Annotated in this window: 46 protein-coding genes (2 of these 46 running past the window's edge); 20 read left to right on the top strand and 26 right to left on the bottom strand. The window is 73.3% G+C overall.

What is annotated here, in order from left to right; genetic code table 11:
* Positions 1–803: the 5' portion of a helix-turn-helix domain-containing protein gene (locus ACW62_RS12490; protein WP_053204441.1), read on the bottom strand. It extends 172 nt beyond the left edge of the window; 803 of the gene's 975 nt are visible here — the first part of the coding sequence; its start codon is at positions 801–803; its stop codon lies off the left edge, out of view.
* Positions 804–939: 136 nt separating this feature from the next.
* Here ACW62_RS12490 and ACW62_RS12485 point away from each other — a divergent pair, with 136 nt between their 5' ends.
* Positions 940–5,004, top strand: a complete 4,065-nt coding sequence (locus ACW62_RS12485) for a S8 family serine peptidase (protein WP_053204440.1) — start codon at positions 940–942, stop codon at positions 5,002–5,004.
* On the opposite strand, the gene ACW62_RS12480 is transcribed toward ACW62_RS12485, so the two are convergent.
* Positions 4,991–5,632 carry a pyridoxamine 5'-phosphate oxidase family protein gene (locus ACW62_RS12480; protein WP_053204439.1) on the bottom strand — a complete coding sequence of 214 codons (642 nt, stop codon included), beginning with the start codon at positions 5,630–5,632 and terminating at the stop codon, positions 4,991–4,993. The two genes, ACW62_RS12485 and ACW62_RS12480, sit on opposite strands and share 14 nt — an antisense overlap.
* Before the next feature lie 254 nt (positions 5,633–5,886).
* On the bottom strand, positions 5,887–6,489 hold the full coding sequence (gene idi, locus ACW62_RS12475; RefSeq protein WP_053204438.1) for an isopentenyl-diphosphate Delta-isomerase: 603 nt from the start codon (positions 6,487–6,489) through the stop codon (positions 5,887–5,889).
* A gap of 170 nt (positions 6,490–6,659) precedes the next feature.
* On the opposite strand from idi, the gene ACW62_RS12470 reads away from it, so the two are divergent.
* Positions 6,660–8,480: an AfsR/SARP family transcriptional regulator gene (locus ACW62_RS12470; RefSeq protein WP_053204437.1), complete on the top strand. Its 1,821-nt coding sequence runs from the start codon at positions 6,660–6,662 to the stop codon at positions 8,478–8,480.
* Positions 8,477–9,076, top strand: a complete 600-nt coding sequence (locus ACW62_RS12465; RefSeq protein ID WP_053204436.1) for a carboxymuconolactone decarboxylase family protein — start codon at positions 8,477–8,479, stop codon at positions 9,074–9,076. Before ACW62_RS12470 ends, ACW62_RS12465 begins: the two co-directional genes overlap by 4 nt.
* On the opposite strand, the gene ACW62_RS12460 is transcribed toward ACW62_RS12465, so the two are convergent.
* Positions 9,063–10,298, bottom strand: coding sequence for a Dyp-type peroxidase (locus tag ACW62_RS12460; RefSeq protein WP_083459692.1), 1,236 nt, complete (start codon positions 10,296–10,298; stop codon positions 9,063–9,065). The genes ACW62_RS12465 and ACW62_RS12460 overlap by 14 nt on opposite strands.
* Positions 10,298–11,113, bottom strand: a complete 816-nt coding sequence (locus tag ACW62_RS12455; RefSeq protein ID WP_053204435.1) for a hypothetical protein — start codon at positions 11,111–11,113, stop codon at positions 10,298–10,300. The genes ACW62_RS12460 and ACW62_RS12455 overlap by 1 nt, the downstream gene beginning before the upstream one ends.
* Positions 11,114–11,391: 278 nt before the next feature.
* On the opposite strand from ACW62_RS12455, the gene ACW62_RS12450 reads away from it, so the two are divergent.
* Positions 11,392–16,779: an SdrD B-like domain-containing protein gene (locus tag ACW62_RS12450; protein WP_157574706.1), complete on the top strand. Its 5,388-nt coding sequence runs from the start codon at positions 11,392–11,394 to the stop codon at positions 16,777–16,779.
* Between the two features lie 423 nt (positions 16,780–17,202).
* Here ACW62_RS12450 and ACW62_RS12445 read toward each other — a convergent pair whose 3' ends face one another.
* The gene (locus ACW62_RS12445) at positions 17,203–17,820 is read right to left on the bottom strand and encodes an RNA polymerase sigma factor (RefSeq protein ID WP_053204433.1); all 618 of its coding nucleotides are present in this window, start codon (positions 17,818–17,820) and stop codon (positions 17,203–17,205) included.
* A gap of 101 nt (positions 17,821–17,921) precedes the next feature.
* Positions 17,922–20,420: a LuxR C-terminal-related transcriptional regulator gene (locus ACW62_RS12440; protein WP_053204432.1), complete on the bottom strand. Its 2,499-nt coding sequence runs from the start codon at positions 20,418–20,420 to the stop codon at positions 17,922–17,924.
* Positions 20,421–20,614: 194 nt separating this feature from the next.
* Here ACW62_RS12440 and ACW62_RS12435 point away from each other — a divergent pair, with 194 nt between their 5' ends.
* Positions 20,615–23,380, top strand: a complete 2,766-nt coding sequence (locus ACW62_RS12435; RefSeq protein WP_053204431.1) for a helix-turn-helix transcriptional regulator — start codon at positions 20,615–20,617, stop codon at positions 23,378–23,380.
* 165 nt (positions 23,381–23,545) lie between these two features.
* Here the strand turns inward: ACW62_RS12435 and ACW62_RS12430 are convergent, their stop codons facing one another.
* The 3 genes from ACW62_RS12430 to ACW62_RS12420 form a co-directional block, all read right to left on the bottom strand.
* Complete coding sequence (locus ACW62_RS12430; protein WP_169792046.1) at positions 23,546–24,295, bottom strand: ANTAR domain-containing protein; 750 nt, start codon at positions 24,293–24,295, stop codon at positions 23,546–23,548.
* Positions 24,296–24,486: 191 nt separating this feature from the next.
* Positions 24,487–25,068, bottom strand: a complete 582-nt coding sequence (locus tag ACW62_RS12425; RefSeq protein WP_053204429.1) for a TetR/AcrR family transcriptional regulator — start codon at positions 25,066–25,068, stop codon at positions 24,487–24,489.
* Between the two features lie 26 nt (positions 25,069–25,094).
* Positions 25,095–26,177: a baeRF2 domain-containing protein gene (locus tag ACW62_RS12420; RefSeq protein WP_053204428.1), complete on the bottom strand. Its 1,083-nt coding sequence runs from the start codon at positions 26,175–26,177 to the stop codon at positions 25,095–25,097.
* A 90-nt stretch (positions 26,178–26,267) separates the two neighbouring features.
* On the opposite strand from ACW62_RS12420, the gene ACW62_RS12415 reads away from it, so the two are divergent.
* Positions 26,268–26,591, top strand: a complete 324-nt coding sequence (locus ACW62_RS12415) for a hypothetical protein (RefSeq protein WP_053204608.1) — start codon at positions 26,268–26,270, stop codon at positions 26,589–26,591.
* A 182-nt stretch (positions 26,592–26,773) separates the two neighbouring features.
* Positions 26,774–27,340, top strand: coding sequence for a G5 domain-containing protein (locus tag ACW62_RS12410; RefSeq protein ID WP_240477301.1), 567 nt, complete (start codon positions 26,774–26,776; stop codon positions 27,338–27,340).
* Between the two features lie 20 nt (positions 27,341–27,360).
* Here the strand turns inward: ACW62_RS12410 and ACW62_RS12405 are convergent, their stop codons facing one another.
* Entirely contained in the window at positions 27,361–28,869 is a 1,509-nt protein-coding gene (locus tag ACW62_RS12405) for an MFS transporter (RefSeq protein ID WP_083459689.1), read from the bottom strand.
* Positions 28,870–29,022: 153 nt separating this feature from the next.
* Here ACW62_RS12405 and ACW62_RS12400 point away from each other — a divergent pair, with 153 nt between their 5' ends.
* Positions 29,023–29,901, top strand: a complete 879-nt coding sequence (locus ACW62_RS12400; protein ID WP_053204427.1) for a LysR substrate-binding domain-containing protein — start codon at positions 29,023–29,025, stop codon at positions 29,899–29,901.
* A gap of 80 nt (positions 29,902–29,981) precedes the next feature.
* On the opposite strand, the gene ACW62_RS12395 is transcribed toward ACW62_RS12400, so the two are convergent.
* From ACW62_RS12395 to ACW62_RS12380, 4 genes are read right to left on the bottom strand one after another with little or no spacing between them, the layout of a single operon-like run.
* Positions 29,982–30,782: a zinc-binding dehydrogenase gene (locus ACW62_RS12395; RefSeq protein WP_157574705.1), complete on the bottom strand. Its 801-nt coding sequence runs from the start codon at positions 30,780–30,782 to the stop codon at positions 29,982–29,984.
* Positions 30,779–31,141 carry a sensory rhodopsin transducer gene (locus tag ACW62_RS12390; protein ID WP_083459719.1) on the bottom strand — a complete coding sequence of 121 codons (363 nt, stop codon included), beginning with the start codon at positions 31,139–31,141 and terminating at the stop codon, positions 30,779–30,781. The genes ACW62_RS12395 and ACW62_RS12390 overlap by 4 nt, the downstream gene beginning before the upstream one ends.
* Positions 31,142–31,154: 13 nt before the next feature.
* Entirely contained in the window at positions 31,155–31,928 is a 774-nt protein-coding gene (locus ACW62_RS12385) for an SDR family NAD(P)-dependent oxidoreductase (protein ID WP_053204424.1), read from the bottom strand.
* Positions 31,918–32,589, bottom strand: a complete 672-nt coding sequence (locus tag ACW62_RS12380; protein ID WP_053204423.1) for a GntR family transcriptional regulator — start codon at positions 32,587–32,589, stop codon at positions 31,918–31,920. Before ACW62_RS12380 ends, ACW62_RS12385 begins: the two co-directional genes overlap by 11 nt.
* A gap of 138 nt (positions 32,590–32,727) precedes the next feature.
* On the opposite strand from ACW62_RS12380, the gene ACW62_RS12375 reads away from it, so the two are divergent.
* Genes ACW62_RS12375 through ACW62_RS12350 form a run of 6 tightly spaced genes read left to right on the top strand, consistent with a single transcriptional unit; the run spans position 32,728 to position 41,211 of the window.
* Positions 32,728–34,077: an ABC transporter substrate-binding protein gene (locus ACW62_RS12375; RefSeq protein WP_053204422.1), complete on the top strand. Its 1,350-nt coding sequence runs from the start codon at positions 32,728–32,730 to the stop codon at positions 34,075–34,077.
* The gene (locus ACW62_RS12370) at positions 34,074–35,045 is read left to right on the top strand and encodes a carbohydrate ABC transporter permease (protein ID WP_053204421.1); all 972 of its coding nucleotides are present in this window, start codon (positions 34,074–34,076) and stop codon (positions 35,043–35,045) included. The genes ACW62_RS12375 and ACW62_RS12370 overlap by 4 nt, the downstream gene beginning before the upstream one ends.
* 26 nt (positions 35,046–35,071) lie before the next feature.
* The gene (locus ACW62_RS12365; RefSeq protein WP_205629303.1) at positions 35,072–35,884 is read left to right on the top strand and encodes a carbohydrate ABC transporter permease; all 813 of its coding nucleotides are present in this window, start codon (positions 35,072–35,074) and stop codon (positions 35,882–35,884) included.
* An 8-nt stretch (positions 35,885–35,892) separates the two neighbouring features.
* A complete protein-coding gene (locus ACW62_RS12360; protein WP_053204419.1) occupies positions 35,893–38,775 on the top strand; it encodes a neutral/alkaline non-lysosomal ceramidase N-terminal domain-containing protein in 2,883 nt (960 codons plus the stop codon).
* Complete coding sequence (locus ACW62_RS12355; RefSeq protein ID WP_053204418.1) at positions 38,762–39,910, top strand: mandelate racemase/muconate lactonizing enzyme family protein; 1,149 nt, start codon at positions 38,762–38,764, stop codon at positions 39,908–39,910. Before ACW62_RS12360 ends, ACW62_RS12355 begins: the two co-directional genes overlap by 14 nt.
* Positions 39,907–41,211, top strand: coding sequence for a DegT/DnrJ/EryC1/StrS family aminotransferase (locus tag ACW62_RS12350; RefSeq protein ID WP_053204417.1), 1,305 nt, complete (start codon positions 39,907–39,909; stop codon positions 41,209–41,211). The genes ACW62_RS12355 and ACW62_RS12350 overlap by 4 nt, the downstream gene beginning before the upstream one ends.
* A 3-nt stretch (positions 41,212–41,214) precedes the next feature.
* Here ACW62_RS12350 and ACW62_RS12345 read toward each other — a convergent pair whose 3' ends face one another.
* Positions 41,215–41,553, bottom strand: a complete 339-nt coding sequence (locus ACW62_RS12345) for a TfoX/Sxy family protein (protein ID WP_053204416.1) — start codon at positions 41,551–41,553, stop codon at positions 41,215–41,217.
* Positions 41,554–41,716: 163 nt separating this feature from the next.
* Here ACW62_RS12345 and ACW62_RS12340 point away from each other — a divergent pair, with 163 nt between their 5' ends.
* Together ACW62_RS12340 and ACW62_RS12335 are read left to right on the top strand one after the other, a co-directional pair.
* Positions 41,717–43,642, top strand: a complete 1,926-nt coding sequence (locus ACW62_RS12340; RefSeq protein WP_157574704.1) for a hypothetical protein — start codon at positions 41,717–41,719, stop codon at positions 43,640–43,642.
* Positions 43,643–43,685: 43 nt separating this feature from the next.
* A complete protein-coding gene (locus tag ACW62_RS12335; RefSeq protein ID WP_053204414.1) occupies positions 43,686–44,225 on the top strand; it encodes a dihydrofolate reductase family protein in 540 nt (179 codons plus the stop codon).
* On the opposite strand, the gene ACW62_RS12330 is transcribed toward ACW62_RS12335, so the two are convergent.
* From ACW62_RS12330 to ACW62_RS12300, 7 genes are all read right to left on the bottom strand, one after another.
* The gene (locus tag ACW62_RS12330) at positions 44,215–45,114 is read right to left on the bottom strand and encodes an alpha/beta fold hydrolase (RefSeq protein WP_053204413.1); all 900 of its coding nucleotides are present in this window, start codon (positions 45,112–45,114) and stop codon (positions 44,215–44,217) included. The genes ACW62_RS12335 and ACW62_RS12330 overlap by 11 nt on opposite strands.
* 72 nt (positions 45,115–45,186) lie before the next feature.
* Positions 45,187–45,978, bottom strand: coding sequence for an ABC transporter permease (locus tag ACW62_RS12325; RefSeq protein ID WP_157574703.1), 792 nt, complete (start codon positions 45,976–45,978; stop codon positions 45,187–45,189).
* Positions 45,965–46,831, bottom strand: coding sequence for an ABC transporter permease (locus ACW62_RS12320; protein WP_083459687.1), 867 nt, complete (start codon positions 46,829–46,831; stop codon positions 45,965–45,967). The genes ACW62_RS12325 and ACW62_RS12320 overlap by 14 nt, the downstream gene beginning before the upstream one ends.
* Positions 46,828–47,841: an ABC transporter substrate-binding protein gene (locus ACW62_RS12315; RefSeq protein WP_053204410.1), complete on the bottom strand. Its 1,014-nt coding sequence runs from the start codon at positions 47,839–47,841 to the stop codon at positions 46,828–46,830. The genes ACW62_RS12320 and ACW62_RS12315 overlap by 4 nt, the downstream gene beginning before the upstream one ends.
* 37 nt (positions 47,842–47,878) lie before the next feature.
* A complete protein-coding gene (locus ACW62_RS12310; protein WP_053204409.1) occupies positions 47,879–48,664 on the bottom strand; it encodes an ABC transporter ATP-binding protein in 786 nt (261 codons plus the stop codon).
* Between the two features lie 45 nt (positions 48,665–48,709).
* Entirely contained in the window at positions 48,710–49,486 is a 777-nt protein-coding gene (locus tag ACW62_RS12305) for a GntR family transcriptional regulator (protein ID WP_083459686.1), read from the bottom strand.
* A 146-nt stretch (positions 49,487–49,632) separates the two neighbouring features.
* The gene (locus ACW62_RS12300; protein ID WP_053204407.1) at positions 49,633–50,643 is read right to left on the bottom strand and encodes an AraC family transcriptional regulator; all 1,011 of its coding nucleotides are present in this window, start codon (positions 50,641–50,643) and stop codon (positions 49,633–49,635) included.
* Positions 50,644–50,788: 145 nt separating this feature from the next.
* Between ACW62_RS12300 and ACW62_RS12295 the strand changes: the two genes are divergently transcribed.
* On the top strand, positions 50,789–51,610 hold the full coding sequence (locus tag ACW62_RS12295) for an NAD(P)H-binding protein (protein ID WP_053204406.1): 822 nt from the start codon (positions 50,789–50,791) through the stop codon (positions 51,608–51,610).
* Between the two features lie 29 nt (positions 51,611–51,639).
* Complete coding sequence (locus ACW62_RS12290; protein ID WP_053204405.1) at positions 51,640–52,125, top strand: anthrone oxygenase family protein; 486 nt, start codon at positions 51,640–51,642, stop codon at positions 52,123–52,125.
* On the opposite strand, the gene ACW62_RS12285 is transcribed toward ACW62_RS12290, so the two are convergent.
* Complete coding sequence (locus tag ACW62_RS12285; RefSeq protein WP_053204404.1) at positions 52,112–53,080, bottom strand: NAD-dependent epimerase/dehydratase family protein; 969 nt, start codon at positions 53,078–53,080, stop codon at positions 52,112–52,114. The genes ACW62_RS12290 and ACW62_RS12285 overlap by 14 nt on opposite strands.
* A 381-nt stretch (positions 53,081–53,461) precedes the next feature.
* Between ACW62_RS12285 and ACW62_RS12280 the strand changes: the two genes are divergently transcribed.
* Complete coding sequence (locus ACW62_RS12280) at positions 53,462–54,436, top strand: dihydrodipicolinate synthase family protein (protein ID WP_053204403.1); 975 nt, start codon at positions 53,462–53,464, stop codon at positions 54,434–54,436.
* 22 nt (positions 54,437–54,458) lie between these two features.
* Positions 54,459–55,475 (top strand): helix-turn-helix transcriptional regulator, encoded by a 1,017-nt coding sequence (locus ACW62_RS12275; RefSeq protein ID WP_053204402.1) that lies wholly within the window; start codon positions 54,459–54,461, stop codon positions 55,473–55,475.
* A gap of 5 nt (positions 55,476–55,480) precedes the next feature.
* Here the strand turns inward: ACW62_RS12275 and ACW62_RS12270 are convergent, their stop codons facing one another.
* Positions 55,481–56,257: an ABC transporter permease gene (locus ACW62_RS12270; protein ID WP_053204401.1), complete on the bottom strand. Its 777-nt coding sequence runs from the start codon at positions 56,255–56,257 to the stop codon at positions 55,481–55,483.
* Positions 56,254–57,505, bottom strand: partial view of a DUF1349 domain-containing protein gene (locus tag ACW62_RS12265; protein ID WP_053204400.1) — the 3' portion only. The gene runs 284 nt beyond the window's last position; the window shows 1,252 of its 1,536 coding nt (coding positions 285–1,536); the start codon falls outside the window, past its right edge; its stop codon occupies positions 56,254–56,256. Before ACW62_RS12265 ends, ACW62_RS12270 begins: the two co-directional genes overlap by 4 nt.

The raw sequence follows: 57,505 nt of genomic DNA, 5'->3' as shown, positions 1-57,505 counted from the left end.
TCGTCGGCGGAGAGGTCCGGGCCGGCCGGCGACGCCGGGGCGGTGACGGTCAGCGGCAGCGCCCGCTCCCAGAAGAACTCGAACAGCATCACCATGGCGTCCAGCAGCGTGGACCGGCGGATGACGGCGCTCTGCGGGATGTCGGAGTCCAGCGTCAGCGGGATCAGCGCCACCCGGCGGTCGAAGACGGCGAGCTTGAGCGGCAGGCCGGGCAGCACCCGGGCGTCCTCGCCGGCGTCGCCGAGCGCGCGCACGTACGCCGCCGCGTCGTCCCGCAGCAGCGACTCCGGCGCGTACACGGTGCGCGAGGTGACGTTGCGGGCGAGCACCGACTGCTGCTGCGGGTTGTCCGGCGGGGCGGCGTACGGCGGGCGGTCGAACAGCAGCAGTTCACTGGTGCACGAGCTCTGCAGCTCCTCGAACCGCTGCGCCACCGCGGTCGCGCCGGTGAGGATCTCGACCAGCGCGCCGGGGTCGTCGTCGCGGCCGATGCGGTACTCCGCGCTGAGCTCGGTGGTCATCGCCAGCGCACCCAGGAGCTCCTGCTGGCGCTGGTGCACCAGGCTCTCGATCGCGGTCTCCGGCGTCACCGGCGCGTAGCGGCGCGGCCGGGCGCCGACCGGCCGGACGAAGCCGAGGTCCTGCAGCCGGCGCAGCGACGCGGTCAGGTCGGCGCGCCGGGGCGTCAGCACCGCGAGCTCCGCCAGCGAGCCGCCGGGCCGCACCAGCAGCGCGCGATAGACGCGTTCGTCCAGCTCGGAGATGCCGAGCGAACCGAGTGGCCGGGGCTGGGGTCGAGTCACGCCTTTCCCATCGAATGACCTAAACCGGACGTTGTCCGCTGCGGGCCAGCGCCGAGTATAGACGGCTGCCCACCGCGGCTGGCAGCGTGAACGCGCCCCCGGCGCCCCCTGAGCCGGGGCGTTGGGAGAGGCTGACGTGCGCACTCACGAGCGGGTTCGATGGTTCACGACGGCGTCCGCCGCGGCCGCGCTGCTGCTCGCCCTGGTCCCCGCCGCCGACGGCGCCCCGGAGGCCGCGCCCTCGGCAGCCGCGGCGAAGATCGAGCCGGAGTTGCGCGACACCCTGGCCGAGGGCGCGAGTGACCTGGTCATCGAGTTCGCCCAGCCCGACGACCTGGCCGCGGAGCTCGCCGCGGCCGCCGCCGTCCCCGACTGGACGGCGCGCGGCGAGGCCGTGGCCGCCGCCCTGCGAGACGCGGCGCGGACCAGCCAGGCCGACGTCGTCGCCGATCTCGAGGCGCGCGGGCTGCAGTACGAGTCGTTCTGGATCACCAACACGATCATCGTCGAGGGCGCGTCGGAGCAGCTGGCCACGCTCGCGGCGGCGGACGGCGCCGTCACCGCCGTGCGCGAGCCGGACACCGTCGCGCTGGAGCAGCCGGTCGAGAGCGCCCCGGCCGCGACGGCGGCCGCCACCGGCGTCGAGTGGGGCGTGGCGAACATCCGCGCCGACCAGGTCTGGGAGCAGGACGGCGTCAGGGGCGAGGGCATCGTGGTCGCGAGCATCGACTCCGGCGCCCAGTTCGATCATCCGGCGCTGGCCGGGTCGTATCGCGGCAACCGCCATGACGGCACGTTCGACCACGCGTACAACTGGTGGGACCCGTCGGCGGTCTGCGGCGACCCGTCCACCGTGCCGTGCGACAACGTCGGCCACGGCAGCCACACCATCGGCACCATGGTGGGCGACGACGGCGCCGGCAACCGCATCGGCGTCGCGCCGGGCGCCACCTGGATCTCGGCGAAGGGCTGCGAGTTCGACGGCTGCAGCGAGTTCGGCCTGACCTCGGCGGCGCAGTGGGTGCTGCAGCCGACCGACCTCGACGGCCGGAACCCGGACTCCGCGCGCCGCCCCGACATCGTCAACAACTCGTGGAGCGGCCCGGCCGGCGACGACTGGTTCCGCGACATCGTCCGGGCCTGGCGGGCGGCCGGGATCTTCCCGGTATTCTCCAACGGCAACACCGGCCCGGCCTGCGGCACCGCCGGCTCGCCGGGCGAGTACGCCGAGGTCTACGCCGTCGGCAACCACAACGTCAACGACCGCATCTCGTTCGACTCCAGCCGCGGTCCCGGCACCGGCGGCGACACCAAGCCGGACATCTCCGCGCCGGGCACCGCGGTGCGCTCCAGCGTCCCCGGCGGCGGTTACGCGATCTACAGCGGGACGTCGATGGCGGCGCCGCACGCCGCCGGCACGGTGGCGCTGCTGTGGTCGGCGGCGCCGTCGCTCGTCGGCGACGTCGACGCGACCCGGCGGCTGCTCGACGACGGCGCGCGGGACACCGACGACACCAGCTGCGGCGGGACCGCCGACGACAACAACGTGTACGGCGAGGGCCGGCTGGACGCGCTCGCCGCCATCGCGTCGGCGCCCACCGGCGATGTCGGGACGCTGAGCGGCACCGTCACCGACGCCGCCACCGGCGCGCCGATCGAGGGCGCGGAGCTGTCCGTCACCGGGCCGGCGTCGCGCGGCACGGCCACCGACGCGAGCGGCGCGTTCCGGCTCAGCCTGTCGGCCGGCAGCTACGACGTGACGGTCTCGGTGTTCGGCTACGCGCCGGTGCGGCTGGACGGCGTCGCCGTCACGGCCGATGCCACGACGGTTCAGGACCTCGCGCTGACACCGTTGGAGCGGGTCACCGTCAGTGGCGTCGTGACGGACGGGTCCGGCGCCGGCTGGCCGCTCGACGCGCGGGTCGACGTCGACGGGACACCCCTGACGACCGTCACCGACCCGGTCACCGGCGCGTACGAGCTGCAGGTGCCGGTCGGCGCGGCGACGCTGACCGTGACGCCGCGCTACCCGGGCTACGTGCCGTCGACCACGACGCTCGACCTGACCGCGGCGACGACGGCGGACGTCGCGGTCGCCGTGGACCCGGACACCTGCACGGCGCCCGGCTACCGCCGCGGCTCCGGCGGGCTGCACGAGTCGTTCGACGACCCGGAGACGCCGGCTGGCTGGAGCCTGGTCGACCACGCCGGCACCGGCCAGGGCTGGACCTTCGACGACCCCGGCGGCCACGGCAACCGCACCGGCGGCAGCGACGGGTTCGCCGTCCTCGACAGCGACGCCTACGGCGAGGACGGCAAGCAGGACGCCTCGCTCGTCACGCCCGCCGTCGACCTCACCGGGGTGGACCGGCCGGTACTGGAGTTCCGCACGGACCTGCAGCACTACTGGTTCGAGCGGGCCGACGTCGACGTGTCGATCGACGGCGGGACGAGCTGGCAGAACGTCTACCGGCAGCGGGCCGACCTGCGAGGGCCAGCCGTCGTGCGGGTGCCGGTGCCGGCCGCGGCGGGGCGCGCCGGCGTGCTGGTCCGGTTCCACTACGTGGGTGGCGACCACACCTGGTGGTGGCAGGTCGACGACGTCTACCTCGGCGACAGCGGCTGCGAGGCGGCGCCCGGCGGGCTGGTCGTCGGCGGCGTGACGAGTACGCACACCGACGAGCCGGTCGCAGGCGCCGAGGTCAACGCCGGTGCGGCGGCCGCCACGACGGCCGAGGACGGGCGCTACTGGCTCTTCGCCGCCGCGGGACGGCGCTCCATCACCACGACGGCGGGTGAGTTGACGCCGTCGACGGTGGGAGTGCGGGTCGCGGCGGGTGCGGTCACCCGGCACGACGTCGCGCTCGGCGCCGGTCGCCTGGAGGCCACGCCCGCCGTCGTCGAGGCGACCGCCGGCCGGGCGGGCGTCGTGACCGCGACCTTCACCGTCACCAACACCGGCGACCGCCCCGCGAGCTTCCGGCTGGAGGAGCGCGACGGCACCGGCTTCGCGTCCGCGTCAGCACCGTCGGCTGACACCGTCGCCGCTGTTGACTCCGTCCGGCGGGTGCCCGCCGAGGTGAGCCCGCTGCCCGGTGGCGAGCGGCCCGCCCTGGACGCCGCGCGTGCGCCGGTGCTGGACGCGGCGCCCTGGGCGGACCTCGCCCCGTACCCGACCCGGGTCAAGGACAGCGTCGCCGGGGTGCTGGACGGACGGCTGTACTCGTTCGGCGGCTCGCTGGGCGACGGCCCGCCGCTGCGCACCGCGTACGCGTACGACGAGACGGCCGGGAGCTGGACGGCGCTCGCCCCGCTTCCGATCGGGCGGCAGAAGCCGGCCGGCGCCTTCCTCGGCGGCCGGTTCGTCCTCAGCGGCGGCTGGGGTGACGACCTGCAGCCGGTCGCCGCCACGTCGATCTACGACCCGGCCACCGACACGTGGTCCGAGGGCGCGCCGAACCCGTCGCCCTGGGCGGCCTCGGGCACGGCGGTGCTGGACGGGCAGCTGTACGTCGTCGGCGGCTGCGCGGCCGAGGGCTGCGGCAACACCGACGTGCTCCGCTACGACCCGGTCGCCGACGAGTGGACCCGGCTGGCCGACTACCCGCAGAACACCGCCTGGACCTCCTGCGGCGGCATCGACGGGAAGGTGTACTGCGCGGGCGGCATCGGGCCGGGCAGCGACGGCCTGTCGTCCTACGTCTATACGCCGTCAACGGACAGCTGGTCGCCGGTGGCGGACCTGCCGCTGGACCAGTGGGCCGCGGCGTACGCCGTCGTCGACGGGCGGCTGATCGTGTCCGGCGGGTCGGCCGAGCGTTCCTCCGTCATCACCAACGAGACGCACGCCTACGACCCCGGCACCGACACCTGGAGCCGGCTGCCCGCCTCCGGGTACGCGCTGTACCGGACCGCCGGCGCCTGCGGATTCGTCAAGGTCGGCGGGTCTGACGGCCTCTACTACGGCGACCTCGCGGTCGAGCGGCTGCCCGGGTACACCGACTGCGCGCCGTCGGCGGACCTGCCGTGGCTGCGGGTCGTCAGCCCGGTGGGCGAGTTGAAGCCCGGGCAGAGCCGGACGGTGCGGGTGCTGCTGGACGGGCGCCGGCTCGCGGCCGGCGAGTACCTGGCCAGCCTGCGCGTCGACGAGTCGACGCCCTACTCGACGCCGCCGGTCGTCGTCAGGCTCACCGTCGGGTGATGGCCCGCACCGACGCCGGCACGGCGACGCCGTCGCGCAGGTCGGGCGCCGGGACGGGGTCGTCGTAGCCGCGCCGCAGCGGCACGACCCCCGCCCAGGCCGGCCCGTCGACGTCCTCGGGGAGGTCCTCGGGCCAGCGCTCGGACACCTTCAGCGACCAGTCGGCGATCGGCAGCGCGAGGATCAGCGTGGCCGCCAGTTCCCGCTTCGTCGGGCGGCGCAGCTCGGCGGAGCGGCCCGGCAGGATGCGGTCGACCAGCACGTCCAGAGCCCGCTCCTCGTCGTCACCGTCGAGGGTGGTGAAGCGGCCGAACAACACCGCGCTGCGGTAGTGGAAGGACGACTCGAACCCCGACCGCGCCACCACGACGGCGTCCATGGCGGTGACGCTGACCGACGCGGCCGCGCCGGTGCTGAGCGCCCGCAGCCACGACGAGCCGGTGGACCCGTGCACCAGCAGCCGGTCGCCGTCGCGGGCCACGGCCGTCGGGAACGCCACCGGGTAGCCGTCGACCACCACCGACACGTGCCCCAGCAGCACGTCGGCGAGCAGGTCGTGCAGCGCGGCGAGGTCGTGGATCGCCTTGTCGGACATGCGCGTCAGGCGGGTCGGCGGGTTCGGCACCATCGGGGCATTCTGCCCTGGGTGCGCGCAAAGGGCCCAGAAACGCCGAAAGCCTCCCGGTTCGGTGGTGCCGAGCCGGAAGGCGTGCCGTACGTGATCATTCTAGCGCTTCGGCGCGCGCGGCGGTAGACCCGCCGCCGAGGGGAGCGACGGTTGAGGAGTGTTGACGCCAGTGCCAACTTGTGGCGTCCTCGTCAACACTCCGTGCGGCACCAGCCTCCCGCACCGCTGCCGGGCAGCGGACTCAATCAGCGACGCTAGGCTGCCGGGCCCAGCGCGGCCGGCGGCAACTCGCTCCAGTCGCCGGCGGGCCAGGCGAGCGGATCGTCCGGCAGGGCGGCCAGTTCGGCGACCTGCCAGGCGCACCAGGGCGACACCTCGCGGCGGCCGGCCAGGACGTCGTCGCGGAACATCGACCAGGGCACCCATTCCAGGGCGCTGACCTCGGAATCGTGCGGTTCGGGCGGGTCGGCCGTCGTCGCGGCGTAGACCGGGCAGACCTCGTTCTCGACGACGCCGTTCGGCATGACCGCGCGGTAGCGGAACCGGGGCAGGACGGGTCGCAGGTCGCCCAGCCGGATGGTCAGCTCGTCCACCGCCCGCCGGGCCAGCGCCGTCGCCATGTCCTCGTCCGGGGCGGGATGGCCGCAGAACGAGTTCGTCCACACGTCCGGCCAGGTCGCCTTGCTGGCGGCCCGCTTCGTCACCAGCAGCGATCCCCCGGCGTCGAACACATAGCAGGAGAAGGCCAGGTGCAGCGGCGTCGCCGCGTGGTGGACCTCGCTCTTGAGCGCCGTGCCCACGGCGGCGCCGGCCGGGTCCAGCAACACGACCCGCTCGCCGACCAGAGTCTCTGCCATCTCGCCGTCCCCCTTTCGCGCAACGCCGTCGAAAGTGCGTCCGTGCAGGATGCCCCACTCGGCCACTCCCGGGCAATTGCCCGTCACACGCGACTTCACCCGAAAATCGGCCGCCAACTGTTCCATGGCCCGCCTTTCGTGGTCACAATCGACCCAGCGGGGGGAATCGCATGGGGACGATCCGGCTCCTGGGGCCACCGGCCATCGAGCGCGACGGCCGGCCGGTGCGCGCGCCCCGGGGCCGGAAGGCATGGGTGCTGCTCGCTTACGTGCTGCTCGCGGACCGGCCGCCGAGCCGGCAGCGGCTGGCCGAACTGTTCTTCGCCGACGCCGAGGATCCGCTCGGCGCGCTGCGCTGGACGCTCGCGGAACTGCGCCGGGCGCTCGGCCGGTCCGACGTGCTCACCGGCGACCCCATCGCGCTCGGCGGCCTGCCCGACGACGCCGTCGACGTCCGGCTACTGTCCGACGAGCTGGGCGATCCGGCGCCGCTGCTGGGCGCCGGCCACGAGCTGCTCGAAGGCGTCCACGTCGCGTCCTGCCCGGAGGCGGAGTCGTGGCTGGCGGTCGAGCGGCACCGGGTGTCGGCGCTGGTCGAGTCGCGGCTGCGGCAGACGGCAGTCGCGCTGCTGGCCGGTGGCCGGGCCGCGGACGCCGTCCCGTACGCGGCACGGGCGGTCGAGCTGAACCCGCTCGAGGAGGGCAACCACGAGCTGCTGGTCCGCAGCCTCGCCATGGCCGGGGACCGGACGGCGGCGCAGTTGCAGGTCGCGGCCGGGCGGGACGTGCTCATGCGCGAGCTGGGCGTCGAGGCGTCGGTGGCGCTGACGGAGGCCGCGTCGGCCGCGTCGGACTCGCCCCGGACACCGGCGCTGAGCGGCCGCGCGGCAGCGCTGAGTCAGCTCGACGCGGGCCGCGCGGCGATCGTCGCGGGCGCCGTCGACCCGGGCATCCAGAGCCTGCGCCGCGCCGTCGCCGAGGCGGCCCGCTGCCGGGACCCGCGGCTGCAGGCCCGGACGCTGACGGCGCTCGGTGGCGCCCTCGTGCACGCCGTCCGCGGCCGCGACGAGGAGGGCGCGCTCGTCCTGCACGAGGCGTTGCGGTCCGCCGCCGCGGCCGGTGACCGGGCGACCGCCGTCACCGCGAACCGCGAGCTGGGCTACGTCGAGGTGCAGGCCGGTCGCCGCGCCGCCGCCCGGGGCTGGCTCTCGCGCGCCCAGGAGCTGGCCGAGACCGACGCCGAGCTGGCCGCGATCCTCGGCGTCCGCGGGCAGAACGCGTCCGACGAGGGCGACTACCCGGCGTCGTTCACCTACCTGAACGACTCGATCGAGCGGGCCCGCACCGCCGGTGACGACCGGCAGGAGGCGTGGTCGCTGTCGATCCTGGCGCGTGCGCACCTGCTGCGCGACGAGCGGCACCAGGCCGCCGTCGCCGCGGACCGCTCGCTGCGGATCGTGCACGAGCAGCGCTGGCTGGCGTTCCTGCCGTGGCCGCAGGCGCTGCGCGCCGAGGTGCACCTGCGCAACGGCGAAGTCGCCGCGGCCGCCGACGCGTTCGAGCAGTCGTGGGTGCTCGGCTGCCAGGTCGGCGACCCGTGCTGGGAGGGGTTCGCGGCGCGCGGGCTCGGCCTCGTCAGCGCCGGCCGCGGCGACCGGCTGGCGGCGGCGGAGTGGCTGACCGAGGCGACCGTCCGCTGCAACCGGACCACCGACCGCTACCACTGGATGCAGGGCCACGTGCTCGACACCGCGATCGACGCCGCCCTCGAGCGCGGCGACGACGACCTCGCCCGTCCGCTGGTCACGTCGCTCGGGACGCTGGCCGCGCGGGACGGCATGCGCGAGCTGGTGGTCCGCGCGCAGCTGCACCGGCACCGCCTCGGCGACGGCGGCGCGCTGGCGACCGCCCGGGTCCTCGCCGCCGACGTCGACAACCCCGTCCTGACCGTCCTGATCGACGATCCCGACCGACCGAAGGTGACCCGATGACGCACTTCCTGGCCGACGCGCCCGACTCGCCCGCGGCGCAGCAGCTCTACCAGCACGACCTCGCTGAGGACGGCTACGTCATGAACGCGTCGCGGCTGTGGGCGTACGGGCCGGAGGCGCACGAGCGGCTGTTCGACCTGATCACGCACGTGTGGGAGAGCAACGCGATGACGTTCAGGCAGCGCGGCATCCTGGTCGGCGCGACCGCGTCCTCGCTCGGCGACTCGCTCTGCTCGCTGGTGTGGGGCTCCCGGCTGGCCGGCGAGGCGGACCCGGACACCGCGGCCGCCGTCCTCACCGGCCGCGACGACGGCCTGACCGCGAAGGAACGCGCGATGGCGGCGTGGGCCCGCAAGGTCGTCCGCGACCCGAACGGCACCGCCCAGCGCGACGTCCAGTCGCTGCGCGAGGCCGGCTGGACCGACGGCGAGATCTTCGCGATCACGGTCTTCTGCGCGCTGCGCATCGCGTTCTCGACGGTGAACGACGCGCTCGGCGCCCGGCCGGACGCGGAGATCCTCGACCGCGCCCCGCAGGCCGTCCTCGACGCGGTCGACTTCGGCCGCCCCATCGAGGACCCCGTCAGGGCAGGGTGACGCCGAGCGGGTGGTCGGCGTCGAAGCCGGGGAGGATGAGGAAGGTCGCGCTGCCGGTCGGCGTCACGTAGCCGCCCAGGTCGTCGACCTCGTCGAGCCGGAACTGGGTCTGGACGAAGGTGCGCAGGTCGCGCTGGAAGCAGACGAACAGCAGGCCGGCGTCGGCGGCGCCGTCGTCGAAGGCGTAGCCGCGGCGCAGCATCAGGGCGCTGCCGGTGACGGACGGGTGCGCCGCCCGCACGTGTGACCGCGCGGGCGTGACGTACAGGCCGTCGGCGGTCTTGGCGAGCAGGTCGACCTCGCCGGTGGGGCCGCCGCCGGACAGCGGGGAGCCGTCGTTGCGGTGCCGGCCGATGACGGCCTCCTGACGCTCGACCGGCTCGGCCGTGAACCGGGCGGCGTCCAGCCGCAGCCGGCGCACGACGCAGATGCTGCCGCCGGCCAGCGGGCCGTCCGCGATCCAGACGTGTTCGTCCTGCTCGTCGGCGTTCTGCGGCACGATCACGCCGTCGTGGAAGCCGAGCGGATTGCGCGCGATCGTGCCGGTGCCGGGCGCCCGGAAACCGCGCTGCGACCACCGCGGGACGGCGTCGGGGTCGGCCCGCTCGGCCAGCCAGGACGCGCCTCGGTGGACGTCGTTGGGGTCGCTCGCGTAGACGGCGATCAGCAGGTCGCCGCCGGTCCGTTCGGGCGGCACGGAGGAGTCCGCGGCGAACGCGGGCAGCGGCTGCGCGCCCGGGAGATCGGCCCCGAACGCGGCGACGACCCGCGGCCCGAGCCCGATCGTCGCCGTGAGGTCGCCGGGCCCGTCCAGCAGCCCGGCCTCGGCCGCCCGCTCGCCGGTGAGGTCGAGGATCGCGGTGCCCAGCCGTGCGCACAGGGCCCGGACGGCGTCGCGGTACGGCGCCGTGGGTGCCGGCGTCGCGACGAGGTCGAGGACCAGCAGCAGGCCGTGCGGCTGCGGCGTCCCCGGACGGGCGATGCCGGCCTGGTGCGGCCCGGCGGCGTCGACGGCGTCCGGCCGCCCGCCCACGGGAGCGGCGGGCGCCTCGGTCGTGGCCGCCGCCCGCCGCTCGTCGTCGGCGGTCGCACGTCCGGCGGCCAGTCCGGCGGCGCCCGCGAAGCCTGCGGCGGCACCGGCGGCGGCCAGGCCGCGCAGCAGGTCACGGCGCCGGGTGCGGCCACTCGGCGGGGTCGTCGGGTCGGTGTTCTGCTCGGTCATCAGCCGCTCGCCGTCGTCGTGAGGAAGGCGCCGGCGACGTCGACGCCGGGCGCGTCGGCGAAGTCGACGGTGGTCCAGTCGCCCGCGCCGCCCAGCCGGGTCTCCAGCCGCAGCAGCCGGCCCTGCTCGTCCACCCAGTACCGCACCGTCGCCTCGCTGCCGTCGGCCGCGCCGGTGGCGGTGGCAGGGTCGTAAGCGCGGTCGGCGGTCGGCCCGGCGACGACGTCGACGGCAACGCCCCCGACCTCGTCGGAGCGCAGCCAGCGTGCGTCGGTCTGCTGCAACAGCAACGGGTTGTCGGGCCGGTCGCTGGCGGCCTGGAAGACCAGCGCCAGCACCGCGTGCAGCCGGGACTGCTCCGGCGCCAGCGCCGACGACGTCCACGCGGCGTCGTCGGGCGGCGGCAGCGGCGGCCCGCCGCCGTCCGGATCGGCCGGCCCGACCGGCGCGTGCGAGGTGAACCCGGACAGCGTCCACGCCACCAGCTCCGGGTCGGCGCCGGCCTCGCCGACCTGGGCGTAGCCGACGTGCTGGGCGAAGTCGGCCCAGCCGTCGACGGTGAGGGTGCGGCCGTTGTCGACCACCTCGAAGCGGACCGCCCGGACGCCGTCGGTGTAGTTCGTGTACCGCATCATCGACAGCCGCTGCGCCTCGTCACCGGTGAGCGGCCGCGGCCCGTCACCCGACTCGGACGCGCCGGCCGCGGCGTCCGGTTCGGCGTCGCCGGAGCACCCGCTGAGCGCGAGGACGGCGACGGCGGCGAGGGCCGTGGCGTGCGCCAGCCGCCGCGTGCGCGGTCCGGTCGGAGGGGTCATGCGCCCGAGTGTAGGCATGGCCACGGCTCGCTCACCTGGCAATTCGGACACTCGAGCCGGGGAGTTCCGCTTCGAAACGTGATGTGCGTCACATCGCGTGCTGATCGCCATGCCGGCCGACTCTTCATGGTCAGCGCCGTCGTCTATCCGGGCCCCGGGTGGTGCGGCGCCGAGGTGCAACCGCAGTTGTACGACAGCGACGGAGGACCCCTGTGAGAGCGCTCCAGGAACGCGGCCACGGCCGACCACCCCAACCCCGCCCACGACGGGCCCGCGCGGTGGGGGGAGGACTCGTCGCCCTGGGCCTCGTCGCATCCGTGCTCGGTGCCGCCGGTGCGTCCACCCTGCCGGCGCAGGCCGCCGTCGGCGATCCGATCACCGGCACCATCTGGCAGGACTACGACTCTGACGGCATGTACGACACGTTCGAGGCGTCCGGCCTGCTGGAGGGCATCGAGGTCTACGCCTACGACGCCGCCGGCAACGTCGCCGGCCCGGTGACCACCGCGGCCGACGGCACCTACTCGCTGCCGGTGACCAGCGACGCCGGTCCGTGGCGGGTCGAGGCGAACGTGCCGGACACGCCGGAGTGGGAGGAGTGGCGCGACTCCGTCGTCGGCCGCGCGGCCGGCTCGAGCAACGGCACCACCGTCCAGTTCGTCGACGCCGTCCCGGCGACCTCGGTCGACTTCTCCTTCCAGACCCCGGGCACGTTCGTCGAGAACAACCCGTTCGTGTTCCTGCCCGCGTTCCGGTTCGGCGGCCACGACGGCGCCTTCTCCGCCGAATTCGGCGGCGCGGCGCACGAGTACGAGGCGATGAGCCCGAACACCACGACGGCGGTGCCGACCACCATGCAGGTGCCGTTCGGCCAGATCGGCACGACCTACGGCACGGCCTACCAGCGGGCCGAGGAGCCTGGCGTCATGGGCTCGGTGTTCGCCTCGGCGTACGTCCGGCGACACACCGGTATCGGCCCGGGCGGCATCGGCGCGATCTACAAGATCACGCCGGACGACGGCACGCCGGCCTCGCCCACCGCCACCGGCGACGTCTTTCTGGACCTGACCGACTACGGGATCGACGTCGGCAGCGACTCGGACCCTGGCGCGGCGGTCGGTGACCCGAACGGCCTGCGGCCGATCATGGCGCTCGACAACCCCGCCTACGACTGGGGGCGCGACACCCAGGCCTGGGACCGGGTCGGGCGCGAGGGCCTCGGCGCGATGGAGATCTCCAACGACCAGGAGTCGCTGTTCGCGGTGAACCTCCACAACCGGTCTCTGGTCGAGATCGGCATCAGTCGCGACGGCACCCAGGTGCTCGACGTGACCGAGCACGAGCTGGACTCGTACTTCCCGGACGGCAGCGACCTGCGCCCGCACGGCATCTCCGCCAACCCCGAGACCAACGAGATGTACCTGACCGTGACGGACACGGCCGAGTCCACCGGCAGCCGCGCCGACCTGCACGCCTACGTGTACTCGTTCGACCCGGCCGATCCGACGGACCTCACCCTGGTGCTGGATTTCCCGCTCGACTACAACCGCGGCCTGTTCGCCGGCCTCTTCAGCGCCAACTACCAGCCGTGGACCACCAACTCCGCCGACTGGCTGCAGTTCCTGCAGGGCAACGTGATGTACTCCGCCGTGCCGATCGTCGCCGACGCGCGCTACCTGCACGGCGATCTGGTCGTGGGCATCCGCGACCTGGGCGGCGACCTCTTCGGCGCCTACACCAACCTCGCACCGGACAACGACTTCCTCGTCGTTCCCCGCTCGCTCGGCGGTGAGCTGCTGAAGGCGGGCTCGAATGGCGACGGCACCTGGAGCATCGAGCAGAACGGCCAGGTCAATGGCCAGCCGGGCGCGAACACGCAGGTGACGCTCAACGGCCCCAACGGCCAGCCGGGCAAGTTCTTCATGGACACCTGGGTGAACGGGGCGGAGCACCTCGGCGCGACGCTCGTCGTTCCCAGCCGTGAGGACGGCATTCTCGAGACCGGCCTGCACACGGCCGAGGGCGGCTTCCAGGTCGGCACCCGCCGGTACTTCCAGGACAACGGCGGGCTGGTCGAGCCGCGCGGTGCGGCGATCATCACCGGGACCAACGTGCCGCCCGGCGCGACGGTCAAGGGCAACGGCCTCGGTGAGCTGACGGCGATGGCGTCGGCCGCGCCGATCGAGATCGGCAACTACGTCTGGTACGACAACGACAACGACGGCATCCAGGACCCGGACGAGGCTCCGGTCGAGGGCGCCACTGTCAACCTGTACGAGGTGGACGAGGACGGCAACCGCACGCTCGTCTCCACCACGACGACCGACGCGAAGGGCGAGTACTACTTCTCGTCCAACGACCAGGACTACCAGCTGAAGACGCACACCGACTACGTCGTGGGCGTCGACAACCCGGCGGACTACGAAGCCGGCGGGCCGCTGGAGAACTGGTATCCGACGGTGCCCGACACCGGTGACCCGAACTCCGTCGACGCGAACCGGAACGACTCGGACGGCCTCGTGGAGACCACCGACGACGGCGACTTCCCGTACGCCGCCATCACCACCGGCGGTCCGGGCGAGAACGACCACACGATCGACTTCGGCTACTCGAACATCGACTACGAGTTCGACAAGCGCACGGTGTCCGGACCCACGGAGAACCCGGACGACGACGGCACGTGGACGGTCGTCTACGAGCTGGTCGCCGAGAACACCGGGATGATCCCGGGGGCGTATCTGCTCACCGACGACCTCACCGGCTACGGCGACGGCGTCGAGGTGGTCGACACCGAGGTGGTGTCCGGTCCGCCGGAGGCCGACGGCCTGCTGAACCCGAACTGGGACGGCACGACCGACCTCAACGTCGTGACCGGCGAGGTGCCGATCGCGCCGCAGTCGACCGTCGAGAACGGCACCGAGCACGTCTACACGCTCGAGGTCACCATCCGGCTCACCACCGACCCCGACACCGGTGAGGTGACGGCGGTGCCGGAGAACCTGGCCTGCACCGACGGCCAGCAGGCCGGCGACGCGACGACGGGGCTGTTCAACCACGCCACGCTGGACCCGACCAACCACGAGGACCTCACCGACGACGAGTGCGGCGACCTGCCGATCGTCACGCTCGACAAGACCGTCGTCACCGAGCCGCACGTCGTGGACCGGGAGAACCAGCCCGGCGTCTGGGAGATCACCTACGGCCTCACCGTCACCAACGAGTCCGAGGTGCCGACCGACTACGACCTCGAGGACGCGCTGCGCTTCGGCGCCGGCATCGAGATCGTCGACGGCTCGGTGGTCGCCGCGAACACCGTCCCGGGCACCATCACCACCCGGCCGGAGTACGACGGCGTCAGCGACCTGCTGATCGTCGAGGACGAGCCGATCGGGGCGCTGGAGGCGCACGAGTACACCGTCACCGTCCAGTTCACCGTCGACCTGCCGAACCCGCCCGCCCAGCCCGACCCGTCGGACTGCACGCTGGCCGGCGGCGAGGGTGAAGAGGGCACGGGGCTGTACAACGACGCGAACTCGTCGTTCAACGGCTACCCGGACACCGACACCGAGTGCCGTGAGGTCGGCCAGCCGACCCACGACAAGACGCTCATCTCGGCCACGCCGATCGGCAACGGCCAGTGGGAGATCGTCTACGGCATCGACGTGACGAACAAGGGCGTCCAGGCGACGTGGTACGACCTGTCGGACGAGCTGCACTTCTCCGACCAGGTCACCATCGTCTCCGCCGACGTCACCGTGTCGCCCGCCGAGGCCACGCTGTTCGACCCGCCGTGGAACGGGCAGGACCAGCTGGTCGTCGCCGAGCAGGTGCCGCTCCTGGGCACCGACGACGACGGGTACGCGCCGCACCACTACGAGCTGACGGTGATCGCGGAAGCGCCGCTGCAGCTCGTGCCCGGTGAGGGCGGCGAGGACCCGACGGCGTGCCCGGGCGAGGGCGGCGACCCGACGGCGGACACGGCGTTCAACAACACGTCGTCGCTGACCGACGAGGCGGGCCTGACCGAGGACGACCAGGCCTGCGCGCCGCTGCCGTCGATCGACATCGAGAAGACGATCAGCGACGGGCCGACCGCCAACGGCGACGGCACGTGGACCATCACCTACGACCTGGTGGCGTCGAACACGGGCGCGGGCGACGGTGACTACACCATCAGCGACCAGCTCCGCTACGGCGAGGGGATCGTCGTCGAGTCCTCCGACGTGATCACGACGCCCGAGGGCGTCACCGCGCTGGACACCTGGACCGGCCAGGGCGCGGACGGCGACCCCGTCAACGTCATCGCCGAGGACGTGCCGCTCGCCGCCGGCGGGGTGCACACCTACCAGGTGCAGGTGGTCTTCTCGCTGGACGAGGAGACGCTCACCGACGAGTCGATGACCTGCCCCGAGCCGGACTCCGGCGAGAACGGCGGGCTGGCCAACAGCACCGGCATCGAGCACAACGACCTCACCGACGACGACGAGGCCTGCCTCTCGCTCGGTGAGCCGGACCTCGACAAGGAGCTGGTGTCCGCCGAGCCGGTGGACGACGGCCAGTGGCAGGTCGTCTACACGCTGACGGTGAACAACCTGCTGCCGGGCGAGACCACGTACGACCTCGAGGACGAGCTGCTGTTCGGCGACACCGTCGAGGTCGACTACGCCGAGATCACGGACTACCCCGAGGGTGTGGACGTGAACGAGGACTGGGACGGTCTCGAGGACACCCTCATCGCCGAGGACGTGCTGCTGCCGGGCATGAACGACGACGGCTACGCGCCGCACGTCTACACCATCACCGTCGTCGCCGACGTCCCCCCGAACTTCGAGGTGGACGACGACGGCAACACCGCGGCGGCGTGCGCGGGTGAGCCGGGCGACAACTGGGAGAACGGCGGTCTGAACAACGGCGCCACCCTCACCACCGAGGGCGGCGACGAGATCACCGACACCGACTGCGCCGACCTGCCGTCGATTCACCTGGACAAGACCATCGCGTCCGGGCCCACGTCGACCGGCACGAACGCGTACACCATCACCTACGAGCTGGAGGTGCACAACGACGGCGCCGCGGCCGGGGACTACGTGCTGAGCGACCAGTTCCAGTTCGGCACCGGCATCGACGTCGTCGACGTCACGGCGGCCAACACCGACCCGGGCGACATCCCGGTGCTGGACACGTTCACCGGCCAGGGCGAGGAGCCCGACGCGCCGGAGAACGCCATCACCGGCGACGTCACCATCGACGTCGACACGACGCACACCTACGAGGTGACCGTCGCGGTCACGGTCGACCCGGCCACCGCGACCGCCGAGTCGGTGTCGTGCCCGGACGACCCGGGCTCCGGCGACACGGGCGGCCTGCTCAACCTCGGCCTCGTCGACCACAACGGTCACGAGCTGGACGCGGACGCCTGCGCCCCGCTCGACCCGCCGACGCCGCCGGAGACGCCGGGCACGCCGCCTCCGGGTGGCGATGACGACGGCAACGGTGGTGGCGACGGCGGTAGCGACGGTGGTGGCGACGGTGGCGACGACCTCGCTGACACCGGTAGTGGCACGTCCGCGCTGCTGCTGCTCGCGGGTGGCCTGCTCATCATCGCCGGTGGCACGGCGTTGGTGGTCACGCGTCGCCGCTCAGGGACGGGGGGCCTGATCGGCTGACGGGGGAGCGAGCGGGGCCGGCCGGGGTGGCGGTCGGTCCCGCTCGTCGGAAACGATCGGGTGACCTAGCGGCCGCTTCTGGTGGCCGCTTCGTCACCTGATCGTTTCGTGTCCGCATGCTGGAGTTGATCAGGTGACGTTGCGCTGTTCGTGGGCGCGGTTTGGTCACCTGATCGTTTTCCAGGGGTGGATCAGGTGGCGAAGCGGCGTCGCTGGGGTGGTGTGCGGTCAGGCGGCGGCGCTCGGGCCTTTCGCGCGTTCGACCCGGGTGTGCACGCCGCCTGGTGCTCTGCGGTCGGATGTGGTGGCAGAGCGCGATCGCGCGATGGAGGTCTGCGGTCAGATCTGACGGCAGAGCACCAGCGTCCTGGACGGGTCCTTGACCTGTGGTGATGCCCGGCGGCGTGGCCGGGCGGCGTGCGGTCAGGCGTCGACGATGGGGGCGGCGTGGTAGGCGGCCCGCAGCGCCTTGCGGGCCCGCGTCGCCAGGCTGGAGACGGCGTTGGGGGTCATCGAGAGCCGCGAACCCAGCTCGGACGGCGAGTAGCGCTCGACGTCGACGAGCCAGAGGACGTGGCGCCAGCGGGCGGGCAGGCTGGCCAGCGCCGTCGCCGCCCGGCTCACGTCGCCGGACCCGTCGCCGGGCCCGTTGCCGGGCCCGTTGCAAGACCCGTCGCCCGGCCCGTCGCCGGAGCCGTCGCCGGGCCGGCCGAGCAGCGCGTCCCACGCCGCCGGGTCCTGGACGGCGACGATACGGCCGCGGGCGCTGGAGTGCCGGTAGGCCAGCCGTTTCACCGTCGACAGCACGTAGCCGGGGAACGACGACCGCGGCCCGCGCCCGGCCCGGACGGCGTTCAGCACGAGGCAGAACGTCTCCTGGACCAGGTCGTCCGCCGCGTGCCGGTCACGGACGATGTGCTGGGCCGCTCGGTGCGCCATCGGCGCGGTCTTCTCGTAGAGGATCCCGAAGGCGTCGTCGTCGCCGTCGTGGGCCCGGTCCAGCAGGATCGCGAACTCCTGGTGATCCCACGCATCGGTCATGACGAAGAACCTGGTGGCAGCGGGGTCCCCGGCGCGTCGGCACTCCCCGCAGATCTTGCTAGGGGGATTCACGATGAAGCGACGAACCACCACAAACCGGGTCAGGGGGCGGGCGGCAGGATCGCCAGCGCCCGGGCCACGGTGACGGCCTCGTAGCGGTCGGCCGCGCCGAGCTTGCGGTAGAGCGAGCGAGCCGTCGTCTTCAGCGTGTTGCCGGAGATGTACATCGACTTCGCGATCTCGCTGAGGGTGTCGGGCCCGTCCAGCGACAGCAGCACCTCGGTCTCGCGCTCGGACAGCGCCGGCGCGCCCTCGGTGTTGGCGCGGTGCAGCGCCGCCAGTTCGACCGCCAGCGTGCTCAGCGGCCCGGACGACGGCAGCGGCAACTCGCCGCCCACGATCGCCGTCCGCAGCAACGGCGGCAGCAGCAGCGGCCGCCGGGCGCCGGTCCGCTCGATCAGCGCGAACAGCTGGTCGCCGTCGGCGTGGACGCCGCGTTGCAGGGCGCACTCGACGTGCAGGGCGTGGACGTCGGCGCGGACGGTCAGCGGGACGGCGCCGAGGTCGCCCAGCGCGGCCAGCTCGCGGCCGGCCGCCAGTGGGTCGTCGGCGGCCAGCAGGGCACGGGCCCGCGGGACGGCGAGCAGCGCGGCGTGCCGGGGCGGCGCGACCACGGGCTCGAGCACGTCGGACGCGGCCTTCGGGTCGTCGCGGGCGAGCAGGGCATAGGAGCGGGCGATGGTGGCCAGCAGCCGGTTCAGGGGCAGCCGGTTGGTGGCGTAGTCGTCGCCGGTGAGCAGGTCGGCGTGCCCGGCGGCGGTGCGGTCGCCGGTCAGCAGCGCGAGCACCGACCACGCGAGCGCGAGCCGTCCGGCCGGCGGCACGATGTCGCGGTCGACCCGGCGCTGGGCGCGGTGCAGCCGCTCGGCCACCCCGGCGGTGCGGCCGTGCTCGAGGTCGAGCGTGCCGCGGGTGAGGTGCACGTGGTCGGTGAACTGGTTGTCGGCCCAGCCGTGCCGCCGGGCGATCTCGGACGCCGTCCGCGACTGCCGGGCCGAGCCGGCGAGATCGCCGCGCAGCAGCGAGGTGTACGAGCGCAGCGCCTCGCTGTTGGCCTCGTGCCAGGCGATGCCGTGGTGCCGGGCCTGCGTGGTGGCGTGGCCGAGGATGGTCTCGGCGGCCTCGAGGTCGCCGGTCGCGAGCCGGTTGGCGCCGGTCTGCCAGTCGAAGTAGACGACGCGGTCGAGGTGTTCGCGCAACTGCTCGTCGCCGGCGGCGTCGATCAGCGTGCGCCCCCTGCGCTCGACGGTGACGGAGGCAGCGGCGTCGCCGCGGGCCCGGGCCAGCACCATCTGGAAGCAGCGGATGGTCAGCAGCGTGCCGCTGAGCGTGTGCTGGTCGACCAGCCGGTCGGCCTGCGCGACCCGGCGGGCGAACGCCTCGAGGTCGGGCGGCGGCGCGACCGCGGAGATGGCGGCCAGCAGCAACAGCACGGGGTCGGCGGCCACGACGTCGTCGGGCAGCGTGTTCACGGCCGGCAGCAGGTCGTCGAACTGGCCGCGCGCGACGGCCGGCTCCCAGCTGGCCCGCACCACGCTGCCGGCGGTCGCCTTGTCCAGCGCGGAGTCGACCACCAGCGGCAGCGCGTCGGTGGTCCGGCCGCGGGCGACCAGCAGGCGGACGGCCCGCGTGACGAGGTCCGTGCGCCGCCCGGGCCGCTCGAGGTCCAGCTGCGCCAGCAGGCAGCGGCGCACCGGCAGCGGCAGCCGCCAGTGGCCCTCGTCGGACGCGGGCACCAGCCGCCCGGCCGTGGCCCAGCGGTCGATCAGCGTGGCCGGGTCGTCCGGCGTCGCGCGGTCCGCCAGCAGCAGCGCCAGCACGGTCGCGTCGAACCGGGGCACCGCGGCGGCGTCGGTCAGCAGCGTGCGGTCGGCCGGCGGGAGGTCGCCGAGCACCTCGATGCGGACGAAGCGGTCGATGAGGTCGTGCAGCGTCCGCTCGGACAGCGTGGCGTCCGGCCGCCGCGTGCGCAGCCACGCGACCACCAGCGCCGGCCAGCCGTCCGTCGCCTGGTCCAGCTCGGCGATGTCGTCGGCGCTCAGGGCGACCCGGAACCGAGTGGCCAGCTGCTGCACCTCGGCGCCGTCGAACAGCAGGTCGGGCAGGCCGACGAGGTGGATGGTGCCGTCGAGCAGGCGGTCGGCGGTGACCCACCGGGGCAGGGTCCGGGTGCTCAGCAGCAGCCGGGTGTCGTGGTCGCGCACCGCCCGGAGCGCGGCGCGCACGCCGTCGCCGTCGGGATCGGCGGCGTCGTCGAGCAGGATCGTCGGCGGGTCGGACGCGTCGCCGGTCACCGCATGGGCCAGGATGTCGCCGACGACCGCACCGAGGTCGCCGGCGTCAGGATCGACCCGCGCCACCCGCCCGGCGCCGAGCCGGCGGGCGACGTCGTCGAGCAGCAGCGACTTGCCCAGCCCCGGCGGGCCCTGGACGACGACGATGGGTGCGGCGTCACGCCTGGCCAGCGGCTCGCTGAGGCGGGGTCTGGACAGGACGGGGCGCGGACCCGCTCGTCGGCGGTCGCGATCGGCACCCTGCATCGCACAGCCTCCCCTGGCCTCCACCCGAAGACGATCTTAGTCTCACCCCCTCCTTCACCCCACGTTCCACCCCGTCTCACCCGTCAGCAGTGTCGGCAACTGCCGTCATGGGAGGTGCCGGACCGCGATGCTTGGGGGTGAAGATCGCGTTGGGGGGCCCGGCGATGGGGTTGGTCGCAGGGTGAGGGGATTGGGTGGAGAAGGACGAACACGACCGGTTGATCGGTCGCGACAACGAACAGACCAGGATCCGGGAAGTCCTGCTGAGATTGACGGCCGGCGAGGGGGGCGCGGTCGTCGTGGAGGGCGCCGACGGCGTGGGCAAGAGCGCGCTGGTGCGCACCGTGTCCGACGACGCGCGCGCCGGGCGGCTGGCCGGCCTGGACGAGGTGACGGTGTCGGCGGTGGTGGCCGCCGACTCCGAGCGCGGCTGGCCGTTCTCGGGCCTGCATCTCGTGCTGTCCGCCGTCGTGGGCTCGCTGGAGCCCGAGCAGCAGCGCCAGGCGGCCCGGCTGGTCGACGACCTCACCACGCGGCTGGAGCAGACCGCGTCGGCGTACGAGCTGGCCGTCCAGGTGCAGCCGCTGGTCAGCCGGGTCCGGCGGCCGCTGGTCATCGTCATCGACGACGCGCACCGGCTCGACCCCCAGTCGCTGGAGGTGCTGGGCTTCGTCGCCCGCCGGGTCGGCGCGTCGCCGCTGGTGTTCCTGGTGGTCGCCGACACCGTCGAGCGGGTGCCGCCGTTGCTGGGGCTGCCGCTGATCCGGCTCGGCGAGCTGCCGGCCACTGACGCGACCGAGCTGGTCCGCCGGGCGGCTGGATCACACACCCTGCACAGCGTCGCCGCGCGCATCGCCGCCCGCGTCGGCGGCAACCCACGAGCGCTGCTCGACGTCGTCGGCCGGGTGCCGGACGTGCAGCTGCTCGGCCAGGTCGAGCTGGACCGGCACCTGCCGCACTCGCCGGTGCTGCAGGCGCAGCAGCTGCCCGAGCTCGGCGCGCTCGACGACGACCAGCGGTTCGCGCTGCTGGTGGCGACCGGCAGCGAGGACCACCGGCTGGCCCCGGTGCTGAACGCGCTCGGCTCGCCGGACGCGCCGCACGTCGCCTGGCTGTTCGCCGAGCACCTGAACCGGTCCGACGGCACCTTCACGCTGCAGCGCCCGGCCGTCCGGTCGATCATCTGGCAGGCCGCCACCATGGCCGAGCGCGACGCCGCCCACCAGGCGCTGGCCGCCGCGTACGCCGACTCCGACCCGGGCCGCCAGCTCTGGCACCTGGCCCAGACCCGGCACGACCACGACGACGAGCTGGCGACACGGCTGGAGCGGGTGGCCGCCGAATCGCTGGTCCGCGGCGAGGTGGAACGGTCGCTGGCGTTCGCCCGCGAGGCGGTCCGGCTGACGTCCAAGCCGGGCGAGCGGATCGGGCGGCTGCTGCAGGCCGGCCGGTTCGCCGTCCTCGCCGGGCGGCTGGACGAGGCGGTGCACATCGCCCGCGAGCGGTTCCGGCTCGACACCACGCCCGCGCAGCGGGCCGACTTCGCGCTGCTGGAGGTGCGCGCCCGCAACCTGCTCGACGGCGAGGTGGCCACCGGCCTGGTCAGCCGGCACGTCGAGGAGGTCGCGCCGATCGACCCGACCCGCGCGGCCGCGCTCGACCTCGCCGCCGCGCACGGGCTGGCCGGGCGCATGGAGCAGGCCGAGGCGGCCCGGTTCCTCGCGCTGGCCGAGCGGTTCGTCGACGACTTCGACGCCACCACCCGGGCCGCGCACCTGCGCACGGCCGCGCTGCTGGCGTCGGTCAGCGGCGAGCTGGACCGCGCGGTCGCGCTGGTGGAGTCCGACAGCGGCGGCGCGGCGGACCTGTTCGGCGAGGCCGAGACGAACCTGCTGCACGCGACGGTGCTGGTGCGGGCCGAGCAGTACGGGCAGGCGCGGCGGCTGCTGCGCGCCGTCACCAGCGGGCAGTTCGGCGACTCGCCGCTGCTGCTGCGGGCGGCGCTGGCCGGGCTGGTCCAGCTGGAGTCGCGGGCCGGCCGGTTGCGCGAGGCCGCCGAGGCGGCGGCCGCCTGGGACCGCGTCGACGCCGACAGCGCCCACCGCGCGCTGGTGCCGGCGTACATGGTCCGCGTCAACGCCTACCTGGGCGAGGACGAGGCCGCTTGGGACCGTCGCCGGCAGTCGATCGACGGCTCGCGGCGGCACGGCGACTCGTGGGCGACCGCCGTCATGCAGGCCGAGACCGGGGCGTTCCTGCTGCTGCTCGGCCGGTTCGACGAGGCGATGTCGGTGCTCGACCACGCCCGGCGGCACGCGCTGGAGCACGCCGACCCGTCCATCCTCGCGGTCGAGCCCGACTACATCGAGGCGTGCGTGCGCAGCGGCGAGCTGGGCCGGGCCCGGGTGGCGCTGGCCGAGTTCGAGCTGCGGGCCGGCCGGGTCCCGACGGCGTGGGCGCGGCACACCGTCGCCCGCTGCCGGGCGCTGGCCAGCGAGGGGGAGGAGGCGCTGACGCTGTTCCGCGAGGCGGTCGAGACCGCCACCGACACCGTCTCGCCGGTCGAGCAGGCCCGCACGCTGCTCTGCTTCGGCGAGCGGTTGCGCCGGCTCGGCCGCCGCACCGACGCGCGGTCGTGGCTGCAGCGCACCGTCGTACTGGCCCAGGAGAGCGGCGCCATCGCCCTGGCCGGACGAGCCGGCCAGGAGCTGGGCGCGTCCGGCGGGCCGGTGCCGCCGACGACCCGGCTGGCCGACCTCACCGACGCCGAGCAGCGCATCGCCACGCTGGTCGCCAGCGGACGGCGCAACCGGGAGATCGCGGCCGAACTGTTCGTCTCCGTCCGCACCGTCGAGGCGCACTTGGGTCGCATCTTTCGCAAGCTCGGCATCCGCTCGCGCACCGAGCTGACCGGCATCGTCGTCGCCGGCATCGACGACGACGGCGGCGGGCAGGCGTGACCCGGAAAGATTTCTGCGATCGCCGCGTGCTGATCCGGCCCGCCGGTGCCTCCTCTCTAGTGACGGGTGGGAGGTGCAGGGCCGGCCGGCACATCCGTCCACGGGGGAATCGGCACTCCGCTCCCCGCGAAGCCCCCCTTCCCGGGAGCGGAGTGGCGTCCCCGATCAGCACGTCGGCGGGCGGCTGCCGTTGCCGTCCGGCGCGAGGTCGACGGCGCGGACCAGCACCTGGTGCGCGACCTCACCCAGCGTGAGGCCGGCGGCGTAGGCGCGGGCGCGCAGCAGCGCCAGCGCGTCGTCGGGTGACAAGCCGAGCCGCGCGACCAGGAACCCGGTGGCCTGGTGCACCTCGGCGCGGGCGGCCCAGACCCCGGTGGGCGCGCCGCCCGGGCCGGCGAGGTCCAGCTCGAGGTCGCGGCCGAAGTCGACGTCGCGCAGCAGCGTCACGCCGACGGCCGCGGCCAGGTGCGCCGTCAGGTCGTCCTCCGGCGCCGGATGGCCGGGGCCGGCCCGATACGCCGTCAGCACGCCGAGGACCTCCGCGCCGGCCGGGACCGGGACCGCGACGACGGTGAGCGGGCCGGCCTCGCGCAGCGCCGCCTCGGCGAACAGCGGCCACGCGACCTCCGCGTCGGCGTCGCCGATGCGGCCGACGACCGCGCAGCCGGACCGGTACGCGTCGACGCCGGGGCCCTCGCCGAGAACGTCCTGCAGGTTCTCGACCCGGCCGATGACCTCGTCGGTGACGCAGACGGCCAGCCGCTGCGGCTGCGTGTAGGCGAGCACGAGGGCGACACCGTCGGCGCCGAGGAGCGACCGGCAGGTCTCGCCGAGCCGGTCCGCCAGCGGAGCACCGGAACCGGCGCCGGCGACGGCCTCGGCCAGTCGCGACGTCACCTCGGCTGGTGTGGTCAAGCGGCGCTCCCGGCGGCAGCCGGCGCAGGCGGCCGATCGCCGGTGCACACGCTACTGGATCCACCCGCCGCCGCCGCGGGGTCCGGTCGCGCCCGCGGCGGCCGCACACCCCGGCTGACCTGGAGGTTGTCAGGGCTGCTGGCCCTTGATCGCCGGGGCGGAGTCCAGACCGTACCTGTTCCGGCCGCGGGTCAGCGATGCTGCTCGATCAGGGTGGCGGCCATCGACCTCGCCCGGCGCCCGGCGTCGATGTCGCCCTCGAGCGCGGCGATGATCGAGCCCTTCATGAGGATCTGCCACGACCGCGCGAACTCGTCCGGGTCGCGCAGCCCGGCCTCGGCGGCGCGGCGGCTCACGATCGCGCGCAGGTTGGCCAGGTGCTGGATGCTGGCCTGCCCCAGCGGGTGCGACCGGCCCATCTCCAGCAGCACGGTGATGAACGCGATGCCGTCGAAGTCGTCACCGCGGAACCACTCGTCGAACACGTCGAAGATCGCGAGCAGGCGCTCCTCGGCGGTGTCGCCGCGCCGCTCTGACCCGGCCTCGACCAGGCCGATCGTCCACTCGTGTTCCCGGCGGTCGAGGTAGGCCAGCACGAGGTCGTTCTTGGACGGGAAATGCTTGTAGAAGGTGGCCTTGGCGACATGGGAGCGTTCGATGACCTCGTCGACGCCGACGCCGAGCACGCCTCGGCGGGCGAACAGCCGGTAGCTGGTCGCCAGGATGCGCTCTCTCGCGGAAGGCGTGGCGCCGGCCGTCTCCGGAGCCTGCATGACGCTCGACCATACCCGCACGCCGCTCAGGGGTGCGGGCGGTCCCAGCGCAGCAGTGCGGCGACGCCGTCGTCGGGCAGCAGCGGCGGCGCGGTCAGGACGGCCCCGGCCCCGGTGGCCGCGGCGGCGGCGAGTACCAGCAGGTCGGACCGGACCGCGGGCGCCGCGAGCACGCCGTCGGGCAGCGGCAGGTACGGATGGTCGGCCGGGCGCACCGTGCGTCCGGCCGCTCGCTGCTCGTCGAGGACGACCGTGTCGACGCCGGCCTGGACGGCCATGTCCAGCACCTCGGCCAGCCCGACGGCGACGGCGTACTGGCGGCCGAGGTGCTCCTCCAGCCGGGCCGCGGCGCGCCGCCCTCGCTCGTCCACCGTCCGCTGCACCGCGGCGTCGATCTCGGCCACGAACGCCTCGTTCGCGGGGCCGTCGGCGCGGCTGCCGCGCTCGACCTCGACCACCTGCTCGGCGACGTGCGGTGGCAGGCCCGCGCGGACGTCGTGACGGGCGCGCGGGTCGCCGGCGAGCACGATCAGCGGCGGTTCGGATCCGGCCAGCCGCTCCAGCTCGGCCACGACCGCCCGTGCGTTGAACCGCCACAGCTCGTCGGTCCGGCCCTGCTGGTCCGGCCGCGCCGGTCCGCCGTCCACCATGCTGTCGAGGCCGCCGTCGACGGCGTGCACGACGGCCGGCTCGCGCCCCCAGGCGGCGCTGTGGACGAGGTCGGCCCCGGACTGGTCGGCCAGGACCACCAGCACCGGCACGGCCGTCTCCCGGTAGGCCAGCCACGCCGTCGCGTCGGGCAGCGGGCCCCACGTCAGCACCTCGTGCCCGGCCCACCCCGGCAACGTCTGGTCGACCACCACGCCGTCGCGCCCCGCCACCACGTACCGCGCCGTCTCGCCCGGCGTCCCGGTCGGCTCCAGCAGCCGCTCGACCACCTCCTCCGCGACGTCGTCCGGCGCTCCGGACGCCGCCAGCTCCGTCCGGGCGGCCCGGCCGCGCAGCTCCAGCCGTTGCCGCGCGTGCTCCGTCGTCCGGCTGACGTCGAGCAGGGCGCTGGCGAAGGGTCCGGGATGGTCGAGGATGCGGGTGAGTGGGTCAAGTCGCATCCTCGACCCCTACCCGGCCGGCCGGGTGGCAAACGACGGCGGATGGGTTCGGCCCGGCCGGGGTACGGGCCGAGCACGGAGGTGATCCGGATGCCGAGACAGTGGAGTGACAAACGCGAACGGCAGTACGAGCACATCAAGGAAGGGCTGGAGGAACGCGACTACGGCGAGGACCGCGCCGAGGAGATCGCTGCGCGCACCGTCAACAAGGAGCGTGCGCGATCCGGCGAGTCCCGTCAGAAGAGCCGCTCGTCCACCGAGGACATCTCGTCCGGCCGCCGTGGCGGGCTGCGCTCCGGCAAGGGCGCGGGCGGGCGGACGAAGGCCCAGCTCTACAACGAGGCCAGGGAGAAGGGCATCAAGGGCCGGTCGACGATGACGAAGAAGCAACTGGAGCGGGCGGTCGGCCGCTGACCGAGTCTGCCGGGCCGGTGTCAGAGGGTCACACCGGCCCGGCGTCCTGACTGTTGACGGCGTTGCCCGGCGGGAGTAGCCTCGCGGCTTCTCGATCATGTGCAGGGGGCCGGGGGGCCATGGGTGACGTTGCATCGCGCCTGCGTACGGGCGTTTTCGTTCTTGTTCCGCTCGCGTTGACGGTGGCCGCGTGCGGGTCCGGCGACGACGGGGCGCGGGCGGCGCCGTTCGCGGCCGCGCCGGCCACGGCGACCGCGACGCCGTCGGCGAGCCCGACGCCGGTGGTGACGGCCGAGACGGTGACGCAGACGGAGGAGATCCCGTTCGAGCGGGCCACCGTCGAGGACGCCACGATGGACCTCGGCACGTCCGCCGTCACGACCGCCGGGGTGGTGGGCGTGCGGACGCTCACCTACGAGATCACGCTCACCGACGGCGTCGAGACCGGCCGGGAGCTGACCGGCGACGAGGTCACGACGGCGCCGGTCGACGAGGTGACGTCGATCGGGACGTACGAACCGCCGCGACCTCCCGAACCCGAGGACGAGCCGGAACCCGAGCCGGAACCGGAACCCGAACCGGAACCGGAGGGCTGCGATCCGAACTACTCGGGCTGCGTGCCGATCGACTCCGACGTCGACTGCGCCGGCGGCAGCGGCAACGGGCCGTCCTACACCGGGCAGGTCACCGTCGTGGGCGAGGACATCTACGGCCTCGACGCGGACGACGACGGGGTCGGCTGCGAGTAGCCGGCCCTGTCGTCATCGTGTCAGCGCGGCCGGCCGGGCCGGGTCGACGAGCGGCCGGTGTGCGGATGCGGGCGCGCCGCCCGGCCCGGCACCGCGCCGGGCTGCCGCCGTCGCCGTCGCTCGGCCGGGTGCGTCGGCCGGGACCGGCCGCGCAGGCCCCGGCTGAGCAGGCCCGGCGTCAGCGACACCGCCGCCGGCGGCACCGCGTCGCGCGGGACGACGTACAGCAGGCCACGCCCCGGCCGGTCGCGCAGGATGAGCCGCGTGGTCAGCCGGCTCTTCCGGGCCAGCACCGCGCCGACGACGAGCGCGCCCAGCAGCGGCCCGGCGCCGCACGCGATCATGGCGACGTGCGCGCCGTACTCGTGCGCGATCCAGCCGATCAGCGCGCCGGACCCGGCCTGCGCGCCGAACAGCACGAGGATGTAGAGCGCCATGACCCGGCCGCGCATCGTCCCCGCGACCGCCGTCTGGACCATCGTGTTGCCGCCGGTCAGGTACAGCAGCGACGCCGCGCCGACGCCGACCAGCACGACGCAGAACAGCGGCAGCCAGGCGATGGTCCCGGCCAGCATCTGCAGCAGGCCGAGCACGCCGGCGGTGTAGACGAGGGTGCGCAGCCGCAGGCTCCGTCGCCGGGTCGAGGCGAGCGCACCCGCCACCGCGCCGGCTGCGAGGCACGAGTTGAGCAGGCCGTAGCCGGCCGAGCCGATGTCGAACACGTCGTCGGCGTAGGCGGCGAGGACGGTGGCGAGGTTGATGCCGGTGATCGCGACGAAGCCGACCATGACGACCGACCATAGGATCACCGGCTTGTCGCCGACGTAGCGCAGCCCTTCGCGCAGTTGCCCGCGGCTGCGGGCGATGGCGGGCGCCGCGGACAGCTCCGACGCGCGCATCGCGACCAGCAGCGCGACGGCGGTGATGCCGGCCATCGCGTTGACGACGAACGACCAGCCCTGGCCGACCAGCGCGATGCCGAGCGCGGCCAGTGCCGGGCCGACCAGCGCGCCGAGCTGGAACACCGTCGAGTTGATGCTGATGGCGTTGCGCAGGTGCTGGTGCCCCGCGACCTCCGGGACGAACGCCTGCCGGGCCGGGTTGTCGACGACCGTGGCCACGCCGAGGAAGGCCGCGCTGGCCAGGATGTGCCACGGCTCGATCGCGCCGGTCAGCGTCAGCGTGCCGAGCACGAGTGCCGACAGCGCGAACAGCGACTGCGTGATCATCAGCAGCTTGCGCTTGTCGAACCGGTCGGCGACGACGCCGCCGAACAGCCCGAACACCAGCATCGGGGCGAGCTGCAGGGTGACGGTGAGCCCGACCCACGTGACGTTGCCGGTCAGGCTGAGCATGAGCCAGTCCTGCGCGACACGCTGCATCCAGCCGCACGTGTTGGTCAGGACCTGGGAGATGACGTAGAGGCGGTAGTTGCGGACTCGCAGCGACGCGAAGGTGTCGCGCCAGTGCGGCCGGGTATCTGAGTGGGCTGGTGAGGACGGGTGCAGGACGGCGGGCGCCGGTCTCACGGTGATGTTCCTTGTGATGGTGCGGATGGTGGACGTGCGGCGGTCCCGCCACAGTGGCAGGACCGTGTTCAACGTTAGGTGCTGAACTCTGATTCTTCGAACGAATAAGGGCTATAAATGTCATCAGCAATCTCAATGACTGCGAGGTAGCCCATGTTCGACCCGGTACATCTGCGGACATTCCTGGCCGTGGCGTCGACGCTGAACTTCACTCAGGCGGCGCAGCAGCTGGGCATCAGCCAGCCGAGCGTCAGCCAGCACGTGCGGCGGCTGGAGGAGGCGGCCGGGCGGCAGCTGCTGCTGCGCGACACCCGGGTCGTCACGCTCACCGACAACGGCGAGGCGATGGCCGGCTTCGCCCGCTCGATCCTCGCCGCCCACGACGAGGCGGCCAGCTACTTCACCGGGACGGCGATGCGCGGCCGGCTCCGCTTCGGCGCGGCCGACGACCTCGCGCTGGCCCAGCTGCCCGCCGTCCTGCGGGCGTTCCGGCAGCTGCACCCGCGGATCAACCTGGAGCTGACGGTCACCCAGACGCGCACCCTGATGCGCCGGCTGGAGGCCAACCAGCTCGACCTCGTCTTCATCAAGGAGTTCCCCGACGAGACCGTCGGCCGGGTGGTCCGCCGCGACCGGCTGGTCTGGATCGGGCTGCCCGGCACCCAGGTCCGCCCGGACGAGCCGATCCCGCTGATCACCTACACCGCGCCCTCGGTCAGCCGGGTGACGGCGCTGCGGGTGCTCGCGGAGTCGGGGCGCAGCTGGAAGATCACCTGCAAGACACTGGAGGTGAACGGCGTCCTGGCCGCGGCCCGCGCCGGCATCGGCGTCGCGGTGTTTCCGAGCAGCCTCGTCCCGGCCGACCTGCAGGCGTTGCCGGCGTCGGTGGGGCTGCCCGAGCTGGGCGACATCGACTTCACGCTGCTGTCGAACCCGCGCTCGCCGGTCGAGCCCGTCGAGGCCCTCACGTCGGCGATCCTCGGCCAGCCGTTCCCCGCCCGCCCAGCGCCCCCGCCCGCCGCCGGGGGGTGAGTGCTCGTGGTGTGTTGACACCAGCGCCAACAGTTGGCCGTGGTGTCACCACGCCCGAAAGGAAGTCCCGGCCCGCGTGGTCACCAGGTGATGGCGGCCTTGACGAAGCCGGGCTCCTTGCCGACGAGGGCGGCGAAGGCGGCGTCCACCTCGGCCAGCCCGAACCGGTGCGTGACCAGCGCGCCGACGTCGATGCGGCCGGACGCCACGAGGTCGATGCCGCGCCGGACGCTGTCACGCAGGCGGGCGCGGTCGCGGACGTGGGCGTTGACGACGTCGATGGCCTTCCAGTTCCACGCGTGCAGGTCGACGGTGCGGGGGCCCTGGTGGTAGCCCATGATCGACAGCACGCCGTGCGGGCGCACCAGCCGCGTCGCGAGGTCCAGGCCCGCCGCCGTGCCGGACCCCTCGACTACCACGTCGAAGGCGTCGTCGGAGGGCGGGCCGGAGGCCTCGCCTGGCGCCAGCGCCGCGTCGGCGCCGTGGATCAGGGCCTGCTCGCGCGCGTCCGGCCGCGGGTCGATCGCCACCACCTGACGCGTTCCCGCGTGCCGCAGCAGCTGCAGCAGCACCAGCCCCATGAACCCGGTCCCGACGACGGCGACCCGGTCGCCGGTGTCCAGCCGGGTCCGGCGCAGCGCCTCGACGACGCAGCCGAGCGGCTCGCCGAGCGCCTCGCCGGGCTCCACGCCGGGCGGCACGACGACGAGGTCGCGGACGTCGGCGACCGGCCCCGCCGTCCACTCCGCCACCTCGCTGGCGCACACGCCGCTGACCAGCATCCGCAGCAGCACCTCGCCGTACCCCGGCTCGGCCAGCTCGACCTCGTGCAGCGCGGACGTCCGCGGCCCGGTCAGCACACTCCGTCGCGTCGTGCTCATCGCGCCGGGTACGCGATGGTCGACATCAGCGCGTTCGCCGCCTGCCGCGAGTCCAGCCGGGTGTGCTGCACCACGACCGGCACGTCGCTCTCCAGCACGACGCTGTAGTCGACGCCGGCCGGCACGCCGAGCGGGCCGAGCTGCTGGTGGAACGCCCGCCGAGCCGGGACGGGCAGGACGTGCGGCCCGACCGGCTCGCGATCGGCGAAGTACACCCACAGCTCGACGGTCGCGTCGGCCGGGCCGGTGTTGAGGATGCAGACACTCTCGTGACTGGCCAGCGCGGGGTCGTCGCCGCTGCTGCCCGGCGGGATGTACCCGTCGGCGACCACCCACACCGTCGAACCGATCGACGACACCACGGAGTCCTCCTCAGAAGTCGTTGGCGCTCTTCGCCATCAGGCCGCCGTCGCAGACCAGGTGCGACCCGGTCACGTACGACGACTCGCCGGACAGCAGCCACAGCACCGCCGCGGCCACCTCGTCCGGCCGGCCCAGCCGCCCGAGCGGCACCTGGGTCGCGGCCGCCGCGCGGATGCGGTCGAGGTCCGCCCCGCCGGTCGTCAGCATCGCGGTGTCGGTCGCTCCGGGCACGACGGCGTTGACGCGGATGCCGTGCGGCGCGTAGTCCAGCGCCGCCGACCGGACGAACGCCGACACGCCGCCCTTCGACGCGGCGTAGGCGCTGTTGCCGCCGCCGGAGTGTCCGACGAACGCGGCCGGCGACGACGTGCAGACGACCGAGCCGCCGCGGCCGGCCTCGACCAGCCGGCGCAGCGCCTCGCGGCAGGTCAGGAACACGCCGACCAGGTTGACGGCGACGACGCGCTCCCACGACGACGCGTCGAACGAGTGCAGTGGCGCGTTGGTCTCGATGCCCGCGTTGGCGAAGACCGCGCCCGGGTCGCCGACCGCGTCCGCCACCACGGAGAACGCCGCGGCCACGGACGACTCCGACGACACGTCGCACTCCACGGCCACCGCCCCCGCCGCCCCGGCCGACAGCGCCGCCGCGACCACCGACGACGCGGCAGCGCCGTCGACGTCCAGCGCCGCCACCCGCGCACCCCGCGCGGCCGCGGCCAGCAGCACCGCCCGCCCGATGCCGGACCCGGCCCCGGTGACGGCGACCGTCTCAGCCCACATCGTCGCCCGCCCCGGGAGGCGTCAGGTGGATGTGGATGTGCCGCTCGACGGCGTCCAGCACGACGTCGAGGTCGCCGGCGCGCAGGACGTCGAGCAGCTCCTGGTGCTGCCGGGCGACGTCGGCGGGGTCGGCGTGCGCCGGCGCGTCGCGGCGGAAGTACGCGCGCACCCGCGGCTGGATGGTCTTCCACATCTGCAGGCAGTGGCGTTGCTCGGACCGGGTGATGACCAGCTCGTGGAACCGGATGTCGAGGTCGGCCAGCCGCTCCGCCTCGCCGGCCCCGGCCGCCACCAGCATGTCGTCGACCAGTCCCTGCAAGGCGTCGAGGTCGGCGTCGGTCAGCTTCTCCAGCGCCTTGCCGAACGCGAACCGTTCCAGCGTGATGCGGATCGGCACCAGCACCTGCTCGACCTCGTCCTGCGAGACGCCGAGCACTTCGCTGCCGCGGTACGGGTAGGACGCGATCAGCCCTTCCTGCTCGAGCTGGCGCAGTGCCTCGCGGACGGGCGCCCTGCTGGTGCCCAGTTCGGCGGCGAGGTCGAGCTCGACCAGCCGGTCGCCGGGCTTGAGCCGGCCGCTGGTGATCGCCTCGCGCAGGATCTCGGCGACGTGCTCGCGCCGCGACAGGCTCGGGACCCGTCGCAAGCCCAGCCCACTCATAAGGCCCTCCGACCATCGATGGCGTGCATGGCGATGATCCTAGTGCATATGAGCGACTGTCGACAATCGGCCGTCGACCCTGCTACGGTCCCGCTCTACGAAATCCACCGGTCATCCCGACGAACCGAGGAGCCGACCATGAACCTGCGTCACCGTGCGGCCGCGCTGGTCGCGGCGGGTGCCGTCGCCACCGCGCTGGCCGCGTGCAGCAGCAGCGAGTCCGCCCGCCCGGAGGAATCGGCGGCCGACGACGCCGCGCTCGCCGCCGCCGAGGAGGCCGCGCTCGCGGCCGCCGGCGGTGAGGAACTCGGCGGCAGCGTGACGATGCTCGGCGTGCTGGGCGGCGAGGAGCTCGACGCGTTCCTCAGCGTCGTCGCGCCGTTCGAGGACGCCACCGGCATCGAGGTGCGCTACGAGGGCACCCGCGACTTCGCCGCCGTCCTGCAGACCCGCATCGACGGCGGCAACCCGCCCGACGTCGTCGCCACACCGGCCATCGGCGAGATGGCGGCACTGGCCGAGCAGGGAGCGCTCGTCGACCTCCGGACCGTGGTCGACGACGCGGTGCTCACCGCGAACTACCCGGCCAGCATGCTCGAGACCGGGACCGCCGGCGGTGAGCTGTTCGGCCTGTACAACACCATCAACCTGGGCGGGCTGATCTGGTACGACCCGCAGCGCTACGACGGCCCCACCGACCCGGCCAGCTGGGACGAGCTGCAGGCCTGGGCCGCCGAAAAGGCGAGCGAGGGCGAGGCGCCGTGGTGCGTCGGCCTGGAGAGCGGCGCCGCCAGCGGCTGGCCGGCCGCCGACTTCATCGACGAGATCCTGCTCCGCCAGGCCGGTCCGGAGTTCCACCGAGCCTGGCGCGAGGGCACCGAGCCGTGGACATCGCCGCAGGTCAAGGCGGCCTATGAGACGTACGGCGAGATGATCGCCGACGGCATGGTCTACGGCGGGACGACGACCGTGCTCAGCACCGACTTCTCCCAGGCGGCCAACCCGATGTTCGCGCCGGAGCCGGGCTGCTATCTGCTCCAGCAGGCGACCTTCATGGGCGGCATCATCGCCGACGCGTTCCCCGACCTGGAGCCGGGCGAGGACCTGGACTTCTTCCCCGCGCCGGACTTCAGCCCGGAGCATCCGGGCATCTCCTCCTTCTCCGGCGAGATCCTCGGCCAGATCACCGACTCGCCGCAGGCCGCCGCGCTGACCCGCTACCTCGCCTCCACCGAGGCCGGGACGCTGATCGCCGCGACCGGCCGCTGGCTCTCGCCGAACGTGACGGTCGCCGCCGACGCCTACGAGGACCCGTTCCTGCGCCGCGCCCACGAGGTGCTGACCTCGGCCGAGGCGACGTACCCGCTGGGCAACTCGCTGATGCCGCAGTCGGAGGTGGACGCGTTCTGGCAGTCCGGGCTGGCGTTCGCCCAGAACCCGGGCGACCTGGACGCGATCCTGCAGGGCATCGAGGACGCCCGGGGATGATCGCCGATCGCATCGTCCTCACGCTGGCGGCGACGGCCGTGATCCTCGTCGGCGGCTGGGCCTACCTGCGCCTCGGCGACCGCGCGCTGGCGGCGCTGCCACGCGGCGGGTACCGGCGGCTGGCGCCGTGGCTGTTCGCCGGGCCGGCGGTCGCGATGGTGCTGCTGGCGCTGGCGTTCCCGGCCGTCGTCACCGTCGGGTGGAGCTTCGTCGACGACGGCGGCGGCTTCGCGGGCCTCGCGAACTACGCGCAGACGCTGTCCGACGAGGTCACCCGCATCGCGCTGCGCAACACCGTGCTCTGGGTGGTGTTGCTGCCGACGCTCGCCGTACTGGTCGGCCTCGCCATCGCCGTCCTGGCCGAGCGGGTCCGGTACAGCGCGCTGGTCAAGGCCGCGCTGTTCCTGCCGATCGCGATCTCGGCCGTCGCGGCCGGGGTGATCTGGAGCTTCATGTACGACTACCAGCCGCCCGGCGCGGCGCAGACCGCCACCCTGAACGCCGTCGTGACGGCGCTGGGCGGCGAGCCGGTCGCGTGGATCGTCGACACCGCGACGAACAACTACGCGCTGATCGGCGCGACGCTGTGGACGCAGGCCGGGTTCGCGATGGTGATCTTCGACGCCGCGCTGCGCTCGGTGCCGGGGGAGCTGCTGGAGGCGGCCCGGCTGGACGGCGCGTCCGAGTGGGCGGCGTTCCGGCACGTCACGCTGCCGTTCCTGGTGCCGACGGTGGTGGTCGTGGCGACGACGATGACGGTGACCGCGCTGAAGGCGTTCGACATCGTCTACGTGATGACCAACGGCAACTACGGCACCGACGTGCTGTCGACGGTCATGTACCGGGCGCTGTTCACGGCCAAGGACAACGGACTGGCCGGCGCCGTCGCGACGATCCTCATGCTCACCGTCGTGCCGATCATGATCGTCAACGTGCGGCAGTTCCGCCGCGAGACCGGGGCCGCGTGATGGCGGCGGCGCTACGGCGGATTCCCGTGCACGTCGTGCTGATCGGCGTCGCGCTGATCTGGGCGGTCCCGCTGCTCGGGCTGGTGGTCAGCGCGTTCCGGCCGTCGTGGGCGGTGCTGTCGTCGGGGTGGTGGGAGTCGTTCGCGCTGCCCGGCGACTACACGCTGGAGAACTACCAGCGGGTGCTGGACCGCGACGGCATGGCGCTGAGCCTGTTCAACAGCCTCGCGGTGGTGGTTCCGGCGACGGTGCTGACGGTGGCGATCGGGGCGGCCGCGGCGTACGCGCTGGCCGGGATGCGGTTCCGGCTGCGCAGCGCGGTGCTGCTGACGATCGTCGCGCTGATCATCGTGCCGATCCAGATCACGCTGGTGCCGCTGCTGCGGGTGTTCAACACGCTGGACCTCACCGGCAGCTTCCTCGGCATCTGGCTGGTGCACCTCGGCTTCGGGCTGCCGTTCGCGGTGTACCTGCTGCACAACTTCTTCGCCGCGATCCCGCGCGAGCTGTTCGAGGCGGCCGAGATGGACGGCGCCAGCCGCAGCCAGGTCTTCTTCTCCATCGTGCTGCCGGTGGCCCGGCCGGCGCTCGCGGCGCTGGCCATCTTCGACTTCGTGTGGACGTGGAACGACCTGCTGGTCGCGCTGATCTTCCTCGGCGGCTTCCGCGACGTCGCGCCGATGACCGTCGCGGTGTCGGGGCTGGTCGCCTCGCGTGGCGACGGCTGGGAGATCCTCACGTCCGCCGCCGTGCTCTCCGTGCTGGTGCCGATGGCCGTGTTCGTCGCGCTGCAACGGCACTTCGTCCGCGGCCTGCTGGCCGGTGTCTCGAAAGGATGACCTGACCCATGACGTTGCGGATCGGCTTCGGCCGGACGGACCTCACCCCGCCGCTGGGCGTCGAACTGGCCGGCTTCGGCCCGTTCCTGCGCCGCCGGGCCACGTCGGTGCACGCGCCGCTGTACGCGCGGGCCGTCGCGGTGGCCGGTGCGGACGGCGGCCGCTGGGTGCTGGTGAGCTGCGACCTGCTGGGCGTGTCGGCGTCCATCGTCGACGAGGTCGTGGCGCGGGTGGCGGACGCGACCGGCTGGCGGCCGGACGAGATCGTCGTCCACGCCACCCACAACCACTCCGGCCCGGGCACCGTCGAGAACGTCGGCTGGGGCGCGCCGGACGAGTTGTACGTCGCGCGGCTGCCCGCGCTGATCGCGGCGGCCTGCGCCGACGCGGTCGCCGCGCTGGCCCCGGCGACGGTGCGGCACGCCGTCGTCCCGCTGGACGGGTTCGCGCACAACCGGATGCTGCCCCGGCGCGGCCTGACGAACGCGCGGGCGCTGGACGGCAGCTGGACCGAGCCGGACCCGTCGCTGCTCGACGAGGGCGTGCACGTGCTGCGGGTCGACCACGACGGCGCGCTGGCCGGGTTCGTCGCGTCGTACTCGTGCCATCCGGTGATCTGCTGTGAGTCGACGTCGGCGGTGCACGGCGACTTCCCGGGCGAGGCGCTGCGGCTGGTCGAGGCGGCGCACCCCGGCGCGACCGGGGTGTTCCTGCAGGGCGCGCTCGGCGACCTCAACCCGCTGTACGCGCACGGCCCGGCGGACGAGTCGATGATCGCGCTGGAGCTGTTCGCCGGCCGGTTCGCCGACGCCGTCACCGCCGGGCTGGCCTCGGCCGCCCCGCTGACGGGCGACGCCGTCGCCGTCGTCAAACAGGAGATCCCGTACGAGCTCGCGCCGTACGACCTCGACGAGCTGCGCAGACGCCGCGACGACGGCGACGACGTCGCGTACCTGTCGCTGCGGCGGACCGTGGCCGCGCTGGAGGACGGCCGCGACGTGCGCCGTCCGCTCTGGGTGCACGCGCTGCGGCTGGGCCCGCTGACGCTGCTCGGCTACAACGTCGAGGTCTTCCACGGCATCAAGCGGCGGTTGCGCGAGGCACTGGGCGAGCACTGCCTGGTGCTGTCGACGACCAACGGCTGGCTGGGCTACGCGCCGACGCACGACGCGTACGAGCCGCCGGCCGACCCGTACCCCGCGTACGAGGTGCCGCTCATCGCCTGTCACCTGCCGTTCCGGCTGGACATCGAGGACGACCTCGTGGCGGCCGGGGTGCGGGCGGCCGGGCGGCTCGGAGCCGACCCGCAGTGGTGGCGCGGCGCCGTCGTCTACGAGTGCCACCTGCCCAGCTTCCGCGACGGGTCCGGCGACGGGATCGGCGACCTGGAGGGTCTGATCGAGGGCCTGGACTACCTGCGCGACCTCGGCGTCGACGCCGTCTGGACCGGGCCGTTCTACCGGTCGCCGCTGCTCGACCAGGGCTTCGACGTGGCCGACTACCTCGACGTCGAGCCGGTGTTCGGGACGCTGGCGACGTTCGACCGGTTGCTCGCCGCCGCCCACGAGCGGGGCATCCGGGTCATCGTCGACTACATCCCGAACCACACGTCCGACCAGCACCCGTGGTTCGTCGCGTCGCGCTCGTCGCGGGACGACCCGAAGCGGGACTGGTATGTCTGGCGTGACCAGCCGAACAACTGGACCAGCGAGGCCGGCGGGTCGGTGTGGGAGTACGACGCGGCGACCGGGCAGTACTACCTGCACTCGCACCTCGTCGAGCAGCCGGACCTGAACTGGCGGAACCCCGAGGTCCGCAAGGCGCTGCTGGACGTGCTGCGGTTCTGGCTGGACCGGGGCGCGGACGGCGTGCGGATCGACGTCGCGCACATGCTGATGAAGGACCCCGAGTTCCGCGACAACCCCGAGGCGCCCGGCGGCCACCACAACGAGTTCGACCTGCAGCATCCCGACTTCGGCAGCCAGCTGCACGTGCACGACCGGCGGCACCCGGACACGTTCGCCGCGCTGGCCGAGATCCGCGCCGTCGCCGATGAGTACGCGGGCCGCGTCACCATCGCGGAGATCGAGGCGATGCCATGGGCGGACTGGGCCGAGTACTACGCCGCGGGCATGCACCTGCCGTTCCCGTTCCGGCTGCTGGAGACGCACTGGCGGGCCGACCTGCTGCGCTCGGAGCTGGACGGGCTGTACGCGGCGCTGCCGGACGGCGCCTGGCCGATCGTCGCGCTGGGCAACCACGACCGCACCCGGCTGGCCACCCGGCTCGGCGGGCCGCAGGCGCGAGTCGCCGCCGTCCTGCTGCTCACACTGGCCGCCACCCCGTGCCTGCTCTACGCCGACGAGCTCGGCCTGACCGACCAGCCGGTGCCGGTCGAGCGGCAGCGCGACTACTTCGCCCGCACCCACGGCGGCGTCAGCCGGGACCCGTCACGCACCCCGATGCCGTGGACCGGCGGCGGCAACGGCGGCTTCTCCTCCGCTGCCGAGGAGGACCTGTGGCTGCCGGTGTCGCACGACGTCGCCGGGCTGAACGTGGACGCGCAGCTGCGCGACCCGGCGTCGATGCTGCGGCTGTACCGGGCGCTGACCCGGCTGCGGCACGCGTCACCGGCGCTGCGGCGCGGGTCGATCGCGTTCGCCGGCGGCACCGAGTCGGTGCTCGCCTACACCCGCGCCGCGGGCAGCGACCGGAAGCTCGTCCTGCTCAACCTGACCGACCGGCCCGTGACGGTGCCGGTGTCCGCCGACGGGCGGGTGCTGGTGTCGACGACCGGCGCGACGCCGCGGCGGGTGGCGGCGGGGGAGCTCGGCCTGGCCGCCGACGAGGCGGTCGTCATCGACGTGGAGAGGGACCATGCGGATCACTGACATCAAGGCGGCCGGGCTGCGCGGCGCGACCCCGAAGGGCGGCTGGGCACGTGAGCTGAACCCCGGCGACAACGTCCACACGCTGGTCGCCGTGCACACCGACCAGGGCGTCGTCGGCATCGGCAGCGTGTTCTCCAGCGAGGCGCTGGTCCGGGCGGCGCTGGACCAGCTGCGCCCGCTCGCCGTCGGCGCCGACCCGCGCGAGCCGGACCGCGTCAGCCAGATCCTGCACGAGCACACGTTCTGGCTGGGCCGGGGCGGCGCCGTCACGCACGCCATCAGCGGCATCGACATCGCGCTGTGGGACATCCTCGGCCAGGTCGCCGGGCTGCCGGTGAGCACGCTGCTCGGCGGGCGGTACCGCGAGCGGGTCCGGCCCTACGCGTCGGTGCTGATGGACGACCCGCCGGTGCTGAAGGACGACCTCGCCCGGCTGGCGGCGCTCGGATTCACCGCGTTCAAGATCGGCTGGGGCTCGTTCGGCCGGGCGAGCGACGCGGTCGACGAGGAGATCGTGCGGGCCGCCCGCGAGACCGTCGGGCCGGACGCGCTGCTGGCCGTCGACGCCGGCGGGTCGGACGCGTTCTGGTCGCGCGGGCTGTCCTGGGCGGTGCGGACGACGGACATGCTGGCCGGCTACGACGTCGCGTGGTTCGAGGAGGCGCTGCGCCCGGACGACGTCGACGGGTTCGTCGCGCTGCGGGAGCGTTCCCGCGTCCCGATCTCCGGCGGCGAGGTGCTGACCCGGCGGCAGGACTTCCACCGCTTCCTCACCGCGGGCGCGTTCGACATCGTCCAGCCCGACACCACCAAGGGCGGCGGGCTGTCGGAGTCGCGCCGGGTGGCCTGGCTGGCCGGCGAGTTCGGGGTCGCGTTCATCCCGCACGGCTGGAACACCGCCGTCGGGCTGGCCGCCGACCTGCACCTGGCGGCGGCGCTGCCCGGCACCGAGCTGGTGGAGTACAAGACCGGGTCGGCCTACATCGACGAGCTGGCCGCGGGCGGCTTCGCGCTGGACGCCGACGGCCTGCTGCCGGTGCCGTCGGCGCCGGGGCTGGGGCTGCGGCTGGATCCGGACGCGCTGGAGCGGTACGCGCCCGGGCACGACCTCCTCACGCCGGCGGCCGGCCGATGACCGCCGTCGCGCTGCCCGCCGTGCTGGGCGGCGACCCCGTCATCACCGCGGCGACCGACCCGGCCTGGCCGGAGGTGGGCGGCGTCGAGTCGGCGATCCTCGCCGAGATCACCGACGGCGGGCAGTGGGTCGGCTACGCGAACCACCCGGCGAAGTGGCGGGCGGTGCTCGAGCAGGTCGTCGCCGACACCACCGGGTACCGCTACGGCGTCGGCCAGCCCAACGGGACGCTGGCGATCGCGAGCGGGTTGCGGGCGCAGCTGTTCGCCCGGGGCTCGTCGTGGGCGGAGGGGCGTGACCAGGTGCTGGTCGCCGACCTCACGCACGCGTCCGCGCACCACGGCGTGACGCTCGGGGTGGCGGCGCAGCTGGGACGGGCACCGCGGCTGGTGCCGGTCCCGGCCAAGCTGGACGCGACGATGGACGAGGACGTGGTGGCGTCGTACCTCGCCTCGCACGCCGAGCGCGTGCTGGCCGTCGTGCCCGCGACGATGTACGGCAACTTCGGCGCGATCGACCGGTTCGCCGCCCTGGGCCGCGAGCACGACGTCGTCGTCCACCATGACAACGCGCTGGGCGGCGCGGCCCGGTACGACGGCGCGGGCGCGCCGACGGCGTCGCTGTCCGGGCAGGGCGGCGGCAAGGCGGCACCGTCCTGCGAGGGCGGGTTGACGCTGACCGACGACCCCGAGCTGGCGGCGCTGCTGCGCGCCGACACCGACTGCGGCACCGGGCCCGGCCGGCTGGACCCGATCCCGTACGCCGAAGTCGGACCCATGATGGCCGGCAACCAGCGCATGGGCGAGCAACCGGCGGCGCTGCTGCTGGTGCAGTGGCTGCGGGCGCTGCACGCACGGCTGGTGATGCGCGAGAACCGCCGCCTGATCCGCTCGCTCGTCGCCGATCCCCGCCTGTTCCCCGAGCCGGTGCTGTGGAACCCGCCGCCGGACGCCGAGTATCCGCCGTTCTTCGCGCTGTACCTGTCCTGCACCGAGGCGCTGGAGTCGTCGCTCGGGCTGACGCCGAAGGACCTGCGCGTGACGCTGGCCGCGGAGGGCGTGTGGGCCGAGGCCGGCTTCACACCGACGCACCTGGACCCGGCGTGGCGGCAGTGGGCGGCCGGGCTGGACCTGCCCTACGAGCAGTCGGCGCGAGTCGTCGAGCGGGCGGTGTTCGTGCACACGAAGTTCCTGCGCGACCCCCGGTTCCCGGACGTGCTCGGCGAGATCCTGCGCCGGGTCGTCGCGCACCGGGACCGGCTGCGCGGCATCGGGGAGGGGCGGCCGGAACCGGTGTGGTGACGGCTATTTCGGCGGCTTCGGCGGCAGCTCGCCGGCGAAGTCGAGGCCGCGGCCGACCCAGCGGCGCAGGTCGTCGTCCTCGGCCAGCGCGACGGCGTCGACCACCAGCCAGCCCTTCATCGGGCGGCCGGTCAGGTCGAACGGCTTCGCACCGGGCTCGCCGAGCGCCGCCTCGTGCTCGTCGGCGGGCAGCCGGACCATGAGGTCGTCGTGGTGGACGCCGCAGGCGAGGTTGCCGTTGACCAGGAACGCGAGGCCGCCGAACATCCGCTTCTCGGCGACGTCGAGGCGGTTGGCGAGGATGTCGCGGATGCGGGCGGCCAGCCCTTCGTCGTAGGCCATGGGGTCAGCCTGCCACCGGGCCAGCGCGCCCGCCGTCCGTCCACAAGCCTGGAAAGATCTTCCAGGCGATGCTGCCCAGTATGAGCGGTTCAGAGGGTGACGGGCGCATTGACATGGAATGTCGTTCTCTGTTGCATGGCGGGCACCCCACCGAGGAGGTTCGATGTCGCTCCGAGCACTCCGCTGGCGGCCCGTGGTCGCCACCCTCGTCCTGATCCTGCCGTTCCTCGCACCCGCCGCGGCGCAGCAGGCCGCCGCCCAGAACGTCGCGCCGGACCCCGTCGCGGCGCTGCCCAATCCGTCGTTCGAGGAGCTGGACGGCGACCGTCCGGCCCAGTGGATCCTCGACGAGGCCCGCGCCCAGACGCTCGCCGTCGTCGGCACCGCCCGGACCGGCGAGCGGGCCGTGGAGATCACCAATCCCAGTGGCGAGGCGATCGCGCTGCGCAGCACGCCGGTGACGACCCGGCCGGGCGCCACCGTCACCGGGTCGGTCTGGTACCGCAGCGTGAGCGGCGCCGCCGCCTGGTTCTACCTCGAGTTCTGGGGCGCCAACGGCAACCGCATCGCCGAGCGCCACGTCGCACCCGCCCCCGCGGCCGACTGGACCCAGACGACGGTGTCGGCCACGGCGCCGAACGGCACGGTGTCCGCCACGCTGCTGCTGTACGGGTCGTCCACGACGACCGGCGTGAGCCTCGCCGACGACGCCGCGCTCGATCCCGGCTACGCGCCGCCCGACCCGGACATCGGCACGCAGGTGCAGCTCTTCCACGACCTCGACCGCGTCGCGTCGCTGGACCAGGTGGGCCGGGTCGTGCACGAGGCCGAGACGACGGAGCAGCCGCTCATCACGCCCACCGAGCCCTGGGAGTCGGACAACGTCTACGTGTACGGCACCGCCGTCGTCGACGAGGGCGTCCACAAGCTCTGGTACCACGCGTACAACCGCGAGATCGGCGAGTACTTCACCCTCTACGCGACCTCGCCCGACGGCCGGACCTGGACGAAGCCGTCGCTCGGGCTGGTCGAGTACGACGGCTCGACGGCCAACAACATCGTCGGCACCATGCACAGCCCGACGGTGATCAAGGACGCCGACGACCCCGACCCGGATCGCCGCTACAAGATGCTCGCGTTCGAGTACGGCCCCGAACGCGGCTACACCGTCTACTTCTCGCCCGACGGGCTGCGGTGGACGGCGTGCGACTGCAACCCGGTCGACGCCGGCGCGGACGTCGCGAACATGTTCCACGACCCGAACACCGGTCTGTACACGGTGACGTGGAAGCAGCCGCACACCGACGGGCGGCGGGCGGTGTTCCTGTCGACGAGCAGCGACTTCGAGACCTGGACCGAGCCGGAGCTGATCTTCGAGGCCGACGAGCGCGACCAGCAGCAGGCGGTCGGCAACGGGCTGGAGAACGCGCAGGTCTACGGCATGCCGGTGGTGCCGTACGAGGGTCGCTACGTGGGCTTCCCGTGGATGTACTCCTACGCCGGGGCGGGTGAGGCGGGCACCGCCGGCGACGGGCCGATCGACGTCCAGCTGGCCTTCAGCGACGACCTGCGCGACTGGCAGCGCGACGACCGCCGCCCGGTGATCCCGCGCGGGGTGCCGGGATCGTGGGACTACGGCATGGTCTTCACGTCCAGCGCGCTGATCGAGTCCGGCGACGAGCTGCTGCTCTACTACGGTGCGTGGAACGGCTGGCACGGCACCACCGACCGGCAGGCCGCCGTTGGGCTGGCGCGGTGGCGTCGCGACGGGTTCGCCTCCCTGGTCAACGGGGGCGACCGGCCGGGCACCGCGACGACGACGCCGTTCGTGGCGACCGGCGACGAACTGCGGCTCAACGCCGCGCTGGACAAGCGCGGTTCGCTGCGGGTGGAGGTCCTGGACGAGAACGGCGTGCCGATCCCCGGGTTCGGCGTCGACCAGACCCGGCCGATCAGCGGCGACCGCGTCGATCACCTGGCCCGCTGGCGGGTGGGGGTCTGGCCGGATCTCGCGGGCCGCACGGTGTCGTTGCGCTTCCACCTCGACGGCGGTGACCTGTACTCGTACCGCCAGCAGGACGCCGGCTGAGTCCCGCGGCCCGGCCCTGCTCATGGCCCGATAGGTTCGGGCCATGAGCAGGGTGTTGTGGCACGTGACGATGTCGGTCGACGGTTTCATCGCCGGGCCGGAGCACGACATGGACTGGGTGTTCGAGCAGCCGGCGCCGCCGGAGTCCTCGTCCGATGTCGTGCCGCGGGTCGGCGCCATCCTCAGCGGCCGGCACACCTACGACGTCGGGCAACGCGACGTCGGCAAGGGCAGCGGCGAGGCGTTCGAGGGCGCGTGGTCCGGCCCGGAGTTCGTGCTGACGACGCACCCGCCGGCCGAGCCGCTGCCGGCCGGGTCGCCGACGTTCCTGTCCGGCGACATCCACGCCGCCGTGGCGACCGCCCGCGCCGCCGCCGGCGACGGTGACCTGCTGGTCCTCGGCGCCGACGTCGTCCTCCAGTGTGTGGAGGCCGGGCTGGTCGACGAGCTGCTGGTGCACGTCGCGCCGCTGCTCCTCGGTGACGGCGTCCGGCTCTACGGCGGGCCCGGCCGCGAACGCGTCGACCTCGAGCTCGTCGAGGCCACCGGGACGGTGCTGCGCTACCGGGTGCTCACGCCCTGACCCGTGGCGTCAACTCCTGGACGAACGTCCGCAGCACGGCGAGGAACCGGCTCGGGTGCTCCCGATAGACGTAGTGCGCCGTGCGGTTGACCACCACCGAAGCGCAGTCCGCTGTCCGGGCGGCGATGGTCCGGAACAGGGCGTGGGCGAGCGACACCGGCGCCGAGACGTCGTTCTGTCCCCAGATCTGCAGGACCGGCAGGTCGAAACCGCGCCGCTCGATCTCGGCGAGCACCCGCGTCCGCAGGTTTTCCAGCTCCTGCTTCACGATCGTGTCGTAGACCCGTGTACGACGGTCGAGGTCGGACCACCAGCCGTTCTCGGACGCGGCGGCGAGGCGGCCGGGGACCAGCTCGTCGACGTGTCCGGTGAGGTGGGAGTTCAGCTCGGGCTCCCGCCGCACGAACTCGATCGTGGGCCGCGCCGGCGGATTCGCGTACGCGTTGGGGTAGAAGTCCGCGGGCGTCTCCGGTGACGGCGGAGCCAGGGTGTTCGACGACACCAGGACGAGACCGGCGATGCGGTCCGGGCGGCGCAGTGCCACCTCGGCCACGGGCAGCGCTCCGCGCGAATGGCCCATCAGCACGACCGGACCCGGACCGACGCGATCCACGACGGCATCGAGGTGGTCGCAGAGTCCGGCCGCGCCCATCGCCCGGTCGGGGAGGTCCGGTGCGTACGAGCGGCCCTGCCCCGGCTTGTCGTAGGCGACCAGCCGGGCACCCAGCGTCTCCGCGGACCAGATGGAGCTCCAGTCCAAGGCGCTGGCGAGTGAGCGCGGGTCGCCGCCGTGCACCATGACGATCGTCGGCCGCCCTTCGGCCGGGCCGGTGTCGTACACGCACGTGGCGAGGCCGCCGACGTCCCACCGCTGCCGATCCGACTGCATGTGTGTTGCCCTCCGTGTTCGAGCAGGAGCGATCAGGCTCCGTGATCCGGGTTCCGGGTGCCGAGCCGCCGTTCAGTCCGCCCAGCGGCTCGCCCGGGTCTCCAGCCAGGTCAGCACGGCGTAGGACACCAGCGAGGCGACGATGATCAGGACGATGACCGCCCAGACGCCGGCGATGTCGAAGGTGGAGGACTCGAGGGTGAGCAGGCGGCCGATGCCGATCGTGCCGATGATCACTTCCGCGCTGATCACGCCCTTGATTGCCTGGACGACGGCCACCCGCAGGCCGGTCAGGAGCAGCGGCGCCACCGAGGGCAGGTACACCCACCGGGCGAGCTGGAGCCGGTTCGCCTCGAAGCTCTGCGACATCTCGACGAGATGACGGGGCACCTCGCGCAACGCGGTGGCCCACTGCAGCGTCAGCGGCAGCAGCGCGAACGACACGACCGTCACGACGACCGAGGTCTCGCTGAGTCCCCAGACGAAGATGAAGATCGGGATGAGAGCGACGCTCGGGACCGCCATGAGCCCGCCGAGCACCGTCGTGAGCGCCTCGTCGATGAGGTCGTTCAGCCCGAGCGCGGCGGCGAGGACGGCAGCGAGCAGCATGGTGACCGCCAGCCCGATCGCCAGGGTGCGCAGCGTCGACACGCCGGCCTCGGCGACCGAGCCGTCGGCGAGGAGTTCCCGCAGCTCGCCCCACACCGCCTCGAGCGGCGGCAGCCATCCGGGCCGGGCCGTGACGGCGACGAGTTGCCAGGCGCACAGCGCGGCCACGAAGACGAGGACCGGGGACGCCAGAGCACCCCACCTGGCCACGGTGTTCGTTCCGCCGGAGCCGGGAACGAGGTCAGGACTGGCCACGCGACACCCCCTTGAGCCGGCGGATCACGGCCCGCTCGGCCCAGGTCGCCAGGCCGACCAGGACGAGCCCTTCCAGCACGACGGCGAGCGTCATCGCGTAGAGGTTGGCCGCGGAGAACTGCGACGTGTAGTTGATGATCGCTCCGCCCAGTCCGGCGGGGATCAGCGTGAGCTCGATGACGATCATCCCCGAGATCGCCCGCGACAGCGCGATCCGCGTCCCGGTGAACAGCGGCGCCGCCGCGCCGGGGAGGATGACCGTCCGCCACACCTGAGCCGGCGACGCCTCGAAGGAGCGGGCCATCTCCTCCAGCTGCGCCAACGGCACGCGCACCGCCGCGCGCGCGTTGAGCGCGACCACTGGGAAGGTGAACAGGAACACCACGACCACGCGCGCGCTGAGGGTCAGGCCCAGTGCGACGATGATGACCGGGACCATGGCGACCATCGGGATCACCAAGGCGATGTCGAGCCAGTAGCCGGTGGCGCGGTCCACCGTGCGGTGACGGCCCAGCAGGAAGCCGACGGCAAGACCGAGCACGGTCGCCAGCGGGAAGCCCAGTAGCAACGACTGATTGCTCGCCCACACGGCGGGCCACAGCGACCCGTTGCCGGCGAGGTCGAGCAGCGCGGCCGCGGTGTCGGTGAACGTGGCGATGAAGATCCCGCCGTCCCGGATGCCGAGCCACTGCCATACCCCGAGCACAGCCGCGACGAACGCCAGCCGGACGCCCCACACGGCGGCTTTCCGCTTCCGCCGGCTGGCGGCTCCGGGCGCGGGACTGCTCCGGCCCGGGACCACCGCCCGGGCCGAAGCGACGCCCGCCGCCTGAACGGAGGGGTCAGCCGTCACTGGCCCAGAACCTCGTTCAGCGGTTCGCTGGTGCAGCAGAGGTCTGCGGTCGGCTCGCCGTCGAGGCCGCCGTACTGCTTGATGGCGTCGAGCGTCGTGGCGATGCTGTCGTCGGTGAAGTTGCCGTCCTCGGGCCAGACGTTCGAGCTCAGGTACGTGTCGGCGAACCCCTTCGCCTGCTCCTCGGTCACGTCCGGGACGTTCGCGACGATGCCGTCGACGAGCACCTGCGGGTCGTCCTTGATCCGCTGCTGTTGCGTCAGCAGCGCGTCGAGGAAGTCCTGAACCGCTTCGGGGTTCTCGTCAAGGAAGCTGTCGCTGGTGAAGATCGCGCTGTCGATGATGTCGCCCATCTCGGCCGCATAGTCGAGCAGCACGTGGAACTTGCCAGGCGCCTTCTCCTCCAGCACCTGGAGGTCGGACAGCTGCACCACCGAGGCGTCCAGCTCGCCGGCGATCAGGGCCTGGATGCGGTTGGCCGAGCCGGGGACGACCAGCGTGTTCGGCTTCACCTCCGGATGGTCCTTGAGCAGGAGGTTCGTATAGAGCGCCGTCGACGACACCTGCGCGTGGATGCCGACCTTCAGCCCGTCGAGACCTTCCGGCGAGGTCACGCCGACGGGGACCACCATCGCGTACGCCGGCTTGTTCTGCGCCGCGATCGCCTTGACCGGGGCGCCTTGCGCCGTCGCGCCGAAGATCGTGCTGGTGTTCGCCGTGCCGATCTGGGCGTCGCCACGGACCACGGCCTGCACCGGATCCTCGGACGACTGGAGCCAGACCAGCTCGACCTCGTAGCCCTCCTCCTCGAGCTGCTCGGCGGCGAGGATCGTCGGCACCTTCTCCACCTGCGGGACCGCGTTGGAGAAGGCGATCGTGAGCGAGCCCTTGTCCTCGCTGGTGGCGGTGTCGCCCGCGCTGGTGCTGTCGTCGCCGCAGGCGGTGGTCAGGAGAACGGCGGCGGCGAGCGCCGGTGCCGCCCACCGGCGGCGGGCAGAGATGCGCTTCATGATGTCCTTCCGAAGGGCGGTCGTGGGGAGGGCCGGCTCATGCGTCGTGGACGCGCTGGCCGAGCAGCACCTCGTCCTTGATGAGTTGCCAGATCGAGTCGACGATCTGCGTGAACTCGAGCGTGTGCTTCACGTCCAGGCTCCGCGGACGCGGCAAGTGGACGGGGACGATCTCGCGCACCTGGCCGGGATTGGCGGAGAGAACCACCACCTTGTCGGCCAGGTACACGGCTTCGTCGAGCTGATGGGTGACGAAGACGACGGTCTTGCGTCGCTGCTGCCAGATGGAGAGCAACTCCGCCTGCAGGACCTCCCGCGTCTGGGCGTCGAGGGCCGCGAACGGCTCGTCCATCATGAGGATCTCGGGATCCGACGCCAGCGCCCGGGCCACGTTGACGCGCTGGCGCATACCGCCGGAGAGCTGGGCCGGGTACTTCTCCGCCGCGTCGGCGAGGCCGGTCATCGCGAGCAGCGGCGCCGCCCGTCGCCGCGCCGCGGCACGGCGCACGCCCTGGAGCTCGAGCGGGTAGCCGACGTTGTCCTGTACGGAACGCCACGGCAGCAGGGAGTCGGACTGGAAGACGAAGCCGCGCTCCCGGGTGGGCCTGCGGACCTCGCGACCGCTCGCGATCACGGTGCCGGCGGCGGCCGGAAGCAGGCCGTGGATCACCCGCAGGAGAGTGGTCTTGCCACTACCGCTCGGGCCGACGACGGTGACGAACTCTCCGTCGTCGATGGTCAGGTTGATGTCCTGCAGGACGTTGGTGCCGCTTCCGGGGAAGCGCACGCAGACGTCGCGAAGGTCGAGCAGAGCATGCGTCATCGAGGTGCCCTTTCCTTGTGGTGCCCCGCAGGATGGCCGTGCGCGTCACGGTCGTTCGGCCGGCACCGTCGATCCCGCGGCCAAGAGGCGTTCCCGCAGCGTGGGGGAGCCCAGCGCGGCTGCCGCGGCCGCACTCTCCTCCTTCTCGATCATCGCGACGATGCCGTCTCGCACGTGCCGCAGGTTCGCCTCCACGGCGGCCACCGCGGCGTCCTCGTCACCGGCCGCCATGGCGTCGAGCACCTCGTTGTGGGCGCTGCGGTGCGGGTGCTGGCGTCGCCAGCCGAAGATGTACCGGCCCAGCTCGAGCCGGAGCTCCTCCAGCAGCCGGACCAGCTCGGGATTGTTCGTGACGTCGAACAACTCGGCGTAGTACGCCTGCCGCGCGTCGACCTCGGACGAGCGCTTCGACTCGGCGACGTCGCTGAGCGCCCGCAGCAGCTCGATGCGCGCTGGCGTCATGGTGCGCATCGACAGTCGCAGGGCGTGCACTTCGAGCACCATCCGGATGCCGTAGATCTCCCGCACCTGAGCGGCGGAATGCGTGCGGACGACGGCGCCCTTGCGGTCGTTCAGCTCGACCAGGCCGTCGGCCGCCAGCTGGAACAACGCCGACCGCACCGGCACCCGCGAGACGCCGAGCGCGTCGGCGAGAGCCTCCTGGCGCAGCGGCTCGCCAGGCGTGAAGACGCCCAGGACGATCGCCTCGCGCAGTGCTTCGTAGACCATCGTGCCGACGAGCGGGCGACCACTCGACACCTGGGTGGCCAGCCGTGCGAGAGCGGCGGGAACACCTGCGTACTCCGGCTGTGCCTCGGTCATCGCTGCCCTCTCGCCGCACCCGCACGCATTTGATGTTGGATACAAGATAGGGATCAGGTGTCCTGTATCCAAGGCCTTGGATACATCGTGATGCTTCCGTGACCTGGTCCCTGGAGGGCGACGCTCGAACGGCCGGTGGACGTCACTCACCCAGCGGCTACCTGACCAACCTCATGGCCGGGTGTCGTCGGGCTGGGGGCGACGGGCAAGCCGCCGCGCTTGGCGGCGCCGGGCGGGAGGCCGACGACACGTTTGAAGGCGCGAGCGAAGGCGGCCTCGGAGCGGTAGCCGAGCCGCCGCGCCAGCTGGGCGGCCGTCGCCTGCTCGGACCGCAGCGCGTCCAGCGCGAGGTTCATCCGCCATGTCGTCAGGTACTGCATGACCGGTTCGCCGACCACCTTGGTGAACCGGTCGGCGAAGGCCGACCGCGACATCGCCAGCTCGGCCGCGAGGCTGGCCACCGACCAGTCGCGGTCGGGCTGCTTGTGGATCAGTGAGATCGCCCGGCCGATCTGCTCGTCGTGCAGGGCGCCGAGCCAGCCGGTGCGGGCGGCCGGGTCGGTCTCGAGCCAGGCCCGGATCGCCTGGATCACCAGGATGTCGCCGAGCCGGGTGATCACCTCCTCGCCGCCAGGCCGCAGGTGCTGCGCCTCGGCCGCCATCAGCCGCAGCGTGCTGTGCATCCACTCCTGCTGCGGCGACCCGCCGACCTCGACGTGGATGGTCTCGGGCAGCGCCTCGACGAGCTTGCGCGCGGCCGGGTGGTCGAACCGGACGGCGCCGCAGATCAAGGTCGTCGGGTCGCCGCCGCCGCCATGGCGGATCAGCTCGTACCGATCGGTGGCGGCCGCACGCTCGAGGTCCATGACGTTCGGCGCCGGCGCGCCGGGCGCGCCGAGGATCAGGTGCCCGCGCCCGTGCGGGACCAGCGCCAGCTCGCCTGGGAGCAGCGGCCGCGGCGCCGCGGCCTCGGTCTGCAGCCACGCCGGTCCCGACGTCACGATGTGGAACCAGATGTGGCCCGGCATCGCCGGCATCGTCATGCCCCACGGGGCGGTCAACTCGGAACGGCAGTAGAACGCGCCGTTCATGCGCATCTGGTGCAGTGCCTCACCGAGCGGGTCGGTGGGCGCCCAGTGGTCCGGCGTCGTCGTCATGACACGAGTATCCACCTGCGCATGCCCGCACATCCAGGGCTACTGGACGATCGAGCATGAACGGCGGCTACACAGTCATAGATCCGCCGGATCGGTGCTGCTTCACTGGACGACAAGCAAGCACCAACGACACCGGGAGCACACCATGAACGCCACCACCCTCGTCCTCGGCGGCACCGGCAAGACCGGCGCCCGGATCATCGAGCGCATGACGGCCCGCGGCGCCGACATCCGCGTCGGGTCGCGGTCGGCCGAGATCCCGTTCGACTGGACCGACCGCTCGACCTGGCCGGCCGCGCTCGCCGGGATCGACCGCGTCTACATCGCCTACTACCCCGACATCGCCATCCCCGGATCGGCCGACCTGGTCAAGGCACTGAGCGAGGCCGCCCGCGACGCCGGCGTCCAGCGGCTGGTGCTGCTGTCCGGCCGCGGCGAGGAGGAGGCGGAGGCCACCGAGCGGGTCGTGCAGGCGTCCGGGCTGGAGTGGACGATCGTCCGCTGCTCCTGGTTCAACCAGAACTTCGACGAGGGCTACCTGCTCGACCCGATCCTCGCCGGTGAGGTCGCGCTGCCGGCCGGCGACGTGCCGGAGCCGTTCGTCGACGCCGACGACATCGCCGACGTCGCGGTGGCGGCGCTGACGGAGGACGGCCACGTCGGCGAGGTGTACGAGCTGACCGGGCCGCGGCTGCTGACGTTCGCCGAGGCCGTCACCGAGATCGCGAAGGCCACCGGGCGCGAGATCCCCTTCATCCCCGTCCCGCACGAGGCCTACACCGCCGCCCTGGCGGACGCGGACCTGCCGGCCGAGGTCGCCTGGCTGATCGGCTACCTGTTCGGTGAGGTCCTCGACGGCCGCAACTCGCACCTGAGCGACGGGGTCCAGCGGGCCCTGGGCCGCGCGCCGAAGGACTTCACCGACTACGCCCGCGACGCCGCCGCCCGCGGCGTGTGGAACGCCTGACACACCGAGACCGCAAAGGAGACCCGGCCATGTCGGACCGCCTCGAGACCACCGCCACCGTCGTCGCGATCACCGGCAGCGCCCTCATGGCCGGGATGTGGTTCTTCTGCTCCGTCGCGCTGATGCCCGCACTGGCGAACCGCCCGGTTCCCGAGGCGGTCGCCGCGATGCAGGAGATCAACGTCGTCATCCTCAACCCGCTGTTCGGGCTGGCCTTCGGCGGGACGGCGCTGTTCTCGCTCGGCCTGACGATCGCGACGTTCCTCCGGCTGGACCGGCCGGCGTCCGGGCTGCTGCTGGCCGCGGCGCTCGTCATCCTCGTCGGCACGTTCGTCGTGACGATGGCGTTCAACGTCCCGCTCAACGACCAACTCGCCGCCGTCGACCCGGGCAGCGCCGCCGGGGCCGAGGTCTGGGAGCGCTACCTGTCCCGCTGGACCGCCTGGAACCACGTCCGGCTGGTCAGCTCGACGGCGTCGGTGGTGCTGTTCGCGACCTACCTCATCCGGCGCTGAGCTCGACGTCGAGCTCGCCGTGGCCCGCCAGCCACTCGACCGCCCCGCGGACCGCCTCCTCCGGCGCGTACCGCGGGGCGTAGCCGAGTGCCCGGCGGGCCTTGTCGATCGAGGCGAACTGGCTGCGCGACAGGTGGTCCCAGCTCTGCCCGGCGTACTCGGGCGTGGTGCCGGCGCGGAACTCGTCCCAGCCGACGAACTCCAGCGCCGGTTCGCGGCCGAACCAGGACGCCGCGTAGCCGGCGAACCCGCGGACGGTCAGCGCCGACGGCGCCGTGACGTGGAACGCCTGGCCGGCCGCGGCGTCGCGCCGTTCGATCGCCAGCTGGAAGCCCTGCGCGACGTCGTCGGCGTGGACGTGGTGCAGCAGTTCGGCCCCGATGCCGGGGACGGCCAGCGGCGCGCCGGACGCGAGCGCCGTCCACACCGTCGGGTCGAGGTTGCCCAGCGGGTTGATCGGGTGCCAGCCCGGCCCGCTGATGTGCCCCGGGTGCAGTGACGTCGTCACCAGCCCGCCGCGCGCGGTCTCGTCCAGCAGCAGCCGGGCGATGGCCGCCTTCTGCACGCCGTACTCGCCGAACGGCACGGTCAGGCTGTCCTCGCGCAGCGGGAGGGCGAGGCTCGGCCCGTGCATCCAGATGGATCCGCAGTGCACCAGGTGCGCCACCCGTCCGCGCAGGCCGTCAACCAGCTGGCGGGCCGACTCCTCGGTGAAGCAGACCAGGTCGACGACGACGTCCGGCGTGAGGTCCGCGAGCCGGCCGGCGAACGTCCCGGCGCGGTCCTCCGCCTCGCGGTCGACGGTCAGCTGCTCGACCTGCGCCCACGCCGGATGCTCGGTGTACGGCCGCCGGGTGCCGCGGCTGAGGTTGACGACCTGGTGGCCGGCGGCGACCAGCCGCGGGATCAGGTAGCTGCCGACATGACCGGTCCCGCCGACGACGACGATGCGCATGCGCCCATCATGGCCGTCTCGACGAGTGAGTCCGAGGCCGTTCGTGCCGGTGCGCCGTTTGGTCGTCCTCGACTCCCGGAGCCGTCTTCGACGGCGGGAGTCGTGTTCGAGGGGCCGTTCGGACGTTTCTCGCCATCGAAGACGGCGGCGGGCATCGAGGTGTGCCCAGTCTTTCCCCGTCCCTCTGATAGCTGCGGCTGAGAAAATGGGCGCCAGGGGGACGGCCAACGGCACGGACCACGGCGAACGGGTCCGGCCAGCCAACGAGAAGCCCGGGCTGACCGAGTTGACCGGGCTGGTCAGCAGTGCCAAGGCACCCGCGGCGATCGGCCCACCCAAGCTGCGTCGATCAAGTGGACCCGTTCATCTAGGGTCGTCGCCATGAAGGCGCTACGGGCCGTCGATGTCAGGGGCGTGTGGGGGACGGTGCTGCTGCCGCTCAGCGACGGCGCGATCGGCGGTGACATCGGCGGTGACATCGGCGGTGACATCGGCGGTGACATTGATTGGGGCCGGCTGGCCGCGCAGGTAGACACGCTGGCCGCCAGCGGCGTCGACGGCGTCTACGCCCACGGCACCGCGGGGGAGTTCCATGCCATCGACGAGGCCGAGTTCGACCGCGTCAACGAGGTGCTGGCGACGCGGTGCGAGGCGGCCGGGCTGCCGTTCCAGCTGGGCGGCTCGCACCCGGCAACGCCCGTCATGCTGGGACGGGTGCGCCGGGCGGCCGCGCTGGAGCCGGGCGCCGTCCAGGTCATCCTGCCCGACTGGGTGCCGCTGAACGACGACGAGGTGGTGCGGTTCCTCGCGGGCGCGGCCGAGGCCGCCGGGTCGGTGCCGCTGGTGCTCTACAACCCGCCGCACGCGAAGACGCGGGTCGGGCCGGCGCTGCTGGCCCGCGCGGCCGCGGCGACGCCGTCGCTGATCGGCGTGAAGATGGCCGGCGGCGACGACGACTGGTATGCCGCGATGGCCGAGCTGGCCGGCGACCTCTCCATCTTCGTGCCCGGTCACCTGCTGGCGACGGGCCTCGCCCGCGGCGCGCACGGCAGCTACTCCAACGTGGCCGCGATGTCGCCGCGCGGCGCCGTCGCCTGGTACCGCATGATGACGACGGACCCGGAGGACGCGCTCGACCTCGAGGCGCGCCTCGCCGAGTTCTTCCGCCGCCACATCGCCCCGCTGCAGGCCGCCGGGCTGTCCAACCCGGCGCTGGACAAGTTCCTCGCCACGGTCGGCGGCTGGGCCGACATCGGCACGACGCTGCGCTGGCCCGCGTCATCGGCCCCGGACGACGCCGTCGCGCCGGCCCGTACGGACGCGCATCGGCTGCTCCCGGAGCTGTTCCCGGCCTGATCGCAGCGGCTACCGTGGCCGGATGCTGGAAGCCGCGGGCGTCACCGCCGTCGAGGAGCAGGTGTACGGCGCCCTCGTCGACTCGCCCGCCGACACCGCGGCGGCCATCGCCACCCGGCTCGGGCTGTCGTTCGACGAGACCACGGCGGTGCTCGCGTCGCTGGAGGCGAAGGGGCTGATGAGCCGCACCGCCGACCGCACGCCGCGGTTCCTGGCGACGCCGCCGGACATCGCGATCGAGCCGCTGATCCTGCAGCGGCAGGCCGAGTTGCAGGAGACCCGGCGGGCGGTCGACGAGTTGCTGCGCCGCTACCGCGCCAGCCGCCGGCCCCGCGAGGCGGCCGAGCTGGTCGAGGTCGTCGTCGGGCGGCCGGCCGTCGCGCAGCGCTTCCAGCAGCTGCAGCGGCGGGCCGAGCGGGAGGTGCTGGTGCTGGTCAAGCCGCCGTTCGCGATACCGCACGAGGCCAACGACAGCGAGCTGGACCTGCTCGCCCGCGGCGTCACCGCGCGCGCCGTCTACGAACGGTCGGTGCTGGAGACCGACGGCGGCAGCGCGGCCGTCGCCCGCTACGTCGCCGCCGGTGAGCAGGCCCGCGTCGTCGACGAGCTGCCGGTGAAGTTCGCGCTGATCGACGGGTCGGAGGCGTTCGTGCCGCTGACGCCGGACGACCCGGAGACCGAGCCGACGTTCATGGTCGTGCACCGCAGCGGGCTGCTGGCGGCGCTGATCGCGCTGTTCGAGTCGCTGTGGGACCGCGCGTTCGACCTGTCCGCGCTGACGGCGCGCGCGTCCGGCCGCCCGCCGCGGCTCGCACCTGCCGACGCGCAGCTGGTGTCGCTGCTGCTGGCCGGGCTGACGGACAAGGCGATCGCCGGCCAGCTGGGGCTGAGCATCCGGACCGTGCACCGGCGGATCAGCACGCTGCTCGACCGCGCCCAGGTGTCGACGCGGCTGCAACTGGGCTGGCATGCCGCCCAGCACGGCTGGCTGGACGGCTACGGCCCGGCGGCCGGCGGCCGTGACGGCGCTCCGGGCTGACGTCGCTACGCGTCTCGGCGCCGCAGCATGAGGTTGCCGCCGAGGAGCGCGGCAGCGGTCCATCCGGCGAGGACGCCCATGCCTGCCCAAGGGCTGATGGGCAGGCTGGAGACGTCGGTGGTCACCTGGATGGTGAGGCCGGCGTTCGTGGGCGAGATCTGACGCAGCAGCCGCTGCCACTGCGGGTCGGAGATCAGCAGGGCGATGATCGGGACGAGGTAGAGCAGGCTGAGCACGACCCCGATGGCGGTCGCGGCGTCCCGTACCGCGGTGGCGATGCCGAGGCTGAGCAGCGCGATCAGCACGAGGTAGAGGACGGAGCCGGCGACCGCTCGAAGCGTCGATCCATCGGCCAGCGACAGCGGGCCGTAGCCATGCGCGGACGTGAAGCCGTTGCCGGGCAGGAGGCGTCCCGCGGCCACGACCGCCCCGACGACGCCGATGGCGCCCGCGGCCAGCGTTGGGCCGGTGAGGACGATCGCCTTGGCGGCCAGGATCCGGACCCGGCGCGGCATGGCGGTGATGCTGGTCCGGATCATGCCGGTCGTGTGCTCACTGCTGATCGTCAGCGCCGCCAGCACGGCGACCAGAGCCTGACTGACCTGTACGCCGGTCAGGCTGATCCTGGTGGCGTCGTGACCGCACCCCGATGACGGGCACGTGACGAGGGCGGCGGTGGCCGTGCTCAACACCACCGTCACCGCGACGACGGCGAGCAGCAGCCAGCCGGTGGCCGGGGACGTGCGGAGTTTCGTCCACTCGGCGTGCAGTTCGCACCTCATGCGTCGCTGCGACGTAGTCGGAGGGCGGCCAGGCCGAGGACGACTGCGGCGTAGCCGCACAACACCGCGAATCCGAGCCAGGGTGCGAGCGGATAGTAGCCGGTCGAGGGCGCGTAGTGGCCGATCACCTGGGGGTAGGCCGGGATGCTCTGCTGGATCGCGAAGCCGGCGGCGGGAGTGACCCGCATCAGCCAGGCCGCCGCGCTCTCGGGGAGGACGGCGCCGACCGCGAGGAAGTAGGGCAGGACCACCACCGCGACGCCGACGGTGACGGCGGCGATGCTGCGCCGGAACAGGATGCCCAGGGCGAGAGCGGACACGGCGGCGACGGCGAGCAGCGCCGCGGTGCCGACGACGACCCGCAGTTCGGTGAGCTGGGACACCGGCAGGATGTTGATGCCGTTCGCGCGCAGGATCCGGGTGCCGAGGGGGAGCGTGACGGCGGTGGCGGCGAGCCCGACGACGAAGGTGACCACGCCGATGACCGCTGCCTTCGCCGCCAGCGCCCGGCCCCGCCGCGGACTGGCGAGCAGGGTGTACCGGATCAGGCCCCGGCGATACTCGGTGGTGACGAACATGGCCGCCACGACGATCACGATGATCAGCCCGGCGAAGGTCCCGGTGAGCGTGCGCTCGATGGGAGCCGCGCCGCTGTCGCCGAGGGGCGCGATGTCGCCGGCTCCGGACACGGTGAACGTGTCGCCGGACCTGACGAGTCCGTTCGGGCGGTGGTCCTTCTCCCAGTCGGTCTGTCCGTCGTCGTCGGCCACCTCGATGCCGCTCCACGTGCCGAGGGGAGTGGAGCCCTGCACGTCGACCCGGTCGAAGACGGCCGTGGCCTGGGTGAAGCGGCACTCCTCGCTGCTCCCGCCAAGGCTCGAGTTCACCGTCAGGTCGCACGGGGAGGCGACGAACAGGCCCACCTGGACCTCGTCCGGCAGGCCCTTCAGGCGGATCGTGCCGATGCCGGTCCATCGGACGCCGTCGGCCGACTCCTCGCCGGTGAGCGTGTCGCCGGAGCGGGTCAGCCGCAACCACCGCGGGGACGTGTTCGACGCGCCGCCGGGGAGACCGGCGGTGTCGTGGGTGAAGTCGTGCTGCATCCGTGCGCCGTGATCGCCGGTCATCATCACGGCCGCATAGGCCGAGCCCGGCTCGGCGCCGTCCTTGATCATGATGCCGGCCTTCGCCCACGGCACGACGTCGTCGACGATCTCGTCGTGGCCGGGCGGTGGATAGGTGATGATC

Origin of the sequence: Jiangella muralis (assembly GCF_001270745.1) — a bacterium.
In the GTDB taxonomy this organism is placed as follows: Bacteria; Actinomycetota; Actinomycetes; order Jiangellales; family Jiangellaceae; genus Jiangella; species Jiangella muralis.
Note: the sequence above shows the minus strand (reverse complement) of the source record. Positions and strands in the feature narration are given on the sequence as shown.

What these genes read in the sequence shown, in the direction of transcription:
- ACW62_RS12480 (WP_053204439.1), bottom strand. Translation starts at nt 5,632, where the DNA reads ATGGTGCCGAACCCGCCGACCCGCCTGACGCGCATGTCCGACAAGGCG.
- idi (WP_053204438.1), bottom strand. Translation starts at nt 6,489, where the DNA reads ATGGCAGAGACTCTGGTCGGCGAGCGGGTCGTGTTGCTGGACCCGGCC.
- ACW62_RS12470 (WP_053204437.1), top strand. Translation starts at nt 6,660, where the DNA reads ATGGGGACGATCCGGCTCCTGGGGCCACCGGCCATCGAGCGCGACGGC.
- ACW62_RS12465 (WP_053204436.1), top strand. Translation starts at nt 8,477, where the DNA reads ATGACGCACTTCCTGGCCGACGCGCCCGACTCGCCCGCGGCGCAGCAG.
- ACW62_RS12460 (WP_083459692.1), bottom strand. Translation starts at nt 10,298, where the DNA reads ATGACCGAGCAGAACACCGACCCGACGACCCCGCCGAGTGGCCGCACC.
- ACW62_RS12455 (WP_053204435.1), bottom strand. Translation starts at nt 11,113, where the DNA reads ATGACCCCTCCGACCGGACCGCGCACGCGGCGGCTGGCGCACGCCACG.
- ACW62_RS12445 (WP_053204433.1), bottom strand. Translation starts at nt 17,820, where the DNA reads ATGACCGATGCGTGGGATCACCAGGAGTTCGCGATCCTGCTGGACCGG.
- ACW62_RS12440 (WP_053204432.1), bottom strand. Translation starts at nt 20,420, where the DNA reads ATGCAGGGTGCCGATCGCGACCGCCGACGAGCGGGTCCGCGCCCCGTC.
- ACW62_RS12425 (WP_053204429.1), bottom strand. Translation starts at nt 25,068, where the DNA reads ATGCAGGCTCCGGAGACGGCCGGCGCCACGCCTTCCGCGAGAGAGCGC.
- ACW62_RS12420 (WP_053204428.1), bottom strand. Translation starts at nt 26,177, where the DNA reads ATGCGACTTGACCCACTCACCCGCATCCTCGACCATCCCGGACCCTTC.
- ACW62_RS12415 (WP_053204608.1), top strand. Translation starts at nt 26,268, where the DNA reads ATGCCGAGACAGTGGAGTGACAAACGCGAACGGCAGTACGAGCACATC.
- ACW62_RS12400 (WP_053204427.1), top strand. Translation starts at nt 29,023, where the DNA reads ATGTTCGACCCGGTACATCTGCGGACATTCCTGGCCGTGGCGTCGACG.
- ACW62_RS12395 (WP_157574705.1), bottom strand. Translation starts at nt 30,782, where the DNA reads ATGAGCACGACGCGACGGAGTGTGCTGACCGGGCCGCGGACGTCCGCG.
- ACW62_RS12385 (WP_053204424.1), bottom strand. Translation starts at nt 31,928, where the DNA reads ATGTGGGCTGAGACGGTCGCCGTCACCGGGGCCGGGTCCGGCATCGGG.
- ACW62_RS12380 (WP_053204423.1), bottom strand. Translation starts at nt 32,589, where the DNA reads ATGAGTGGGCTGGGCTTGCGACGGGTCCCGAGCCTGTCGCGGCGCGAG.
- ACW62_RS12375 (WP_053204422.1), top strand. Translation starts at nt 32,728, where the DNA reads ATGAACCTGCGTCACCGTGCGGCCGCGCTGGTCGCGGCGGGTGCCGTC.
- ACW62_RS12370 (WP_053204421.1), top strand. Translation starts at nt 34,074, where the DNA reads ATGATCGCCGATCGCATCGTCCTCACGCTGGCGGCGACGGCCGTGATC.
- ACW62_RS12360 (WP_053204419.1), top strand. Translation starts at nt 35,893, where the DNA reads ATGACGTTGCGGATCGGCTTCGGCCGGACGGACCTCACCCCGCCGCTG.
- ACW62_RS12355 (WP_053204418.1), top strand. Translation starts at nt 38,762, where the DNA reads ATGCGGATCACTGACATCAAGGCGGCCGGGCTGCGCGGCGCGACCCCG.
- ACW62_RS12350 (WP_053204417.1), top strand. Translation starts at nt 39,907, where the DNA reads ATGACCGCCGTCGCGCTGCCCGCCGTGCTGGGCGGCGACCCCGTCATC.
- ACW62_RS12345 (WP_053204416.1), bottom strand. Translation starts at nt 41,553, where the DNA reads ATGGCCTACGACGAAGGGCTGGCCGCCCGCATCCGCGACATCCTCGCC.
- ACW62_RS12340 (WP_157574704.1), top strand. Translation starts at nt 41,717, where the DNA reads ATGTCGCTCCGAGCACTCCGCTGGCGGCCCGTGGTCGCCACCCTCGTC.
- ACW62_RS12335 (WP_053204414.1), top strand. Translation starts at nt 43,686, where the DNA reads ATGAGCAGGGTGTTGTGGCACGTGACGATGTCGGTCGACGGTTTCATC.
- ACW62_RS12330 (WP_053204413.1), bottom strand. Translation starts at nt 45,114, where the DNA reads ATGCAGTCGGATCGGCAGCGGTGGGACGTCGGCGGCCTCGCCACGTGC.
- ACW62_RS12315 (WP_053204410.1), bottom strand. Translation starts at nt 47,841, where the DNA reads ATGAAGCGCATCTCTGCCCGCCGCCGGTGGGCGGCACCGGCGCTCGCC.
- ACW62_RS12310 (WP_053204409.1), bottom strand. Translation starts at nt 48,664, where the DNA reads ATGACGCATGCTCTGCTCGACCTTCGCGACGTCTGCGTGCGCTTCCCC.
- ACW62_RS12305 (WP_083459686.1), bottom strand. Translation starts at nt 49,486, where the DNA reads ATGACCGAGGCACAGCCGGAGTACGCAGGTGTTCCCGCCGCTCTCGCA.
- ACW62_RS12300 (WP_053204407.1), bottom strand. Translation starts at nt 50,643, where the DNA reads ATGACGACGACGCCGGACCACTGGGCGCCCACCGACCCGCTCGGTGAG.
- ACW62_RS12295 (WP_053204406.1), top strand. Translation starts at nt 50,789, where the DNA reads ATGAACGCCACCACCCTCGTCCTCGGCGGCACCGGCAAGACCGGCGCC.
- ACW62_RS12290 (WP_053204405.1), top strand. Translation starts at nt 51,640, where the DNA reads ATGTCGGACCGCCTCGAGACCACCGCCACCGTCGTCGCGATCACCGGC.
- ACW62_RS12285 (WP_053204404.1), bottom strand. Translation starts at nt 53,080, where the DNA reads ATGCGCATCGTCGTCGTCGGCGGGACCGGTCATGTCGGCAGCTACCTG.
- ACW62_RS12280 (WP_053204403.1), top strand. Translation starts at nt 53,462, where the DNA reads ATGAAGGCGCTACGGGCCGTCGATGTCAGGGGCGTGTGGGGGACGGTG.
- ACW62_RS12275 (WP_053204402.1), top strand. Translation starts at nt 54,459, where the DNA reads ATGCTGGAAGCCGCGGGCGTCACCGCCGTCGAGGAGCAGGTGTACGGC.
- ACW62_RS12270 (WP_053204401.1), bottom strand. Translation starts at nt 56,257, where the DNA reads ATGAGGTGCGAACTGCACGCCGAGTGGACGAAACTCCGCACGTCCCCG.